This is a genomic window from Mesorhizobium sp. CA4 (assembly GCF_020165075.1).
Lineage (GTDB): Bacteria > Pseudomonadota > Alphaproteobacteria > Rhizobiales > Rhizobiaceae > Mesorhizobium.
The window spans coordinates 112300-169785 of record NZ_JAIUHK010000003.1; the positions used below are offsets into that span (position 1 = coordinate 112300).

At 64.0% G+C, this 57486-nt stretch carries 52 protein-coding genes and 1 tRNA gene (2 of these 53 cut by a window edge); 19 read left to right on the top strand and 34 right to left on the bottom strand.

Features of this window, described 5'->3' with window-relative positions; translation table 11 throughout:
* Together LB528_RS03560 and LB528_RS03565 are read right to left on the bottom strand one after the other, a co-directional pair.
* On the bottom strand, positions 1-46 hold the start of the coding sequence (locus LB528_RS03560; protein WP_224713860.1) for a hypothetical protein. Its footprint begins 1097 nt before the window's first position; the window shows 46 of its 1143 coding nt (coding positions 1-46); it begins with the start codon at positions 44-46; the stop codon falls past the left edge of the window.
* A 134-nt stretch (positions 47-180) separates the two neighbouring features.
* Positions 181-717 carry a DUF1134 domain-containing protein gene (locus LB528_RS03565; protein ID WP_224713952.1) on the bottom strand — a complete coding sequence of 179 codons (537 nt, stop codon included), beginning with the start codon at positions 715-717 and terminating at the stop codon, positions 181-183.
* Positions 718-1097: 380 nt separating this feature from the next.
* Between LB528_RS03565 and chpT the strand changes: the two genes are divergently transcribed.
* Entirely contained in the window at positions 1098-1727 is a 630-nt protein-coding gene (gene chpT, locus LB528_RS03570; protein ID WP_224514361.1) for a histidine phosphotransferase ChpT, read from the top strand.
* 217 nt (positions 1728-1944) lie between these two features.
* Positions 1945-2313 carry a response regulator gene (locus LB528_RS03575; protein WP_224583954.1) on the top strand — a complete coding sequence of 123 codons (369 nt, stop codon included), beginning with the start codon at positions 1945-1947 and terminating at the stop codon, positions 2311-2313.
* 69 nt (positions 2314-2382) lie between these two features.
* Here LB528_RS03575 and ctrA read toward each other — a convergent pair whose 3' ends face one another.
* On the bottom strand, positions 2383-3078 hold the full coding sequence (ctrA, locus tag LB528_RS03580) for a response regulator transcription factor CtrA (protein ID WP_006203583.1): 696 nt from the start codon (positions 3076-3078) through the stop codon (positions 2383-2385).
* 446 nt (positions 3079-3524) lie between these two features.
* Here ctrA and LB528_RS03585 point away from each other — a divergent pair, with 446 nt between their 5' ends.
* Positions 3525-3902 carry a flagellar export protein FliJ gene (locus LB528_RS03585; RefSeq protein ID WP_040989842.1) on the top strand — a complete coding sequence of 126 codons (378 nt, stop codon included), beginning with the start codon at positions 3525-3527 and terminating at the stop codon, positions 3900-3902.
* 82 nt (positions 3903-3984) lie between these two features.
* On the opposite strand, the gene LB528_RS03590 is transcribed toward LB528_RS03585, so the two are convergent.
* Positions 3985-4386 carry a winged helix-turn-helix transcriptional regulator gene (locus tag LB528_RS03590; RefSeq protein ID WP_224713861.1) on the bottom strand — a complete coding sequence of 134 codons (402 nt, stop codon included), beginning with the start codon at positions 4384-4386 and terminating at the stop codon, positions 3985-3987.
* 91 nt (positions 4387-4477) lie between these two features.
* Between LB528_RS03590 and LB528_RS03595 the strand changes: the two genes are divergently transcribed.
* Positions 4478-5404 carry an NADP-dependent oxidoreductase gene (locus LB528_RS03595; RefSeq protein ID WP_224713862.1) on the top strand — a complete coding sequence of 309 codons (927 nt, stop codon included), beginning with the start codon at positions 4478-4480 and terminating at the stop codon, positions 5402-5404.
* A gap of 65 nt (positions 5405-5469) precedes the next feature.
* Here the strand turns inward: LB528_RS03595 and LB528_RS03600 are convergent, their stop codons facing one another.
* Complete coding sequence (locus LB528_RS03600; RefSeq protein WP_006203587.1) at positions 5470-5745, bottom strand: DUF1153 domain-containing protein; 276 nt, start codon at positions 5743-5745, stop codon at positions 5470-5472.
* 254 nt (positions 5746-5999) lie between these two features.
* Here LB528_RS03600 and mnmA point away from each other — a divergent pair, with 254 nt between their 5' ends.
* Entirely contained in the window at positions 6000-7190 is a 1191-nt protein-coding gene (gene mnmA, locus LB528_RS03605) for a tRNA 2-thiouridine(34) synthase MnmA (RefSeq protein ID WP_224713863.1), read from the top strand.
* Between the two features lie 18 nt (positions 7191-7208).
* Here mnmA and LB528_RS03610 read toward each other — a convergent pair whose 3' ends face one another.
* Positions 7209-8174, bottom strand: coding sequence for a Gfo/Idh/MocA family protein (locus LB528_RS03610; protein ID WP_224713864.1), 966 nt, complete (start codon positions 8172-8174; stop codon positions 7209-7211).
* Between the two features lie 253 nt (positions 8175-8427).
* Between LB528_RS03610 and LB528_RS03615 the strand changes: the two genes are divergently transcribed.
* A tRNA-Met gene (locus LB528_RS03615) sits at positions 8428-8504 on the top strand.
* A 138-nt stretch (positions 8505-8642) separates the two neighbouring features.
* On the top strand, positions 8643-10676 hold the full coding sequence (locus LB528_RS03620; RefSeq protein ID WP_224713865.1) for a YgiQ family radical SAM protein: 2034 nt from the start codon (positions 8643-8645) through the stop codon (positions 10674-10676).
* A gap of 27 nt (positions 10677-10703) precedes the next feature.
* On the opposite strand, the gene LB528_RS03625 is transcribed toward LB528_RS03620, so the two are convergent.
* From LB528_RS03625 to LB528_RS03635, 3 genes are all read right to left on the bottom strand, one after another.
* The gene (locus tag LB528_RS03625; RefSeq protein WP_224713866.1) at positions 10704-11897 is read right to left on the bottom strand and encodes an RsmB/NOP family class I SAM-dependent RNA methyltransferase; all 1194 of its coding nucleotides are present in this window, start codon (positions 11895-11897) and stop codon (positions 10704-10706) included.
* A 215-nt stretch (positions 11898-12112) separates the two neighbouring features.
* Positions 12113-12868: an SDR family NAD(P)-dependent oxidoreductase gene (locus LB528_RS03630; protein ID WP_224713867.1), complete on the bottom strand. Its 756-nt coding sequence runs from the start codon at positions 12866-12868 to the stop codon at positions 12113-12115.
* An 81-nt stretch (positions 12869-12949) separates the two neighbouring features.
* Positions 12950-13720 (bottom strand): SDR family NAD(P)-dependent oxidoreductase, encoded by a 771-nt coding sequence (locus tag LB528_RS03635; protein WP_224713868.1) that lies wholly within the window; start codon positions 13718-13720, stop codon positions 12950-12952.
* A 392-nt stretch (positions 13721-14112) separates the two neighbouring features.
* On the opposite strand from LB528_RS03635, the gene LB528_RS03640 reads away from it, so the two are divergent.
* Positions 14113-14976: a hypothetical protein gene (locus LB528_RS03640; RefSeq protein WP_224713869.1), complete on the top strand. Its 864-nt coding sequence runs from the start codon at positions 14113-14115 to the stop codon at positions 14974-14976.
* A gap of 14 nt (positions 14977-14990) precedes the next feature.
* Here the strand turns inward: LB528_RS03640 and LB528_RS03645 are convergent, their stop codons facing one another.
* Positions 14991-16193: an ROK family protein gene (locus LB528_RS03645; RefSeq protein WP_224713870.1), complete on the bottom strand. Its 1203-nt coding sequence runs from the start codon at positions 16191-16193 to the stop codon at positions 14991-14993.
* A gap of 222 nt (positions 16194-16415) precedes the next feature.
* On the opposite strand from LB528_RS03645, the gene LB528_RS03650 reads away from it, so the two are divergent.
* From LB528_RS03650 to LB528_RS03675, 6 genes are all read left to right on the top strand, one after another.
* Positions 16416-17654, top strand: coding sequence for an extracellular solute-binding protein (locus LB528_RS03650; RefSeq protein ID WP_224514382.1), 1239 nt, complete (start codon positions 16416-16418; stop codon positions 17652-17654).
* Positions 17655-17741: 87 nt separating this feature from the next.
* Positions 17742-18626: a carbohydrate ABC transporter permease gene (locus tag LB528_RS03655; protein WP_224713871.1), complete on the top strand. Its 885-nt coding sequence runs from the start codon at positions 17742-17744 to the stop codon at positions 18624-18626.
* Complete coding sequence (locus LB528_RS03660) at positions 18626-19471, top strand: carbohydrate ABC transporter permease (RefSeq protein ID WP_224514384.1); 846 nt, start codon at positions 18626-18628, stop codon at positions 19469-19471. The genes LB528_RS03655 and LB528_RS03660 overlap by 1 nt, the downstream gene beginning before the upstream one ends.
* A 2-nt stretch (positions 19472-19473) precedes the next feature.
* Positions 19474-20490: an SIS domain-containing protein gene (locus LB528_RS03665; protein ID WP_224713872.1), complete on the top strand. Its 1017-nt coding sequence runs from the start codon at positions 19474-19476 to the stop codon at positions 20488-20490.
* Positions 20490-21428 carry a PfkB family carbohydrate kinase gene (locus LB528_RS03670; RefSeq protein ID WP_224713873.1) on the top strand — a complete coding sequence of 313 codons (939 nt, stop codon included), beginning with the start codon at positions 20490-20492 and terminating at the stop codon, positions 21426-21428. Before LB528_RS03665 ends, LB528_RS03670 begins: the two co-directional genes overlap by 1 nt.
* Entirely contained in the window at positions 21415-22491 is a 1077-nt protein-coding gene (locus tag LB528_RS03675) for an ABC transporter ATP-binding protein (RefSeq protein WP_224713874.1), read from the top strand. The genes LB528_RS03670 and LB528_RS03675 overlap by 14 nt, the downstream gene beginning before the upstream one ends.
* Before the next feature lie 85 nt (positions 22492-22576).
* Here LB528_RS03675 and LB528_RS03680 read toward each other — a convergent pair whose 3' ends face one another.
* The 10 genes from LB528_RS03680 to LB528_RS03725 all read right to left on the bottom strand — a co-directional run bounded on the left by LB528_RS03680 (position 22577) and on the right by LB528_RS03725 (position 37163).
* Positions 22577-24091 (bottom strand): aldehyde dehydrogenase family protein, encoded by a 1515-nt coding sequence (locus tag LB528_RS03680; RefSeq protein ID WP_224713875.1) that lies wholly within the window; start codon positions 24089-24091, stop codon positions 22577-22579.
* 187 nt (positions 24092-24278) lie between these two features.
* Positions 24279-25553, bottom strand: coding sequence for an RNA polymerase sigma factor (locus LB528_RS03685; RefSeq protein WP_224713876.1), 1275 nt, complete (start codon positions 25551-25553; stop codon positions 24279-24281).
* Positions 25550-25924 carry a YciI family protein gene (locus LB528_RS03690; protein WP_095766415.1) on the bottom strand — a complete coding sequence of 125 codons (375 nt, stop codon included), beginning with the start codon at positions 25922-25924 and terminating at the stop codon, positions 25550-25552. The genes LB528_RS03685 and LB528_RS03690 overlap by 4 nt, the downstream gene beginning before the upstream one ends.
* A 110-nt stretch (positions 25925-26034) precedes the next feature.
* A complete protein-coding gene (locus LB528_RS03695) occupies positions 26035-27126 on the bottom strand; it encodes a DNA topoisomerase IB (protein ID WP_224713877.1) in 1092 nt (363 codons plus the stop codon).
* A 167-nt stretch (positions 27127-27293) separates the two neighbouring features.
* On the bottom strand, positions 27294-28166 hold the full coding sequence (locus LB528_RS03700; protein ID WP_224713878.1) for a glycosyltransferase family 2 protein: 873 nt from the start codon (positions 28164-28166) through the stop codon (positions 27294-27296).
* On the bottom strand, positions 28166-29101 hold the full coding sequence (locus tag LB528_RS03705) for a glycosyltransferase family 2 protein (RefSeq protein WP_224713879.1): 936 nt from the start codon (positions 29099-29101) through the stop codon (positions 28166-28168). The genes LB528_RS03700 and LB528_RS03705 overlap by 1 nt, the downstream gene beginning before the upstream one ends.
* A gap of 107 nt (positions 29102-29208) precedes the next feature.
* Positions 29209-30093, bottom strand: coding sequence for a transglutaminase N-terminal domain-containing protein (locus LB528_RS03710; RefSeq protein WP_224713880.1), 885 nt, complete (start codon positions 30091-30093; stop codon positions 29209-29211).
* Positions 30094-32505 carry a circularly permuted type 2 ATP-grasp protein gene (locus LB528_RS03715; RefSeq protein WP_224713881.1) on the bottom strand — a complete coding sequence of 804 codons (2412 nt, stop codon included), beginning with the start codon at positions 32503-32505 and terminating at the stop codon, positions 30094-30096.
* A gap of 6 nt (positions 32506-32511) precedes the next feature.
* The gene (locus LB528_RS03720; RefSeq protein WP_224713882.1) at positions 32512-35862 is read right to left on the bottom strand and encodes a DUF2126 domain-containing protein; all 3351 of its coding nucleotides are present in this window, start codon (positions 35860-35862) and stop codon (positions 32512-32514) included.
* A gap of 104 nt (positions 35863-35966) precedes the next feature.
* Complete coding sequence (locus LB528_RS03725) at positions 35967-37163, bottom strand: acyl-CoA dehydrogenase (protein WP_224713883.1); 1197 nt, start codon at positions 37161-37163, stop codon at positions 35967-35969.
* Between the two features lie 104 nt (positions 37164-37267).
* Between LB528_RS03725 and LB528_RS03730 the strand changes: the two genes are divergently transcribed.
* Positions 37268-38179 carry a LysR family transcriptional regulator gene (locus LB528_RS03730; RefSeq protein WP_224713884.1) on the top strand — a complete coding sequence of 304 codons (912 nt, stop codon included), beginning with the start codon at positions 37268-37270 and terminating at the stop codon, positions 38177-38179.
* Here the strand turns inward: LB528_RS03730 and LB528_RS03735 are convergent, their stop codons facing one another.
* The 8 genes from LB528_RS03735 to LB528_RS03770 form a co-directional block, all read right to left on the bottom strand.
* The gene (locus LB528_RS03735; protein ID WP_224713885.1) at positions 38180-40498 is read right to left on the bottom strand and encodes a Tex family protein; all 2319 of its coding nucleotides are present in this window, start codon (positions 40496-40498) and stop codon (positions 38180-38182) included.
* A gap of 122 nt (positions 40499-40620) precedes the next feature.
* The gene (locus LB528_RS03740; RefSeq protein ID WP_224713886.1) at positions 40621-41799 is read right to left on the bottom strand and encodes a serine hydrolase domain-containing protein; all 1179 of its coding nucleotides are present in this window, start codon (positions 41797-41799) and stop codon (positions 40621-40623) included.
* Between the two features lie 27 nt (positions 41800-41826).
* Positions 41827-43023 carry a serine hydrolase domain-containing protein gene (locus LB528_RS03745; RefSeq protein ID WP_224713887.1) on the bottom strand — a complete coding sequence of 399 codons (1197 nt, stop codon included), beginning with the start codon at positions 43021-43023 and terminating at the stop codon, positions 41827-41829.
* Positions 43024-43141: 118 nt separating this feature from the next.
* Positions 43142-44170 carry an extracellular solute-binding protein gene (locus LB528_RS03750; RefSeq protein ID WP_224631003.1) on the bottom strand — a complete coding sequence of 343 codons (1029 nt, stop codon included), beginning with the start codon at positions 44168-44170 and terminating at the stop codon, positions 43142-43144.
* Positions 44171-44215: 45 nt separating this feature from the next.
* The gene (locus tag LB528_RS03755; protein ID WP_224603934.1) at positions 44216-45028 is read right to left on the bottom strand and encodes an ABC transporter permease; all 813 of its coding nucleotides are present in this window, start codon (positions 45026-45028) and stop codon (positions 44216-44218) included.
* Positions 45021-45968, bottom strand: coding sequence for an ABC transporter permease (locus tag LB528_RS03760; protein ID WP_224713888.1), 948 nt, complete (start codon positions 45966-45968; stop codon positions 45021-45023). The genes LB528_RS03755 and LB528_RS03760 overlap by 8 nt, the downstream gene beginning before the upstream one ends.
* Positions 45968-47068: an ABC transporter ATP-binding protein gene (locus LB528_RS03765; protein WP_224713889.1), complete on the bottom strand. Its 1101-nt coding sequence runs from the start codon at positions 47066-47068 to the stop codon at positions 45968-45970. Before LB528_RS03765 ends, LB528_RS03760 begins: the two co-directional genes overlap by 1 nt.
* Positions 47069-47207: 139 nt before the next feature.
* Entirely contained in the window at positions 47208-48875 is a 1668-nt protein-coding gene (locus tag LB528_RS03770) for an amidohydrolase (protein WP_224713890.1), read from the bottom strand.
* A 251-nt stretch (positions 48876-49126) separates the two neighbouring features.
* Here LB528_RS03770 and LB528_RS03775 point away from each other — a divergent pair, with 251 nt between their 5' ends.
* The 4 genes from LB528_RS03775 to LB528_RS03790 all read left to right on the top strand — a co-directional run bounded on the left by LB528_RS03775 (position 49127) and on the right by LB528_RS03790 (position 52765).
* Entirely contained in the window at positions 49127-49780 is a 654-nt protein-coding gene (locus LB528_RS03775) for a TetR/AcrR family transcriptional regulator (RefSeq protein WP_224713891.1), read from the top strand.
* Between the two features lie 42 nt (positions 49781-49822).
* Complete coding sequence (locus tag LB528_RS03780) at positions 49823-50854, top strand: histone deacetylase family protein (protein WP_224713892.1); 1032 nt, start codon at positions 49823-49825, stop codon at positions 50852-50854.
* A 433-nt stretch (positions 50855-51287) separates the two neighbouring features.
* The gene (locus tag LB528_RS03785; protein WP_224514423.1) at positions 51288-51998 is read left to right on the top strand and encodes a helix-turn-helix transcriptional regulator; all 711 of its coding nucleotides are present in this window, start codon (positions 51288-51290) and stop codon (positions 51996-51998) included.
* Positions 51995-52765, top strand: coding sequence for a helix-turn-helix transcriptional regulator (locus LB528_RS03790; RefSeq protein ID WP_224713893.1), 771 nt, complete (start codon positions 51995-51997; stop codon positions 52763-52765). The genes LB528_RS03785 and LB528_RS03790 overlap by 4 nt, the downstream gene beginning before the upstream one ends.
* Positions 52766-52925: 160 nt before the next feature.
* On the opposite strand, the gene LB528_RS03795 is transcribed toward LB528_RS03790, so the two are convergent.
* The 6 genes in view from LB528_RS03795 to motA are tightly spaced (at most 43 nt apart) and all read right to left on the bottom strand, a layout consistent with a single transcriptional unit that may run on beyond the window.
* Positions 52926-53363, bottom strand: a complete 438-nt coding sequence (locus tag LB528_RS03795; protein ID WP_224713894.1) for a hypothetical protein — start codon at positions 53361-53363, stop codon at positions 52926-52928.
* Between the two features lie 17 nt (positions 53364-53380).
* Entirely contained in the window at positions 53381-54463 is a 1083-nt protein-coding gene (gene flhB, locus LB528_RS03800) for a flagellar biosynthesis protein FlhB (protein ID WP_224713895.1), read from the bottom strand.
* A 24-nt stretch (positions 54464-54487) separates the two neighbouring features.
* A complete protein-coding gene (locus tag LB528_RS03805) occupies positions 54488-55510 on the bottom strand; it encodes a flagellar motor switch protein FliG (RefSeq protein WP_224713896.1) in 1023 nt (340 codons plus the stop codon).
* 43 nt (positions 55511-55553) lie between these two features.
* Positions 55554-55934, bottom strand: coding sequence for a flagellar motor switch protein FliN (gene fliN, locus LB528_RS03810; protein ID WP_224713897.1), 381 nt, complete (start codon positions 55932-55934; stop codon positions 55554-55556).
* 30 nt (positions 55935-55964) lie between these two features.
* Positions 55965-56900, bottom strand: a complete 936-nt coding sequence (locus tag LB528_RS03815) for a FliM/FliN family flagellar motor switch protein (protein WP_224713898.1) — start codon at positions 56898-56900, stop codon at positions 55965-55967.
* 34 nt (positions 56901-56934) lie between these two features.
* A protein-coding gene (gene motA / locus LB528_RS03820; protein WP_224543321.1) for a flagellar motor stator protein MotA crosses the window boundary here: on the bottom strand, positions 56935-57486 show its 3' portion. 324 nt of this gene lie beyond the right edge of the window; the window shows 552 of its 876 coding nt (coding positions 325-876); the start codon falls outside the window, past its right edge — the gene reads right to left on this strand; its stop codon occupies positions 56935-56937.

The window sequence follows — 57486 nt, forward strand, 5'->3', positions numbered from 1 at the left end:
CGGCACAAAGGAAACCGAGTAGGAAGAATAGGACCGACTGGACCAAGGCGTGCTATCCACTTTAAGGAGCGCCAATCGCAGGATTGTGCCGCCTTGGCATGGCGGAAATTCAACGCCGCGGCAAGAGCTTGCCGCGGCGCGATCAGCACAGCCCGAGCGGTTGTCGCGAGCGCAATCCGATCAGAACGGGTTCCAGGTCGGCCTTTCGGTGAGCTTCAGATAGCCGAGATTGACCCCGAGACGGGCACCGACGCCGGTGCGGATCGGCACGAGCAGCACCCGGTTGCTCTGCAGCACGTTGAAGCCGACGCCGGCGATGACATAGGCGGAGCCGGCAACGCCGCCGAAGCGGTTATAGAGGCTGCTGATGTCGTCGAGGTTGTAGACCAGCATCATCACCCGGGAGCCCTCGCCGCCGAAATCCCAGCCGAGCGAAGGACCTTGCCAGAACACCTTATGGTCGCCGGCGTTCTTGGTGTAGAGCGTCCCCTCGCCATAGGTCAGGCCGCCGATCAGGGCGCCGGATCCTTCCTCGCCGAGCAGGTAGCCATTGGGCAGGCCATAGGAGGCAAAGACCTTCTCGACGACGGTGGCCAGGCCGCCGGACGTCTCGCCGAAGAATTTATGACCGGAATCGACGATTTCCTGAGCGGTGTACTGCTGAGCCCGCGACGCTGAGGTCGAAAGGACCAGAGCCGTCAGGAGTGTGATGGTCATGGTGAGGACGCGGACGAACGTCCGGTCGTAGTATCGGGAAAACATGCTTCCAATCTCCGTCAGGGAGCACTTTCGCCGACGCCTCGCACCCCTGCGGCTCTTGCCGGCCGTTCAGGGTGGCTATCCCGTGCAAATTATGCCGTAATCCTTTTTCAACCATTAAGCTCCCACGCGAAGATGGCGGTTCGAAGGCTGCACTTGCGCCTCGGCGGCGGGTTTCCCCCGCGAACACACCATTTTCGCCGTCGACAATTTTGGATTTGTTGATGCGCGCGCGGGCCCTGTGTATTCAGAAAGCGTTGGAAAGAGCGTGATTCGTGTTGGCAGGCGCGAAACTGTCGCTCGGCCATGAACAAGTGACTTAAGCAGGGATTTCGCCGATGGCCGAGCTTTTCACCCTTTCCGCGCCTGATCTCGCGGCGCTGCTTTGCAGCCGCGTCTGCCACGACATCATTTCGCCGGTGGGCGCAATCAACAACGGCCTCGAACTGCTCGACGAGGGCGGCGCCGACGAAGACGCCATGAAGCTCATTCGCCAGAGCGCCAAGAACGCCTCGGCCCGGCTGCAGTTTGCCCGCATCGCCTTCGGCGCCGCGGGCTCCGCCGGCATGATGATCGACACCGGCGATGCCGAGGCCGTGGCCATTGCCTTCTTGAAGAACGAAAAGCCGGAACTGGTTTGGAACGGCCCCCGGGCACTCCTGCCCAAGAACAAGGTCAAGCTGCTGCTCAACCTCATTCTCGTCGCCAACGCGGCCATACCGCGCGGCGGCAAGCTAGTGATCACGCTGGAGAGTCTCGAAACCGAGCCGCGTTTTTCGCTGTCGGCCCGCGGCCCGATGCTGCGCGTGCCGCCGAAGTTCCTCGAACTGCATTCCGGCCACAAGCCGGAGGAGCCGATCGACGCCCATTCGGTCCAGCCTTACTACACGCTGCTTCTGGCGCGTGAGGCCAATATGACGATCTCGATCCACGCGACAGCCGACGAGATCGTGCTGACGGCTGCATAAGAAAAGCCGAAATATCCTTTACCGCTGATGTTTTGTGCTGGCAGTGCAGGTCGAGCAATGCCAGCCGCAATCCTGTAACGGCGCCACGAGCCGCGCGATGTGCCTGTTTGGAAAAACTTTACCTAACGGCTTTTCGGCTTCTTTACCGGATTGGGCTATGGTGCTTTCCGGTTACCCGGAGGTTGCCGGTTCTGCAGATGGCGAAGAGGACCCGGACATGAAGCGCTGCCTGTTCGTCGATGATTCGAGCGTCATCAGGAAGGTCGCAAAACGCATTCTTGGCGGCTCGGATCTGATTGTCATCGAGGCGTCGACCGGGGTCGAGGCTGCCGAAATCTGCGCCGGCGACATGCCGGACGTGATTGTCATCGACGGTGGGCTTGCCGATATCCAGGCGGTCGATCTCATTCGCCGCATCCGCGCCATCGAAGCTCCCGTCAAGCCGCAGATCCTGGTCTCGCTTGTCGAGGTCGACGTCGCGGCGATCATGCGCGCCAAGCGCGCCGGCGCTCAAGGCTATCTGCTGAAGCCCTTCAACCGCGCGCAACTGCTCGAAAGCTTCCGTTTCCTCAAAATCGCCGCCTGATTCGCGGCAACCGACTCGAACAAAAAACCCGGCCGGAGCCGGGTTTTTCGTTCGAATCACTTGGATCGCCTACGCGCTGACGCGGATATCTTCGGGCTCGCGCAGCACATAGCCCCGGCCCCACACCGTCTCAATGTAGTTCTGGCCGCCGGACGCCGCGTCGAGCTTCTTGCGCAGCTTGCAGATGAAGACGTCGATGATCTTCAGCTCCGGCTCGTCCATTCCGCCGTAGAGATGGTTGAGGAACATTTCCTTGGTGAGCGTGGTGCCCTTGCGCAGCGAGAGCAGCTCCAGCATCTGATATTCCTTGCCGGTCAGGTGCACGCGCTGGCCGCCGACCTCGACCGTCTTGGCGTCGAGATTGACCACCAGGTCGCCGGTGGTGATGACCGACTGGGCATGGCCCTTGGAACGGCGCACGATCGCATGGATGCGCGCCACCAGTTCGTCCTTGTGGAAGGGCTTGGTCATATAGTCGTCGGCGCCGAAGCCGAGGCCGCGCACCTTGTCCTCGATGCCGGCCATGCCGGAAAGGATCAGGATCGGCGTCTTGACCTTGGAGAGGCGCAGCGTGCGCAGGACTTCATAGCCCGACATGTCGGGGAGATTGAGGTCCAGAAGGATGATGTCGTAGTCGTAGAGTTTGCCGAGATCGACCCCCTCTTCGCCGAGATCGGTCGTATAGACGTTGAAGCTCTCCGATTTCAGCATCAATTCGATGCTCTGTGCGGTTGCACTGTCATCTTCAATCAGCAGAACACGCATTTCATTCCCCTTTTCTGCTGCCGGACCATCTCACGACCGTCCGGGACCCGGAGCAGTGATTGCCTGAACAGAAGGTGACACCGAATGGTTAACAAATCCTAATTTCGTGTCGTTCACGATATCAGATTTTTTAACCCCTTTCTACACCCACTTGAATCTAATAACGAATCACAGACCAAAACCGCTAATGCACTACATTAATAAGCCAGCCTAAGTGACTCCAGAGACTCGCTGGCCAGGGCTTCCCGCCGCAGCCGGAATTTTTACCCGGCCTTAAGTCCTCGCCCGTATGATTAACAATGCCCGTAAACGAATGGTTACCGCCGGCAAAAATCTTTAGGGCTTTGTTTCCCATAGCCCAGGGAAAGCCGGGGGAAACGGCGGCGCTTGGATCGTTCCGGGCGGACTGGGCGGTATGCAGGTGTGCGTTTGCGGAGTATCGAGTCATGAAGTCACGTGAAAACCTCGTTCGACTGAAGCAGTTTCAGGTGAATGAGAAGCGGCGGCAGCTCTTGCAGCTGGACATGATGATCGCCGAGTTCGAGCGCATGGCCGTCGAGCTGGAAGCGCAGATCATCGCCGAAGAGAAAAAAGCCGGCATCACCGACATCAACCATTTCGCCTATCCGACCTTCGCCAAGGCGGCTCGCCTGCGCCGCGACAACCTCAGGAACTCACAAAGCGACCTCGCCCAGCAGCGAAGCACCGCCGAATCATTACTCGGCGAAGCTGAAGCGGAGCTGTCCAAGGCGGAGATGCTGGAATCGCGGGACACCAAGATCCGCGAGGCCGAAACAGGCGGCCGCAGCGCCATGATCGGCTGATCGCCGGGAATATTCGCAGTCCTGCCGGAGCCCCCCCGGCATCTTCAGAACCGGCAATCGGCAGAAACCGGCCTCGCCGTCTTCACGGCATAGCAGCCTTCTCGCCGTGATCGGCCGATGCCCGGGTTCGGGCATCCTTGATTTCGGATGCATGCTCTTCCGCCCAGGAGCGGATCTGGCTGAGCAGGCCCGCGAGGTTCTGGCCAAGCTCCGTCAGCTCATATTCCACGCGCGGCGGAATGACCGCAAACACCTCGCGCCGCACAAGGCCGTCACGCTCCAGCACGCGCAGCGTCTGCGTCAGCATTTTGGGCGTGATGCCCTCCAGCTTGCGCGCCAGCTCGCCATTGCGCAGCCGGCCGCGCCGCAGCGCGCAGACGGTGAGATAAACCCATTTGCTCGCAAGCATCTCGAGCACGGTATGCGATGGGCAGGTGCGCCGGAACGCGTCGTAGCCGCAGGGGGATGTGTCCTCGCTATCCATGAGGTACCTATATATACAAAAAGTACATACTCGACAATCGAATATTACTATCCAAATGATAGCGGCACATCTACTCGAACAGGAGGCGTTCATGCGTGCCGTTATCCAGACTTCCGTCGGCGGACCCGAGGTCCTTTTCGCCGCCGAGCAGCCCGACCCCGCGCCAAAGCCCGGTGAAGTGCTCGTCCGCGTCAAGGCGGCGGGCATCAACCCGGTCGATGGCGCCGTGCGCGGCGGTTTCGTTCCGCTGCTCGGCGAACCGCCTTTCATCCTTGGCTGGGATATTTCGGGGACCGTCGCGGCGCTCGGTTCCGGCGTGACCGCCTTCAGGCGCGGCGACGAGGTGTTCGGCATGCCGCGCTTTCCCAAACAGGCGGGCGCCTATGCCGAGCTTGCCGCGGCGCCGGTGGACGAGATCGCCGCGAAGCCAGCCGCCATCGACCATACGCATGCCGCGGCCTTGCCGCTGGCCGGCCTGACGGCCTGGCAAGGCCTCGTCCGTCATGGCGGCCTGCGAGCGGGGCGACGCGTTCTGGTTCATGCCGGCGCCGGCGGCGTCGGCCATCTGGCGGTGCAGATCGCCAAGGCGCTCGGCGCCTGGGTGGCATCGACCGCCAGTCCGGACAAAACCGACTATGTCCGCTCGATTGGTGCGGACGAGGTGATCGACTACACCCGCGACGATTTCACCGGGAAGGTCGGCAATGTCGATCTGGTGCTGGATCCGATCGGCGGCGATCATGCCGATAAGTCGCTGGAAGCGTTGCGTGATGGCGGCGTTCTGGTGTCGCTGCTCGACGTTCACGACGCTACGAAGGCGAAGGCCAGCGCACGCGGTGTTCGCGTGGAGCGCATGTCTGTAGTGCCTGATCGCGAGGGCCTTGTCGAACTCGCCAGGCTGGTCGATGCCAAAAAGCTGATGCCGCATGTGGCCAAAGCTTTCCCGCTCGACCAGGCAGCAGCCGCCCATGCCTTCCTTGCGACTCGCCCCATCGGCAAGGTCGTGCTGACTGTCTGATGGAAGGCCGCTTCAAAGCGAAGGGCGCGGAGTTCCGCGCCCTTCGCTCGTTTTCGGCCGGCAGCTTAATGCCGGTATTGCTGGATCCGCGTGGTGCGGAGCCCGGCAAGGCCGTACTCGTCGATCGATGCCTGCCAGGAGAGAAATTCTTCGGTGGTGAGCTTGTAGCGCTGGCAGGCTTCTTCAAGGCTGAGCAGGCCGCCGCGTACCGCGGCGACCACTTCTGCCTTGCGCCGAATAACCCAGCGCCGCGTGTTCGTCGGCGGCAGATCGGCGATCGTAAGAGGGCTGCCGTCGGGCCCGATAACATACTTGACTCTAGGTCTAACCAGATCGGTCATCGTACTCTCTACTAAAAACTCAAAGACCCAATCCCCGCCACAGTACCGCCACAGCTTTAAAAATTGCCTAAGCGAACCCTAATCACTAGGTAAGGATCGTGAACGCCCGGTTAGGATATCGTTTAGAATTTGAAACACCGGCCTCCAGGCGCTGAAATTGCCGGTAATCTCGTCCTGGGCCGCAAGCTGGCGCAGACGTGGCGCTTGACCTATATTCCGGCCATTGGCATTGAGCGCCGCACAGTGAAAGCATCATGAACAGCCTCGATCTCCCTCGCCGCCCAGAAGAAACCCGTGTCGTCGTCGCGATGTCGGGCGGTGTCGATTCGTCTGTGGTCGCAGGCATCCTGAAGCGCGAAGGCTATGACGTCGTCGGCGTAACGCTGCAGCTTTACGATCACGGCGCGGCCACTCATCGCGCCGGTTCATGCTGCGCCGGGCAGGACATTGACGACGCTCGCCGCGTTTCCGAGACGATCGGCATCCCGCACTACGTGCTCGACTATGAGGAGCGCTTCCGCAAGGCGGTCATCGATCCTTTTGCCGAGAGCTATGTCGCCGGCGAGACGCCGATCCCGTGCGTGTCCTGCAATCAGACGGTGAAGTTCGCCGATCTTCTGGCGACCGCTCAGGATCTCGGCGCCGACGCTTTGGCCACTGGGCACTATATTCGTTCGAGCGCCAATGGCGCGCATCGCGCGCTCTACCGGCCGGTCGACGCCGACCGCGACCAGAGCTATTTCCTGTTCGCTACCACGCAGGCGCAGATCGACTATCTGCGCTTCCCGCTCGGCGGCCTGTCGAAGCCGCAGGTCCGCGCCATCGCCGAGGAAATGGGGCTCACCGTCGCCGCCAAGCAGGATAGCCAGGACATCTGCTTCGTGCCGCAGGGCAAGTATTCCGACATCATCGCCAAGCTGAAGCCAGCTGCGGCCAATCCCGGCGACATCGTCCATATCGACGGCCGCGTGCTCGGCCGCCATGAAGGCATCCTGCGCTACACGATCGGCCAGCGCCGCGGTATCGGTATCGCTTCCGGCGAGCCGCTCTACGTCGTTCACCTCGACGCCGACCGCGCGCGCGTCGTCGTCGGCCCGCGCGAGGCGCTGGAGACGCACAAGATTTATCTGCGCAACATGAACTGGCTGGGCGACGGGCCTCTGTCGGATGTTCCGGCCGGCGGTATAGAGCTCTTCGCGAAAGTCCGCTCGACCAGGCCGCCCCGTCCGGCCGTGCTGCACTACCGCAACGGCGTGACCTCCGTCGAGCTGGCCGACGGCGAATCGGGCATCGCGCCGGGGCAGGCCTGCGTGCTCTATTCCGACGACGGCAACGAGGCGCGTGTCTTCGGCGGCGGCTTCATCGAGCGTTCCGAGCGCGGCGCGGAAGCCGAGGCAATGCTGTCCAGGCTGGCGGCCAGGCCGGCGCAGATTCCCGCTGAGTAAATTCTCGATCTGATTGCTTTATGCAGACGAGCCGGTGTGGATCACCGTGCCGGCGGTCAGGATGCGCAGCACCCGGATTGCTTCCTCGCCATCGGTGCGGGGCTCGGCGCGCGTCTCGATGCATTGCATGAAATGGGCAAGCTCGCGCGTCAGCGGCATCCCCTCACCGACGGCCACATAGGCAGGCTCATTGGCGGTGAAGGCCCACTGGCCGCTGTCCTGCCAGACTGCGTGGCGGTAGACGGCAAGCTTGCGCTCCCAGGGCTCGACGTCGTCGAACACCGCCATTGCCTTGGTGCCGACCACCGTCAGCCGCCGCTCGCGATAAGGGTTGAGGCGCGAGGCGAAGAGATGGCTGCGCAGGCCGTTCGGGAAACGCATATGCAGATGCGCGAAGTCACTGAGATTGTCGAGGAGTGCTGCCCCCTCGCCCCTGACCTCGATCGGCCCGGTGCCGGTGATGGCCAGGATCATCGACAAATCGTGCGGGGCAAGGTCCCAAAGCGCGTCGTTCTCGGTGTGGAACTTGCCGAGGCCGAGCCGGTGCGAGTGGATGTAGCGCACCTCGCCGAGCTCGCCATTGTCGATCAGCGCCTTCAGCGTCTCGAAAGCGGGATGGAAGCGCAGCACATGGCCGACCATGAAGATCCGGCCATTGTCCTTTGCCGCCCTCACCGCGCGCTCGGCGTCGTCGACCGTCAGCGCGATCGGCTTTTCCACCAGCACGTCCTTGCCGCTTTCGACGGCGCGCACCGCGGTGTCGGCATGGAATTGCGGCGGCAGCGCCATGACGATGGCGTCGATGTCCGTCCGCTCGAACAGTCTGTCCGGCTCGATCGCCAGGCAGTCCTGCTCGCTGGCGAAACCTTCGGCGCGGGCGCGGTTGGCGTCGGAAACGGCATGCAGCGCGCCAAGCGCCTTGAGGGTGCGGATATGGTTGCTGCCCCAGTATCCGCAACCGAGGACGGCGATGCGCGGCTTCATTCGTTCAAACTCTAGAATTTCTTGGCCGAGACATAGCGACGTGCCCCGCCGAACTCAACCCCGCGACATAAGCTGAGTGCCTGCCCGGCAAAGCTTTTCCGGGATGAGATTATGCCGGCCGGATTACGCCCGCATGTCGGCCTCTTCCAAGCTTGACAGGCTCACCCTCGCAACCTTATATCCGCGCGACCTCGGCGAAACGCCTCGAGATGCCTGTCCATCAAGGACGGTTTTCCGGGCCATTTGCCACCCTGGCGGGGTAGCTCAGTTGGTTAGAGCACGGGAATCATAATCCTGGGGTCGGGGGTTCAAGTCCCTCCCCCGCTACCAGCCCCTTGAGGGCATCCAAAATTCAATGAAGTCATGGACGCCCCTAGGCGTTGTGCCCTGACACGTCACAATGCATCCCTTCCGGGACCAAAATCGAGCTTAATTGAATTCGCTTTGGCGGCGGCTTATACGTCGGCCATGGAAACCATAGCAAGCGCCCAGAAAAATGTAGTTCCTCTGTCCGGCGGCAAGCCTCATGCGGGATCGGCGGCGCCGTTCCTGCCGATGAGCCGCGCCGAGATGACGGCGCTCGGCTGGGATGAATGCGACATCGTGCTTGTCACAGGCGACGCCTATGTGGATCATCCGAGCTTCGGCATGGCGATCATCGGCCGTCTGCTCGAATCCCAGGGCTTCCGGGTCGGCATCATCTCGCAGCCCGACTGGCAGTCGGCAGAGCCGTTCAAGGCGCTGGGCAGGCCGAGGCTGTTCTTCGGCGTCACCGGGGGCAACCTCGATTCCATGGTCAACCGCTATACCTCGGACCGCAAGCTCCGCCATGACGACGCCTATACGGCGGGTGGTGAGGGCGGTAAGCGGCCGGACCGCTGCACGATCGTCTATACGCAGCGCTGCCGTGAGGCCTATAAGGACGTGCCGGTGGTGCTGGGCGGCATCGAAGCCTCGCTGCGTCGCATCTCCCATTACGACTACTGGTCCGACAAGGTGCGCCGCTCGATCCTGGCCGATGCCAAGGCCGATCTTTTGATCTACGGCAATGCCGAGCGCGCCGTCGTCGAGGTGGCGAACCGGCTTGCCGCCGGCGAAACGCCGCGCCAGCTCGACTCCATCAGGGGCGTCGCCCTGTTCCGCCGCGTGCCCGAGCACTTCACGGAACTCAATGCCGACGATCTCGATTCCGCCGACGAGGGCGCGAGCCGCAAACCCGGCGACATCGTGATCCGGCTGCCATCCTTCGAACAAGTCGAGGACGATCGCGATGCCTATGCCCGCGCCTCGCGCGTGCTGCATCGCGAGGCCAACCCCGGCAATGCCCGCCCGCTCGTCCAGCGCCATGGCGACCGCGACCTGTGGCTCAATCCGCCGCCCATCCCGCTGACCTCCGAAGAGATGGACGCCGTCTACGACCTGCCCTACGCGCGCGCCCCGCACCCGTCCTATGGCAATGCCAAGATCCCCGCCTGGGACATGATCAAGTTCTCGGTGACGGTCATGCGCGGCTGCTTCGGCGGCTGCACTTTCTGCTCGATCACCGAGCACGAAGGCCGCATCATCCAGAACCGCTCCGAGGGCTCGATCCTGCGCGAGATCGAGAAGATCCGCGACCAGACCCCGGGCTTTACCGGCGTGATCTCCGATATTGGCGGGCCGACCGCCAATATGTACCGGATGGCATGCAAGGACCCCAAGATCGAGGCGGCCTGCCGTCTGCCGTCCTGTGTATTTCCCGACATCTGCCCCAACCTCAACACCTCGCATGACGACCTGATCCGGCTCTACCGCAAGGTCCGCGAGGTCAAGGGCGTCAAGAAGGTGATGGTCGCCTCCGGCGTGCGTTACGACCTGGCCGTCAAGAGTCCCGAATATGTCAAGGAATTGGTGACCCACCACGTCGGCGGCTACCTCAAGATCGCGCCCGAGCACACCGAGCGCGGGCCGCTCGACAAGATGATGAAGCCCGGCATCGGAACCTACGACCGCTTCAAGGAGATGTTCGACGCCGCGGCCAAGGAGGCCGGCAAGAAATACTATCTCATTCCGTATTTCATCGCCGCCCATCCCGGCACGACCGACGAGGACATGATGAATCTGGCGCTCTGGCTAAAGAAGAACCGCTACCGAGCCGACCAGGTGCAGACCTTCCTGCCTTCGCCTATGGCCACGGCGACGGCCATGTACCATACCGGCGTCAACACGCTGAAGGGCGTCCGGCGCGGCGCGACCGACAAGGTCGAGACCGTTCGCGGCGGGCGGCAGCGCCGATTGCACAAGGCATTCCTTCGCTACCATGACCCTGACAATTGGCCCTTGCTGCGCGATGCCTTGAAGGAGATGGGGCGCGCCGACCTTATCGGTCCCCGCCCCGACCAGCTCGTGCCCGCCCACCAGCCGCCCGGAACGGGCAAGGCTGCCGGCACGAAGCGCCCTTTGCGTCCCCTCGGCAGAGGACAGAAATTCACCACCAAGGGCGTGCCCTTGCCAAAGAAGTGAGCCGCCTGCGAGGACGGGCGGTCTCCTCTATTGTGCTTTGTCGCACGCGTTTGGAGGAGGCGAAGCCTCACGCTGCATGACGGCGGTGAAGAAGCCGTCGGTATCATTGCGGGCGGGCGTCAGCGACAGGTAGTCCGAATGGGCTGAATTCGTCAGCTGCGGCGCGGCCTCGCGCAGCGGCACGGCACGAAAGGCGGGATGCCTCGCCAGGAAAGCGGCCACCTGCTCCTCATTCTCCGCGGGCATTAGGGAGCATGTCGCGTAGACCAGCCGTCCGCCGGGCTTCACCAGACGCGCCGCACTCGCCAGAATCCGGGCTTGCAACGACACGAGATTGTCCAGACCCTGTTCCTCCGGCGCGCGCCAGCGCGCGTCGGGATTGCGCCGCCATGTGCCGGTGCCGCTGCATGGCGCGTCCACCAGCACGCGATCGAAACCGCCCTTGTGGCGCTTGATCCACCGATCCGTCTCGCTGGCTAGAAGCCTGGTCTCGATGTTGTGCAGTCCTGCCCGCCGGAAGCGCTCGGCACTGCGCTTCAAGCGGCCGTCCATGACGTCGCAGGCGACAACGTGGCCCTTGTTGTTCATCTGCGCGGCGATGGCCAGGGTCTTGCCGCCAGCTCCGGCGCAGAAATCGACCACGCGCTCACCCGGCCGGGCATCGACCAGCAGAGCGACAAGCTGCGAGCCCTCGTCCTGAATCTCGACCTCGCCTGTTTTCAGCATCGGCAGGCTCGTCAGCGAGGGGCGTTCATTCACACGAATGCCATACGGAGCCATGGCCGACGCCTCCGCCCGCAAGCCAAGATCCTTCAAGGCGCCAAGCATGGCCTCGCGCGTCGACTTGATCGGATTGACGCGCAGGTCAAGCGGCGCCGACGTCAGAAGTGCGGCCATCTCGTTTCCAAACGCTTCCTTGAAACGGCGCCGCAGGGGATCGGCCGCCCAGGACGGGCATTCAAGCTTGACCTCTTCCGGCATGCCGGGATGGTCGATTGTGCATCCCTGCAATTTGACCAGCAGCGCGTGCTCGTGGTCCATCAGGCTGGCAGGCGCGAATTTCGCGCCATTGAACAAGCGTTTGATCTGATCGAGGGCCTTGCCTTCCTTCAGCGTCAGCCATGCAAGCAGCCGGTTGCGGGGCATGTCCTCGCGCCCATGCTTGGCCAGCCACCAGCCAAGCCGTGCATGGTGCCTCAGAAGCGCATAGAGCAACTCCAAAATCTGACCACGGTCCTTGTCGTGGATATAGCGCCGGGCTCGAAACCAAGCCGAGACGACAGCATCCGCGGGACGCGCAATGCTGTCCACTTCGTACATAAGTTCGATTGTGGCTTGCAGGCAGGCGGCAGGAGTCACGGAACAATGATCAGGCTGAAAAAACGCCTGTATAGTCGACAGAGCTGCTCCTGACTATTGGTCGCGCATCCCCGCTCTCATCCTTTGCGTTCCTGCAGGATATTGCCGCCGTCCACGACCAGAACGGCGCCGTTGACATAGCTCGCCGCGTCGGATGCCAGGAACAGCACGGCGGCCGCGACTTCCGCGGGGCTGCCGGCGCGGCCGAGCGGCGTGTTTCGGGCAGCGACGAGCTCCTCCGGCGTCGAAGCGCCCGTTGCGATCCACCCGGGCGCCACGGCGTTGACCGTGACGCCGCTGCGGCCGACCTCCAGGGCGAGCGCGTGCGTCAGCCCGATCATGCCTGCCTTGGCTGCCGAATAGGCGGCCTCGCCTTCATTGGACACGTAAGGTCCCGTCACCGAAGCCATGTTGACGACGCGCCCATGGCCGCGCTGCACCATGCCGGCCAGAAATCCGCGCGTGCTCAAAAAGGCGGTTTTCAGGCTGACGTCGATGCCGCGGTCCCAGTCGCTTTCGCTGAGGTCGAGAAACCGCCGCTGCAATGCCGGCTGGGCAATTGTGCCCATCCCGGCATTGTTGACGAGGATGTCGATTTCGCCGGCCTCGGAGCGTAAACGCTCGACATCACCGGAGAGCGTCAGGTCGGCCATCAAAGCGCTTATATCGAGCCCTTCCGCCCGCAGTTCCTCCGCGCGCTGCTCGACGCGTGCGGACGAAGCGGTGATGACGACAGAAAGACCGGCCTCGCCCAGCGCCCGCGCGGTCGCGATTCCGATGCCGTCGGCGGCGCCCGCGCCGGTCACCAGCGCCTTGCGGGATTTGCCAAACACGATCATTTCCTCTCCACGGTTAGAATGCCGGCATGCCGGCGCGGTCCGTCATACCCGCAATGAAACCGACTAGGGCCCGGTTCAATAACCGGCGCTGACGCCGAAATCGATCGAAAGCGCGGCTCCGGTGATCGGCGCCGCGCCCGGCTGGCAAAGATAGTGGATGAAGGAAGCGATCTCCTCCACCCGGATGAACCTTGCTTTGTCGCCCTGAGGATAATGCCCGAGAAGCCGGCGCTTGTAGCCGTCGGGGTCGTCTCCGCCATAAGTCTTGGCCTGATATTCGATCATCGGCGTTGCCGTGTCGCCGGGACAGACGGCGTTGACCCTGATGCCCTGCGATGCGAGTTCCAGGGCAAGAGCCTTGGTCAAGAGCACCAGCCCGCCCTTCGAGGCGCAATAAACGGCCGCCCCGTTGTTGCCGACGATGCCGGCGTCGGAGGCAATGTTGACGATCACGCCTTGCGCCGCCGACAGATGCGAGATGGCCGCCGAGATCAGAAAGAAGGCTCCCTTGAGATTGACGTCGAGCACCAGGTCCCACTGCTCTTCTGCGACCTCGCTCGCCGGTCCTTCGAGCCAGACGCCGGCGGCGTTGACGAGGATGTCGATCGCGCCGCCCCACTCCCTGGCCTTGCCCACCACGTCGCGGCAGGCGGCGACGGAGCGGATATCGAGCGGCAAACCGATCGCGTCCGCCCCGGTCGCGGCAATCGTCGCAACGGCGGCGTCGAGCTTGGGGCCGGCAAGATCGGCGAGCGCGATCCGCTCGCCGTCAGCGGCGAAACGCAATCCGGTCGCGAGACCCATTCCCCCGGCGCCGCCGGCGATCAGGACAGTCCTGCCAGCCATTCGATAAGCTCCACGCAACGCAGTTCGGCAAAGGCAATCACGTCATTAGGCCATGTCGCATGGACCAGCCAGGCAAAACAATGATCTCACCGTGCCTGGGCCCGCGATCATCCCAACTCGAGCGTCGTAATGCCGAAACCGTCGACGGGGCATTGCCAGGCTTGCCGACCTTGTACCTGCGTGTCGTCGTGAAGCCCAAAACCATGCCGGCTGCCTGAAGCAGAACCTGTCTGGCGGGCACATCGATATGGGACGGGTTTCCCGAACCTATGCAAAGAGTTAGCAATTCACCGCCTAATCGTTCGTTGTTCCAATGGGCAACTGGACACGAGCGGTCAAGATTGGGAATCTTCATTCGTCGTTGCTTGGAATCGCATGGAGTACCGCAGGAAATGCCGCTGAGTGCCGCAGAAATCGTCCGTCATCCGGCAACGCTTCGCGGTGTCCAGGACCAGGCCAAGGCGCTCATCCATATCTACGAAACGAGCCCGCGGCTGGCGGCCGTGTTTGCCACCCAGCAGCGCTGGCTGCTCGGCCATGTCGGCCTTGCCCTGCATTTCCGGCGCGACCCCAATGACCGCCGCACCGAAATGACGATGGCGCGTTTCATCGAGGTCGTGCGCCGCAATTCGGTGGCCAGCCGCAACACCGCCGAGGCTTTCGTCAAGGAGATGCTGCATTACAACATCGCCGAATATATCTCGGCCAGCGGCGACGGCCGCACACACCCAATGCGGGCCACGGCGGGCACTATCGAGACCTTCACCGGCTGGATCTACGCGCATCTGAGAACACTCGACCACATAGATGGCGGAACCCGGCTGGCAGCCTTCCTCGACCGGCCCGAAATGCTGCCCACCCTGCAGCCGCTGATCGCCGACGGGTTGCTCACCAGCGACGGCGTGCGGGAGCCCGGACCGACCTTCTCGTTATTTATCTGGCTGAACAACGGCGGCATCGTCATGGATTGGCTGATGTCCGGCGTCGATCCGGAAGACGTCCATCTCGACAGGATACCGACCAGCGTCATTTCGGTCAGTGAATTCGCGCACTGGCTGAAACTCTCACGTACGCATCTGGCGCGCAAACTCCATGATGCCGAGGCGCTCGGCAGCATCGGTTGGGTCGGCCAGCGCGGCCATTCCGTGATGTGGGTTTCGCGGCAATTCTTCGACGAATACATGGCCGTCCAGGCGTCCAAGCTCGCCGTCGTCGACGCGGCTTTCGCCACCACCGCGAAACAAGCGACGGACTGACCGCCTTCGGCTTTCTATCCGGCCTTCAGGATAGCGGAAAAGCGCGGATCGAAGGCCCGGCTGATCGGCTCCGCCGCGGCACCTACCGCGATCGCCCATGGATCGGTGGTGCCGAGCTGCAGCCGCGGCAGCCGCCGGACAGGCCGGTCCGCGATCGACGGCAGCAGCGGGTGCATGGCCTGAAGCAGCAACCGGGCCAGCGCCTCGGGCGCGCTGCTGGTGAGGATGACGGTTTGCGGGTCGAAGATCGTTTCGATCAGATGCACGCTCCAGCGCAGGTCGGACGCGGCTATTTCGACCCAGCCCATGACCCGCGGGTCTTGCGCGAGCCCCAGCGCGCCGAGCGTCTCGTAAAGCCCCTTTTCGGTGGGGTCGAGGCCGAGATGCTGGTAGAGCGAGGCGAGTGAGGCGCGGTGTTCCAATGGCGCCGAGCCAGGGCCGCTTGGCGAAAGCAGGGCCATGCCGACCTCGCCCGCATTGCCGTTGCCGCCGCTGTAGAGTTCACCGTTGAGGATCAGCCCGGCGGCTATGCCGTAACCGACATAAAGGCAGACGGCGTGATCGACGCCATGCGCTGCGCCGACGATCCGCTCCGCCGTCGCGCAGGCCGCCGCATCGTTCTGCAGGCCGACATCGAGCCCCGTACCGGCCGCAAGCGCCTCCAGCAGCGGAAATTGCTGCCAGGCCGGCATCATCCATTTGTTGTCGGAGTTCTTGAGCCCGAACGGCCCTGGCATGGCGACGCCAAGCCCGACCAGCCTTCGTTCGGATTGGGAGAACATCCTGGCCAGCTCGCCTCTGACACGGTCGACCAAGCCGAGGATTATTTCCACGCCCTCTGACGGCTCGTCGAACGGCAGCCCCGCCTCGGCGCGAGCGATCACCTTGCCGACGAGATCGACCACCACCACGCGTGTCAAATGCCGGTCGATCTGCAACCCAATGGCGAAAGCCCCTTCGGAAACCAGCCGGTAGGGCGTGAAGGGTTGTCCCCTGCCCTTGCGCACCGCATCCAGAGCCACGACCAGACCGTCCCGCTCGAGATCCTCGATGATGTTGGAAACCGCCTGCTTGGTAAGCTGCGTCGCCCGCGCAAGGTCCGCGCGCGAAAGCGCGCCGTTGAGCCGCAGCGCCTCGATCATAACGCGGCGGTTATGCGCGCTGGTACCCTCCTGGTTGGTGCCGCTCTTGGCGCGGATCGGGCTAATGTCGTGCACCGTCGTTTCCCCTCTTGACTCCATTAAAGGATTGATCGACTAATTAAGTCAAGCGAATTGACTTAATAGTGCGACCCGCACGGTTCCACAAAAAAAGCAGCAAGGCTTTCGAGCTCCGCTGCACGCCGTGGAGGACGGATCCGGTCATACGCAACGCGAATTCGAGGAAGCGGCATGGTCTTGGCCGCCCCACTCGCAGCTGTCGAAAATGGGAGAAGACAAATGCTGAAATCGATCGGTAAGACACTTCTGGGCGCGGTGTTCGTCGGCGGACTGTTCATCCCGCACGCCTTCGCCGAAACCACCCTGAACGCGCTCTTCATGGCGCAGGCCGCCTATAGCGAGGCCGACGTGCGCTCGATGACGGAGGCCTTCACCAAGGCCAATCCGGATATCAAGGTCAATCTCGAATTCGTCCCTTATGAAGGCCTGCACGACAAGACGGTGCTCGCCCAAGGATCCGGCGGTGGCTATGACGTGGTGCTGTTCGACGTCATCTGGCCTGCCGAATACGCGACAAACAAGGTGCTGGTCGACGTATCGTCGAAGATCACCGACGACATGAAAAAGGGTGTGCTGCCCGGCGCCTGGACCACCGTCCAGTATGACGGCAAGTATTACGGCATGCCGTGGATCCTCGACACCAAATACCTGTTCTACAATAAGGAGATCCTGGAAAAGGCCGGCATCAAGGCGCCGCCGAAGACCTGGGAAGAGCTCGGCCAGCAGGCCAAAATCATCCAGGACAAAGGCTTGCTGAAGACGCCTATCGCCTGGAGCTGGGCACAGGCCGAAGCCGCAATCTGCGACTACACCACACTGGTCAGCGCCTATGGCGGCGACTTCCTCAAGGACGGCAAGCCCGACTTCCAGAATGGCGGCGGCCTCTCGGCGCTGAAATACATGGTCGACAGCTACAAATCGGGCCTGACCAATCCGAATTCCAAGGAATTCCTCGAGGAAGACGTCCGCAAGGTCTTCGAGAACGGCGATGCCGCTTTCGCGCTGAACTGGACCTACATGTACAACATGGCCAACGATCCGAAGGACTCCAAGGTTGCCGGCAAAGTCGGCGTCGAGCCGGCGCCGGGCGTTGCCGGCACCAGCGAGGTCTCGGCCGTCAACGGCTCGATGGGCCTCGGCATCACGGCGGTGTCGAAGCATCAGGACGAAGCGTGGAAATACATCGAGTTCATGACCTCGCAGGCGACCCAGAACAAGTATGCCAAGCTCTCGCTGCCGATCTGGGCCTCGTCCTATGACGATCCGGCCGTCACCAAGGGCCAGGAAGAGCTGATTGCCGCCGCCAAGCTCGGTCTCGCCGCGATGTATCCGCGCCCGACCACGCCGAAATACCAGCAACTGTCGACGGCGCTGCAGCAGGCGATCCAGGAATCACTGCTCGGCCAGGCGACGCCGGAAGACGCGCTCAAGACCGCCGCCGAAAACAGCGGCCTCTGATCTGGCGTTCCTCGACGCGGGCGGCCCCCCATCAACGAGCGCCGCCCGTGCTATTTCTGACCGGATGACAGGAGAGAGGCGCCTCTGATGTCGGGCACCTGGATGACGACTCGCGCGTGGCTGTTGATGCTGCCGCTTCTGGTGATCATGGTGGCCGTCATCGGCTGGCCGTTGGTCGATACCGTCAGGCTTTCCTTCACCGACGCTCAACTGGTCGGCACGGCGGGCAACTTCGTCGGCTTCGACAATTACACCAAGATGCTGACGAGCTCGAATTTCACACGCACGCTCTCGACCACCACCTGGTTCGCCGTCATCTCGGTGGCCGCCGAGATGGTGCTCGGCGTGCTTGCGGCCCTCCTGCTCAATCAGGAATTCCGTGGCCGCGCCGTCTTGCGCGGGCTGATGATCCTGCCCTGGGCCCTGCCCACCGTCGTCAACGCAACGCTCTGGCGGCTGATCTACAATCCCGAATATGGCGCGCTGAACGCGGCGCTGACGCAACTCCATCTCATTGATGACTATCGCTCCTGGCTGGGTGAGCCGGGCACGGCGCTCGCGGCGCTGATCGTCGCCGACTGCTGGAAGAATTTTCCGCTCGTTGCGCTGATCGCGCTCGCCGCCCTGCAGGCCGTGCCGCGCGACATCACCGCCGCGGCGCTTGTCGACGGCGCCGGGCCGTTCAACCGCTTCCGCTTCGTCATCCTCCCCTATCTTGCAGGCCCACTGATGGTGGCGCTGGTGCTGCGCACCATCGAGGCGTTCAAGGTCTTCGACATCATCTGGGTGATGACACGCGGCGGCCCCGCCAACAGCACGCGCTCGCTGTCGATCCTTGTCTACCAGGAAGCCTTCTCCTTCCAGCGCGCCGGCTCCGGCGCCTCGCTGGCGCTGATCGTCACCCTGCTCGTCACCGTGTTGGCCGTCGCTTACGCGACGCTGGTCAAGAAGACCGCCGGGAGTGCGGCCTGATGGAACGCAAGAGCCCGGTCTTCACCGCCTTCGTCTATGTCTGCGCCATCCTGCTTGGCGCCGTGATCCTGGCGCCTCTCGCCTGGCTCTTCGTCATGAGCATATCGCCGGCAGCCGACCTCGCCGCCAAGCCGCTGCGCTGGTGGCCGCAGGCGGCCGACTTCTCCCGTTACGCGCAGCTTCTGTCGAGGGCTGAGAACAGTGCCGGCGCCGCCTTCACGTCATCGCTGCGCAACAGCCTGGAGGTCGCCGGCATGGCGACGCTCGCCGCTGTTGTCCTTGCCGTGCCCGCCGGCTGGGCCGTTTCGCGCACGCCTTCGGTCGGCTGGTCGCTGTCGATGGTGATCGCCACCTATATGCTGCCGCCGGTGGCGCTCTCCGTGCCGCTTTACATGGGCCTGTCCTATCTCGGCCTGCTCAACAATGTCTTCGGCCTGGCATTGATCTATCTGACCATCCTCGCGCCCTTCACCACATGGCTGATGAAATCGGGTTTCGATTCCATCCCGCGCGAGATCGAGGCAGCGGCCATGATCGACGGAGCGGGACTGCTCCAGACCTGGCGCATCATCACCTTGCCGCTGGCCGCGCCCGTGGTGGCGACGTCGGCGCTGTTTGCGGTGCTGCTTGCCTGGGATGAGTTCTTCTATGCCCTGCTCTTCACCTCGGACCAGCGGGCAAAGACGCTGACGGTCGCTATCGCCGATCTCGCCGGCGGCCGCGTCTCCGACTACGGACTGATTGCCACTGCCGGCGTGCTCGCGGCCTTGCCGCCCGTGCTGATCGGCCTCTTCATGCAACGCGCTCTGATCTCAGGTCTGACCAGCGGCGGAGTGAAAGGATAATCATGACTGCAAAGAAAGAACGGCCGACAGGCCTCCTCGCCATCGACCGCGAGATGGCGCGCCAGCATCAAGACGCACTAGCTTCCTTCGAGAATAACACGGATGCCGCCACCGAGGTCGCCGCCTCGATCAGGAAGACCGGCCGGGTCGTTCTGCTCGGCATGGGCGCCTCGCACGCCGTCGCCCGCGCGGTCGAGCCGCTCTATCGCGCGCACGGCATTGATGCCATCGCGCTGCCGCTTTCAGAGCAGCTCGGCCATCCCCTGCCGCTGGCCGGCAAGACGGTGATCGTCACCTCTCAATCCGGCGAAAGCGCCGAAGTGTTGCGCTGGTTTGCCGAGACCGGCGATCGCACGGAGACCTTCGGCCTGACGCTGGAGGCCGGCTCGTTCCTTGGCCGTACGGTGCCTTGCCTTGTCGGCGCCGGCGGTACCGAACTCGCCTTTGCCGCGACCCGCAGCCTGACCGTGACCTTCGCCTTGCATCTCGCCATCCTGACTGCGCTTGGCGACGATCCCGCCGGCGCCCTTGCCGTGCTCAAGGCGCCTCAGGCGGTCGAGATCGATACCGCGCTCGCGGCGCTGAGGACGGTCACGACCATCGTCACTTCCGGCCGCAAGCTTCAAGGCGTGGCTGAAGCCCTTGCGCTCGGCTTCACCGAACTGTCGCGCCTGCCTTGTTTCTCGCTCGAAGGCGGTCAGCTGCGCCACGGGCCAATGGAGATGCTGGGTCCAAGCATTGGCGTCGTTCTTTTCCGCGGCGACGATCCGACCGCCGACCTTGTCACCGCGATGGCCTTGTCCGTTGTCGAGACCGGTGCGCCGCTGATCGTGTTCGACGCTTCCGGCAAACCGCCAGTCGCAGGCGCCGTGACACTCGCCTTCAAACCCGCCACGGGCCTGGCGGCGGTCTTTGCCATGCTGCCGGTGGCGCAGCGCCTGATGATCGCCTTCGCCGATTCCCGCGTCGAGAATGCCGGAACGCCGGTGCGTACCACCAAGATCACCAGGAGCGAGTGATGCAGCCGCTTGCGGTGATCGGCAACGTCAATGTCGATCTGATCGTCGGGCCGGTCGCACCCTGGCCGAAGGCCGGCACGGAGACCGTCGTCGATCATGACGACCTGCGGGTCGGTGGCCAGGCCGGCAATACGGCGCTTGCGTGGCAAGCGCTGGGTATCGATTTCGACATTGCAGCCAATCTCGGCGACGACCAGTTCGGGCGCTGGCTGCGCGAAGCCTTCGGGCGCCGGGCGCAGAAATGGCCGGTTCGTCCCGAAGGCACGACATTGTCGGTCGGCATGACCCACCCGGACGGCGAGCGCACCTTCTTCACCACGCGCGGCCACCTGCCCCGGTTCAGCCTGGACGACGCGCTCTCCGCGCTGGACGGCAATCGGCTTTCCGGTGGCTATGCGCTGCTCTGCGGCTCTTTCCTCACCGACGACCTGACGCGCGATTACGGCGCTTTTTTCGACTGGGCCGAGGCGCACCGCATCGCCGTCGCGCTCGACACAGGCTGGCCGATCGACGGCTGGACGGAAGCGAACTGCACCGCTGCGCGCGGCTGGCTGTCGCGCTGCGAACTGGCGCTCTTCAACGAGGTCGAGACGACCACACTGGCCGGGCTGGCAAGCCCGGGGGAAGCGGCGCGAAAGATCCGTGACGGTATGAGGGACGGCGCGACGGTGGTCGTCAAGCGCGGACCGGACGGCGCGATCGCCATCGGCGCCGACCGCAAACTCATTGAAGCGGCCGCGCCCCGCGTCACCGTCATCGACACAATCGGCGCCGGCGATGTCTTCAACGCCGCGTTCCTGGCGGCGCTGGCGCAGGGGCGATCGCTGGAAAAGTGCCTGTCCGCCGCCATTCAAGTGGCCTCGCGCGCCATCTCAACCCTGCCCCGCGACTATGGCGGGCCGATTCAATTCGAGGATGCCGCCCATGAGCGCGCTTGAAATCCGCGATGTCCGCAAGAACTACGGCAGCGTCGAGACGCTGAAAGGCATCGACATCGCACTCGAAAACGGCGAGTTCCTGGTGCTGCTCGGCTCCTCGGGCTGCGGCAAGTCCACCTTGCTCAACATCATCGCCGGTCTCGCCGAAGCAACCAGCGGCGACGTGCTGATCGGCGGCCGGTCGGTGCTTGGCGTGCATCCGAAGAACCGCGACATCGCCATGGTCTTCCAGTCCTACGCGCTCTATCCGAACCTGACGGTGAGCCGCAACATCGGCTTCGGCCTGGAGATGCGCAAGGTTCCCGCCGCCGAGCGCGACAAGGCGGTGCGCGAGACGGCGAAGCTCCTGCAAATCGAGAACCTGCTCGACCGCAAGCCCGGCCAGTTGTCCGGCGGTCAGCGCCAGCGGGTCGCCATCGGCCGGGCGCTGGTGCGCAAGCCGCAGGTCTTCCTGTTCGACGAGCCGCTCTCCAATCTTGACGCCAAGCTGCGCCTGGAAATGCGCACTGAGCTGAAGCGCCTGCACGAGATGCTGCGCACTACGGTCGTCTACGTCACCCATGACCAGATCGAGGCGATGACGCTGGCGACTCGGATCGCCGTCATGCGCGACGGCCGCATCGAACAGCTGGGCACGCCGGAAGAAATCTACAACCATCCCGCGACGCTCTATGTCGCGGGCTTCGTCGGCGCGCCTTCGATGAACATGCTGGAGGCGGTTGTCGAGGACGGCAAGCTCGCGATCGTCGGCACGGATGCGCGGCTGGCGCTGCCCGCGCGCTACGCCGACACCGCCCGCGACGGCGCTTCAGTTGTCGCCGGCATCAGGCCCGAGGCGCTCCACCTCGGGCCGGGCGGCGGCGCCGAATTGTCGCTGCCGGTCGAGATCGACGTCGTTGAACTGACGGGACCGGAACAGGTCACCACCGCCCGCGTCGGCGCGCAGAAATTGACGGCAACCTTGCCGCCGCAGGCCCGCGTCGCCAAGGGCCAGCCATGCGCTTTTGTCTTTGATGCGGCCGCGCTTCGCCTCTTCGATCCGGCTACCGGCAAGGCTTTTTGAGCAAATCGCCCGCCGTCCACCCTCATGGCCTAATCAATAGTCGAGCGGGTCAGCTCGCGGACGAGGCTGACCCGTCGCTTCGTCCTCAATCGATGTCGAACGATACGCCCTGGGCCAACGGCAGCGCTTTCGAATAGTTCACCGTGTTGGTGGCGCGGCGCATATAGGCCTTCCAGGCGTCCGAGCCGCTCTCGCGGCCGCCGCCCGTCTCCTTCTCGCCGCCGAACGCCCCGCCGATCTCGGCGCCCGAAGTGCCGATATTAACGTTGGCGATACCGCAGTCCGAGCCGTCGACGCCGAGGAACCGCTCCGATTCCTGCAGGTCGCGTGTGAAGATCGACGACGACAGGCCGGCGCCCACCGCATTGTGCTGCTCAAGCGCCTCGTCAAAATCGGTGTATCTCATCACATAGAGGATCGGCGCGAAGGTCTCTTCCGTCACCGGCGAGACCTGCTCCGGCATTTCGACCAGCGCCGGATGCACATAATAGGCGTCCGGATGGCCGTTTTCGACGCGCGTGCCGCCGGTCACCTTGCCGCCATGCGCTTGGGCTTCCTTTAGCGCCTTCTGCATATTGTCGAAGGCCGCCTTGTCGATCAGCGGACCGACCAGCGCCTTGCCCTCCAGCGGATTGCCGACCGAAACCGTCTCATAAGCCTTCTTCAGCCGCGGCAAGAGCGCGTCATAGACGCTGTCATGCACGAACAGGCGCCTGAGCGTCGTGCAGCGCTGGCCGGCCGTGCCCATGGCGCCAAAGGCTATTGCTCTCAGCGCCATGTCGAGATCAGCGGTCGGACAGACGATGCCGGCATTGTTGCCGCCGAGCTCCAGCACCGCGCGCGCAAAGCGCTTGGCGAGCCTGGGACCGACCTCGCGGCCCATGCGGGTCGAGCCGGTGGCGGAGACCAGCGGCACCTTCGGATGGTCGACCAGCACTTCGCCGGCGGCGCGGTCGCCGATCAGCACCTGGAGCAGCCCTGCCGGCGCGTCCGCGCCGAAACGCTTTGCGGCGCGGTTGAAGATCGCCTCGCAGGCAAGGGCGGTCAGCGGCGTCTTTTCCGACGGCTTCCACACCACCGCATCGCCGCAGACGAAGGCAAGCGCCGCATTCCACGACCATACCGCGACCGGGAAATTGAAGGCCGAGATGACGCCGACGACGCCGAGCGGATGCCAGGTCTCCATCATGCGGTGTCCGGGACGTTCGGTGGCGATGGTGAGGCCGTACAATTGCCGCGACAGGCCGACGGCGAAATCGCAGATGTCGATCATCTCCTGGACCTCGCCCAGGCCCTCGGACGGGATCTTGCCGACCTCGATCGACACCAGCCGGCCGAGCTCGTCCTTATGCGCGCGCAGTTCTTCGCCGAGCAGGCGAACCAGTTCGCCGCGCTTCGGCCCCGGCACCAGCCGCCAGCTCTGGAAGGCCTTGTGCGCGGCATCGATGGCCTTGCCGGCGTCAGCCGCCGAGATCGACTTCAGCGCTGCGATCTGTTCGCCCGTCACCGGGCTGCGCACAATGAGGTCGCCTCCGACAAGTGCATCTGTAGCCACGCCCAGTTTCTCGAGAAGCGAGGCCGTTTCCTTGGCTAATGTCATTTTTTTTATCCCTTTTCAGATTCCCGCCTCTCACAGGACGGTGGAGCCATGCGCCATGCGCTGTCCGTGCCATCAAATACGTCCAGGCGCCTTTCATGGCGTGGCATTACTCGTTTCGGGGAAAAACCGCCACCCCGGCATGGTCCAAGGCCGGATCGCAAAATTGGGCCAGGCGGGCGAAGCCGGATCAGCGGGCCTTCTGGATCGAGGACTTCTCTGCGCTTTCCTTGATCAGCCGGTCGATATGCATCCGGATATGCGCCGCCTCGGCCGCGGTGTTGGCCAAAGCGATGGCGCGGTCGAAGGCGACACGTGCCTCCTCGTTGCGGCCAAGCTGCATCAGCAGCCCGCCTCTCAGTCCGAAGAAGTGAAAATAGCCCGACAGCCGCTCTTCCAGCGGCTCGATCATGGCAAGCGCGGCTTCCGGGCCGCGTACCTTGCTGACCGCGACGGCGCGATTGAGCGTCACCACGGGCGAAGGCTGCATCTGCTCAAGCAGACCGTAGAGCAGGTCGATCTCGGTCCAGTCGGTATCCTCGGCCGTCGCCGCCCGCGCATGCAGCGCTGCGATCGCCGCCTGCACCTGGTAGGGACCGGGCTTGCGGTGGCGCAGCGCCTTGTCGACCAGCGCCAAGCCCTCGTCGATCATCTTGCGGCTCCAGAGCGAGCGGTCCTGGTCCTCGAGCAGCACGACCTCGCCATTCTCGTCGAAGCGCGCCGGCGCGCGCGCATGCTGGAGAAGCAGCAGCGCCGTCAGCCCCATGATTTCCGGTTCCTGCTGGAACAGCCTGAGCAGCAGCCGGGCGAGCCGGATCGCCTCCTCGCACAGCGGCGCGCGAGCCGGCGCCTCGCCGCCATTGCTCGAATAGCCCTCGTTGAAGATCAGATAGACCATCGCGGCGACTGCGGCGAGCCGCTCCGAGCGCTCGACCGCGCCAGGCGTTTCGAACGGCACGCCGGCATCGGCAATGCGCGCCTTGGCGCGGGTGATGCGCTGTTCCATGGCGCTCTCGCCGACCAGGAAGGCGCGCGCGATCTGCTTGACGGTGAGACCGGAGACAATACGCAGCGCGACCGCGATCTGCTGCGTTGCCGGCAGATCCGGATGGCAGCAGATGAACAGAAGCCGCAGGATGTCGTCGCGGTAATGCGCGCCGTCCAGCCGCTCGGCCATGTCGCTCTCGGCGTCCTCCAGATCGGATACCTGGTCTTCCTCCGGCATCGGCGCCTGCTTGGCGCGCTTGCGCACCGCGTCGATGCCGCTGTTGCGGCCGACGAAGATCAGCCAGGCGGCCGGATCGCGCGGCGGCCCGTTCTTCGGCCAGTTCTTGAGCGCCCTCAGGCACGCGTCCTGGAAAGCCTCTTCCGCGGCGTCGAGGTCACGGAAGTAGCGCAGCAGCGCGCCCATCGCCTGCGGACGGGCGTTGCTGATTGCGGTGCTTATCCAGGCGAGCTCTGTCATACCGCGACCTTTGTCGGATTGAAGACCGAAACCGGCCGGATCTCGTAGGAGCCGCCGCTCGGATTGACCTCGGAGAGCTCGCGCGCGAATTCGACCGCTTCGTCGAGATCATTGCATTCGAGCGTGTAGAAGCCGAGGAATTGTTCCTTGGTCTCGGCGAACGGACCGTCGAGCACGATCGACTCCCCCTTGACCTTTCGCAGTGTCGTGGCCGCCGTCGTCGGCAAAAGGCGCGCCACCGGCCCCAGCCGGCCGGCCTTGGCGTATTTGTCCTGCACGTTGAGGAGCTTTGCCATGACCTCGTCGTCCTGTTCCTTGCTCCAGGAGCAGACGACGTCTTCGGAGGCATAGCAGAGGATGGCGTAGAGCATGGTGCGTCCTTTCCGTATCAAAGGACGCGACACTAGGACCCTTCCCGACACGAGGTCGATAAAAAAATTTATCGAGAGATCACGGATTTGGCGATCTTTGCGCCCGCCTATCAGGCGCCGTGCGCCCGCAGCCATCTGAGCACCAGCGTTTCTTCCTCGTCCAGGCCGGATATCAGGCGTTTGCGCTTGTTGGCCTCCGCCATTTCGTCAAGCAGGCGCCCTTTGCTCCACGCCTCGAACACCAGCGGATGGATGTAGCATTTGCGGCAGACCGCCCGGGTATTGCCCAACCGCTCGGCGACCTTGTCGACGACGCTGTTGATCACCCGGTTTTGCTGCGTTTTGCTTTCCGGCAGCTCGGTCCCGGCAAACAGCGACGCCGCATGGATCGTGCCGCCCCAGGTGCGGAAATGCTTTGAGCTGAATTCGGCGCCGGATGCCTCGCGAATATAGCGGTTGACGTCCTCCGAGCGCACCGGCCGCCGCTCGCCGTCCTCGTCGAGATATTGGAACAGCTTCTGTCCGGGCAGATCCTGGGCGCCGCGCACGACCTTGGCGATGCGGCGATCGACCAGCTTCAGCTTCCATTCCTTGCCCGACTTGCCCTTGAAGGCGAAGCGCAGGCTGGAGCCGGTAATCTCGACATGGCGGTCGCGCAGCGTGGTCAGTCCGAAGCTCTTGTTGTCGCGTGCATAGGCCGCGTTGCCGATGCGGATCATAGTGTTGTCGAGCAACCAGACCACCGAGGCGACGACGCGCTCCATCGGCAGCCCGTGCCGGCGCAGATCGGCATCGATCTGCCGCCTGAGAGCAGGCAGGCTTTCCGCGAAAGCAACCAGGCTGGAATATTTGACGCCGTCGCGTTCCTCGGTCCATTGCGGGTGATAACGGTACTGCTTGCGGCCGCGCTGATCCCGGCCTGTCGCCTGGATATGGCCGTCCGGATCGGGTGATATCCACACATCCGTCCAGGCCGGCGGTATGACGATCGCCTTGATGCGGGCAAGCGTCGTTTCGTCGACGGTTCCGCCATCGGCCGCCAGATAGGTAAATCCCGTGCCTTTCCGCAATCTGCGTATGCCGGGGTCGGCATCGCTTACATAGTTGAGCGACGTGCTCTCGGCCGAACTGCGAGCGCCGTTCCCTCGTGTTTCCTCGGCCCGCGTCGAACGGTCCGAAGGCGATCCTGAATGCTGCAACATGCCGGCTCCGCGAAATGGCCCGTAGATAAAGCCGCGCGCCGATGACTGGTTCCGAAAGAGGTTTCAGTCCCGCCGGTTGGCGGATGGATCGAAGACGGCGACGGTCTTGCGCCGCGACCAAAGCCATCGGCCGCGCCGCCGGCGCGGCGGCTTCATTTCGATGGTGATCATCGCCGGCTCGCCGTCGTGTCGCCATACCGGGCGCCCACCCATGTCCCCAGCGACTTAGCGAACAACGCCAGCCACACGATCGGCACCGACAGCCTTGCGAAGGTTCTGTCCTTGCCGGACAACCCCTCCTCGACCAGCTTGCCGACATTGCGCCGGTCGCGGAACACCTTCCGGAACGGACGCACGGGTTTTTCGGCCTGGATAGACCGGAGATAGGCGCCATAGCGGCGCCCGCGGCGATACTGGTCGGCAAGCAAGCCGAATAGGCTCGTCTCATTGCGGTGAACGGTCAGCACCCTCGGTTCCCAAACCGGCCGCAAAACCTCGGGCAGCCTGGCCATGAACTCGGTGTCTTCCCCAGACCTCATTCGCTCGTCGAACATCCCGTATCGCTCGAACAGCTTCCGGTCGAACGAAACGCCGTAGCGCTGTGCCTTCCCGGCCGAAAGACCGGGCAGGCGTCGCATATAGGTGACGAGATGCGCCGCGCATGCGACCAGATTGCGCGGGTGGCTGTTGAGGACGGCGCTCGCCACAGCCGCAGCACCCTCCCGGTGACGCTGCAGCCGGATTTCGGCCCATTGCGGGCAGGCCAGGCAATCATCGGCGAGAAAGGCGACGAACGGAGCTTGCGTTGCGGCAATGCCGCGATTTCGCGCAGCGCCGGCAAACAATCGCTCCTCGACCTCGATCGCTGTTACGTCGATGCCGCAATCGGCAAGCAGCGCCTTGGCGTTACCGCCGCCGGAATTCACCACCACGATCTCGAGCGGAATATTTTGGTCGAGAACGGACCTTACCGCGGCCGCCAGCGCGGTCGGTGCCCGCAAACCAATCACCACGACCGCGAGATCCAGCCTCTCGGCCATCAGGCGCGTTGCAGTTGGGCGGCCGGCGCCGAAAACCGGCGCCGCAGCGCGATCTTCAGCCGATAGCGCATGCAGCGCCAGACATCCGCGCCCGCCCTTGGCGCGGCTTCGGCCACGCCGAGGAATCTTGTCGCCATTTCGAAATCGCCGCGCGCATAATGAACGCGTGCGATCTTCAAAGCGACGAGGCCCTCCCTGGTCTTGAGCGACCGCGCCCCGATGCCGCAGGACCGGAGCCGGCGCAGCGCCAGACGCCATTCGAGAAAGCGCGCGGCAGGCCTGACCGTGAAACGATCGTCGGAACGCTCCGCCGACACGAAATAGACGAAGACGGGCTGTGTCACGATCGCGAGCGAGGCCTTGGTCATCAGACGCGCCCAAAACAGCGTGTCCTCGTCATAGGCAAGGCCGGTCGCGAATCTTGTTTCGCCGACAGCCCGCCGCGACACCAGCGCGCTGCCGACGGCGATCGACCGTATCCGCCCTTCGAGATAGGCGCAGGCATTGGCCGGTCCGCTTGCCGTGTAGCCGCCCGGCAGCTTGGTCGGCCGCTCCTCGCCATCGACTCTCCGGCGGTAAGCGCCGACCGCCATGTCCGCCCCTGGTTCCGCTACGGCCTTCGCCAGCAGTGCGCGCAGGCCACCTCCAAGATGGAGGTCGTCGGCATCGATCAGATAGATCCAGGGAAAGCGGGCCTGCTCCAGCGCCAGATTCCTGGAGCCGCCAGCGTCGCGGCAGCTCGATTTGATGACCCGCAGCGGCAAGGCAAACCGCAACGCCGCTTCCGAGGCGACGGCGGCGGTGGCGTCGGATGACGAATCGTCGACCAGCAGCACCTCGCCGATGATTTCTTTCTCCGATGCCAGCGAAGCGAGCGTCCGGGCAATCGTCCGAGCCGCATCATGTGCCGGAATGATGACGCTTACCGCTTCCAATCCGCCTCCGCGCGCCATAGCCACGCAGGCGCCCCCCCGTCAATCCCGTGCCTAGGATACCGACGGCAGGCGCATTTGAGAAGCGCCCACAATCAATCGCGTTGTCGTCACACCTTTTCGACGGCGACCGGGATGACGTCGACCGCTTGCTCGCCGACCTGGCCGCCGGTGGTCTTCAGCACGCCGACGATCGGCGCCACGTCGGAATAGTCGCGGCCGTAGCCCACGATGATGTGATCGTTGCTCGCCCGCATGCCGTTGGTCGGGTCGAATTCCTGCCAGCCGGCATCGCGCCCACACCAGGCCTTGACCCAGGCATGCATGGCATCCGCGCCTTCGAGCCGCGGCTTGCCCTTGGGCGGGATCGTGCGCAGGAAGCCGCTGACATAACCGGCCGGAATGCCAAGCCCACGCAAGCCCGCGATCATGATATGGGAGAAGTCCTGGCAGACCCCGCGCTTCAGGGCAAAGGCGTCGCTGGCCCGCGTCTGAACCGTCGTCGCCTTGCCGTCATAGGCGAAATCGCGATGGATGCGGTTGCAGAGATCGGTCGCCGTGGCGACCACCGAGGAGGCCGGGCTTTCCCGCGCATAGGCGGTGATCGCCGGATCAATTCCGACATGGTCGCTGGCGGCGAGGAAATGATGCGGCGCGGAGGGCGATAACGACCGCACCATGTCCAGTTCCGACCTGAGCCCGCCGATATCGGGCGAGACATCGAGGCCCGGTTCCGGCCGCGAGACCGAAACGCGAGCGCTCATGCGGATGTCGAGCGTTTCATGCGCCTCGCGAAAGGCGATCGATGTGACGTTGTTGCCGAAGAAATCGGAAAAATCGGCACGTTCGGCCGGCGGCGGCTGGAAGGACAGCGAGGCCGCGATGACGCGCTGCACCCCCGCAATCGTCTGCGGCATCACGCGCACCTGATGCCGTCCGCCGCCCGCAGCAGCGGCATAGTCGTAATGCAGATTGAGTTTGATGTCGTAGAGCATCTAAGCGAAATAGGCTCGGGCGAGACTGTTGTAGAGATCGCCGATCTGGCCGGCGAGGTCGTCGAGCACTTTGGCGCTCATGTCGGACGGCTCCATGACGGCGATTGCCGTGTTCAGCTGCAGGATTTCCTTGGCGGCGGGCGACATATGTCCCTCGCCGCTGATCGAAGGCAGCATGCCGATCTCGGCCTTCAGCCGTTCGAGCTGGAACAGGATGGAGCGCGGATTGAGCGGATCGAGCGCGAGCAGGTCGATCACCGTGCGCCGCCCCGCCTGCACCGGATATTGCCGGCGATGGGTCATGACGCTGTCGCCGATCTCCAGCATCATGTCGAGCGCGCCTTCCGGCGCCCCGTTCCTGGTCAGCCGGCTGAGCGTGCGGGCGATCTGGATGCCGCGTTCCAGCCTGCGGCCGATTTCCAGGAAACGCCAGCCGGTGAAGCGATACATGTTCTCATGCAGCAGGCCGGAAAAGCCGGCGAGCTTGCGCAGCATCACCGTCATTGCCCGTGTCGCGTCGTCGCCCGGCGCCACGGTCTGCGCGAACCTATGGATGGTCTTGGACAAATCCTTCAGCGCCAGCCAGCCATCGGGCGAGAAACGGTCGCGGATCTGGCCGGCGCTGTAGACCGCGCTGTCCAAAGTGCCGATCAGCCCCGGTGGTATCGCCATTTCGACCTCGATACCGAAGGGCTCCAGATAGTCCCTGACATCGGCAAGCAGCGGCATATCCTGATCGGATGTCTCGGCAAGCCGCACGTGATAGGCACGCAGCACGCGCACCGTGTCTTCCGAGCGCTCGATATAGCGCCCGAGCCAGGTCAGGTTCTCCGCGGCGCGGCTGGGCAAGCTGCCCGGCATGGTGCGGGTGAAGCCGTCATGCTCCTGCGGCAGCAGCGTCTCGCGCTCGACCGGCGTGTCGCTGACAACCCAGACATCCGCCGCCTGGCCGCCGCGCTGCATGGCGATCGCCGTCGGGTCGAGCGAAAAGCCGACGCGGGCGAAGCCGCCGGGCATCACGGTCCAGCCTTCCGGCGTCCGCGCCAGATAGACGCGCAGGCTGGCGGGCCGTGGCTCCAGCCGGCCATCGACAAAGACAGGGGTGGTCGACAGCGTCACCGCTTCCTGGCCGACGAAACCGGCGCCGTCCGCCTCGATGCGCGCGACAAGATCGGCCCGCTCGCCGGCCGAAAGGGATAATCCCAGCCGGGTCGCGCCATCGTCCTCGAACGCAAGCCGGGTCGACAGCGCTGGACCGACCACCATACGGTCGATATTGGCAAGTACATGCGCGCGCTCGGTCTCCTGGCCGCACCACCAGGTGGCGATGCTCGGCAGCTTGAGATCCTCGCCCTGCAGCTCTCGCGCGATCCTGGGCAGGAACGACAGCAGCGCCCGCGTCTCCATCAGGCCCGAGCCCAGCGCATTGACCGCCGAAACGGAGCCGCGCCTTATTGCCTCGACCAGGCCCGGCGTGCCGATTTGCGACTCCGGCCTGAGCTCCAGCGGATCGGCGAAGGCGGCATCGAGCCGCCGCCACAAGACACCGATCGGCATCAGGCCGGAAACGGTTCGCACCATCAGCCTGCCACCGGAAACGGTCAGGTCCTCGCCCTCGAGCAGCATGATGCCGAGATACCGGGCGATATAGGCGTGCTCGTAATAGGTCTCGTTGAGCGGCCCTGGCGTCAGGATGGCGACACGGCCGCCGGACTCCTTGGCCATGGCGTTCAGCGTGTCGCGGAAGCGGCGGAAAAAGCCGGCGAGCCGATGCACATGCATCTCGCCATAGATGTCCGACAGCGCACGCGTTGTGGCGACCCGGTTCTCCAACGCAAAGCCCGCGCCCGACGGCGCCTGGGTGCGATCGCCAAGCACCCACCAGCTACCGTCCGGGCCACGGCCGAGCTCGAAGGCGACCATGTGTAGAAAATGCCCGTTGGCCGGCCGAACGCCAGCTATCGGGCGCAGATATTCCGGACTGGCTGCAATCAGACCGGCTGGCAGAATGCCCTGCTCAACCAACCGGTTCGGCCCGTAAATGTCGGACAGGATCGCCTCGAACAGGTCGGCGCGCTGGACGAGGCCGGCGCTGATCTCGGCCCATTCCTTTTCGTCGATCAGCAGCGGAACATGCGCGAGCGGCCATTCGCGTTCATTGGCCCCGGCCTGTTCGTAGACGCGATAATAAACGCCGGCGTCGCGCAGATACTGGTCGGCGCGGGCAAAGCGCTGCCCGAGCCGCTCCGCCCCCAGATCGTCGAGCGCGTCGATGAAGAAGCGCCAGGCCGGGCGCGGGCTGCCGGACGCGTCGACCATCTCGTCGACGACGCCTTCGATTGGCCGGTAGCGTTCCAGCAGGCTCTGCGCCCGCGGCCTCCCGCCCGCCCGTCTCTGATTCCCCTTGGCCATCGTCGATCAGAATCTCGCCGGCCGCCTGAGGTCAAGGGTCATGGGAAACTCTTCAGAGGCTTCTTCGTCACGCAGCACGTAGCCACCCGGCGTGTGGCCGCGCGGTTCGAACCGGGCAAGCCGTCGCGCTTCGGCCTCGTTGCCGTTGACCGGGAAGGTGTCGTAGTTGCGGCCGCCCGGATGCGCGACATGGTAGACGCAGCCGCCGACCGAGCGACCCGACCAGCGGTCGTAGATGTCGAAGACCAGCGGCGTGTTGACCGGCAACGCCGGATGCAGGCCGGACGCCGGCTGCCAGGCCTTGAAGCGAACGCCGGCCACCGCGACCTCGCGATTGTCGGTGATTTTCATCGGCACAAGGCGCCCGTTGCAGACGATGGCGTGGCGTTCCGGATTGAGGCCTTCTGTCTTCACCTGCAGCCTCTCGACGGAGGAATCGACGAAGCGGACCGTGCCGCCGATGGCGCCCTGCTCGCCCATCACATGCCAGGGCTCCAGCGCCTGCCTCAATTCCAGCTTGACGCCGGCATGTTGCACCTCGCCGCAGAACGGGAAGCGGAATTCGAGCTGGGCTGCGAACCATTCGGGGCGGAAGTCGAAGCCGTTGAGCTTCAAATCCTCCAGAACGCCGAGGAAATCCGCCCAGACATAGTGAGGCAGCATGAAGCGATCGTGCAGCGAGGTCCCCCAGCGCGTGAAACGGCCGTCCAGCGGGTTCTTCCAGGCGCGCGCAATGATGGCGCGCACCAGCAATTGCTGAGCGAGCGACATGCGCGCATTGGGCGGCATCTCGAAACCGCGGAACTCGACCAGGCCGAGCCGGCCGGTCGGGCCATCCGGCGAGAACAGCTTGTCGATGCAGATTTCCGAACGATGCGTGTTGCCGGTGACGTCGGTCAAGAGATTGCGGAACAGCCGGTCGACCAGCCACGGCAAGGGCGCCTGTCCCTTGTCGGGATGCGGCACCTGCGCCAGCGCGATCTCAAGTTCATAGAGCGAATCGTGCCGCGCTTCGTCGATGCGCGGCGCCTGGCTGGTCGGGCCGATGAACAGGCCCGAAAACAGGTAGGACAGCGACGGATGCCGCTGCCATTGCAGCACCAGGCTCTTCAGAAGGTCCGGCCGGCGCAGGAACGGGCTGTCGTTGGGCGTCGCGCCGCCGACCACGACATGGTTGCCGCCACCAGTGCCGGTGTGGCGGCCATCGACCATGAACTTGTCGGTGCCGAGCCGCGACTGCCGCGCTTCCTCGTAGATCGCGCTGGTCGTCGTGACGCATTCCCGCCAGTTGGCGGCCGGATGGACGTTGACCTCGATGACGCCTGGATCCGGCGCCACGCGGATGACGTTGAGGCGCGGGTCGTGCGGCGGGGCATAGCCTTCGATATGCACCGGCAGGCGGACGGCCTTCGCTGCGTTTTCCGCCGCCGCCACCAGTTCGAGATAGTCCTCCAGCGCCTCGACCGGCGGCATGAACACGCAGAGCCGGCCCTCGCGCGGCTCGACGGTGAGCGCGGTCCGCACCGCGCCGCCGATCTCGGTCAGTCGCTGCTCGACGCGGTCCTGCTGGGCCGTGGCGGCGGTGAAGGAGGCCTCCGCCTGCTGACGCGCCATTTCGTCGGCGCCGCCGGCCGGAGCTTCCTGCAGGATTTCGGCGCGCGCCCGCAGCGGGCCACGTGGCACTGAGGGGTCGACCGGCACGATGTAAGGGAATTGCGCCGGCGGCACATAGGGCAACGTACCGAGCGGCAGACGGTAGCCGACCGGAGAATCGCCGGGCACCAGGAACAGGCGCCCGCGCCTGGTCTTCCATTTCTCCGAACGCCAGCGCTGTCCCGCGGCCTGGCTGTTCCAGCGCTGCACGGGCAGCACATAGCCTGACGGCTTGGTCAAGCCACGCTCGAAGACGCGCGCCATGCGGCTGCGCTCTTCCGGGTCCTCCAGCTTCGAATTGGACGGGTCGACATTATCCGGCAGCTTGCCTTCCTTGAGCAGCCACTCGCCGGGATCCTCATAGGCCTCGCCGACCATCGCCTTGTCGATGCCGAGCTCGCCGGCGATCGCCGTGAGCAGGCTTTCGGCCTGTTCGGGTCCGATGGCGGCGCTGCTCGTCTCGCGCGCGATCAGCGACGGATCGCGCCAGATCGGCTCGTCATCGGTGCGCCAGTAGAGCGAGAAGGTCCAGCGTGGCAGGCTCTCGCCCGGATACCACTTGCCCTGGCCGTAATGCAGGAAACCACCCGGCGCGAAGCGCTCGCGCAGCCGGCGGATCAACTCATCCGCCTTGTCGCGTTTGGTCGGGCCGACGGCTGCAGTATTCCATTCGGCGGACTCGAAATCGTCGATCGACACGAAGGTCGGCTCACCACCCATGGTGAGCCGCACGTCCCCATCCCTCAGCGCCGCGTCGACTTTTTCGCCCAGTCGATCGAGTGCCTCCCAGCTTTCGTCCGAGAACGGCTTGGTGATGCGCGGATGCTCGGCAATCCGGTCGACCTGCATGTCGAAGTTGAAATCGACATTGGCGAAGCTCGCCATGCCCGAGATCGGCGCGGCATTCCGGAAATGCGGCGTCGCGGCAAGCGGGACATGGCTTTCGCCGGTGAGCAGTCCGGAGGTCGGATCGAAGCCGATCCAGCCGGCGCCCGGAATATAGACTTCGCACCAGGCATGCAGGTCGGTGAAGTCGACAGCTGTTCCGGGCGGTCCGTCGAGCGAGACGAGATCCGGCTTGAGCTGGATCAGGTAGCCGGAGACGAAGCGCGCGGCGATGCCGAGATTGCGTAGGATCTGCACCAAGAGCCAGCTGGAATCCCGGCACGAGCCTTTGCCGGCGGCCAATGTCTCCTCGGGCGAATAAACACCCGTCTCCATGCGCACGATGTAGGCGATCTCGCGCTGCAGCCTCGCATTGAGGTCGACGAGGAAATTGACGGTGTTTCTCGGGCTGCGGTCGATGCTTGCCAGGAATTTCGACAACAGCGGTCGGGCGGGCTCCGGCGCGCGGTAGATGGCGAGGTCTTCCCTGATCTCTTCGGGATAGTCGAACGGGAAGGTCTCGGCGATCTCCTCGACGAAGAAGTCGAACGGGTTATAGACCGTCATGTCGGCAACGAGGTCGACCTCGATCTTCAGTTCCGTCACCGGCTCCGGAAAGACGAAGCGGGCGAGGAAGTTGCCGTAGGGATCCTGTTGCAGATTGACGAAGTGGTTTGCCGGCTCGACCTTCAGCGAGTGGCTGAGCACCTTGGTGCGCGAATGCGGCGCCGGCTGCAGCCGGATCACCTGGGGACCGAGCACCACCGGCCGGTCATATTTGTAATGGGTCAGGTGATGGACGGCTGCCAGAATTGCCATGGTGCCCCGGAGAATGGCTTTTTATCGCCAGACCCTGACACATCTGGCGGCCATTCTCCAAGCAGAGATGTTGCACTGCACCTAATTTAAGCAGCGTTGCCGGCTTAGAAAAACGCCTGCAGCCCCGTCTGCGCCCTTCCGAGGATCAGCGCATGCACGTCATGCGTGCCCTCATAGGTGTTCACCGTCTCGAGGTTCTGCGCGTGGCGCATCACGTGATAGCCGATCTGGATGCCGTTGCCGCCATGCATGTCGCGGGCCTGGCGGGCGATGTCGAGCGCCTTGCCGCAGTTGTTGCGCTTGACGATCGAGATCATCTCCGGCGCCATCTTGCCTTCGTCCATCAGCCGGCCGACGCGCAGCGAGCCCTGCAGTCCAAGCGCGATCTCGGTCTGCATGTCGGCGAGCTTCTTCTGGAACAGCTGCGTGCCGGCGAGCGGCTTGCCGAACTGTTTTCTGTCCAGGCCATACTGCCGCGCGCGATGCCAGCAATCCTCGGCCGCGCCCATCGCGCCCCAGGAAATGCCGTAGCGAGCCCGGTTGAGGCAGCCGAACGGACCGCCGAGGCCCTTGGCATTGGGCAGCAACGCGTCTTCGCCGACCTCGACGCCTTCCAGCACCACCTCGCCGGTAATCGACGCCCGCAACGACAACTTGCCGCCGATCTTCGGCGCCGACAGCCCTTTCATGCCTTTCTCCAGCACGAAACCGCGGATCTCGTCCTTGCCGTTATCACCCTTCAGCTTCGCCCAGACGACGAACACGTCGGCGATCGGCGCGTTGGAGATCCACATCTTGGAGCCGGAGAGCTTGTAACCGTTGGCGGTTTTCTCGGCGCGCGTCTTCATGCCGCCTGGGTCCGAGCCAGCATCAGGCTCGGTGAGCCCGAAACAGCCGATCCATTCGCCCGACGCCAGCTTCGGCAGGTATTTCTTGCGCTGCGCTTCCGAGCCATAGGCATGGATCGGATACATGACCAGCGAGGACTGCACGCTCATCATCGAGCGGTAGCCGGAGTCGATCCGTTCGACTTCGCGCGCCACCAAGCCGTAGGTCACGTATCCGGCGCCGAGCCCGCCATATTCTTCCGGAATGGTGATGCCGAGCAGACCCGCCTCGCCCATCTCGCGGAAGATCGACGGGTCGGTCTTCTCGTCGGCATAGGCTTCCTCGATGCGCGGCGCCAGCTTGTCGGCCGCGAAAGCTGCCGCGCCGTCGCGCACCATGCGCTCATCCTCGGAAAGCTGGTCCTCGATCAGGAAAGGATCGTTCCAGACGAACGCGTTCTTCTCGGCGGCCACGGCCAACACTCCCGGCAAATCTTGGATTGCCCGGCTTATCGGCCTCCGCAGAGGAAAAATCAAACGAAATTGCATCGCGGATCAATGAGCGTTAGTAATAGATCATGAACGTCCAGCGCCGTCTTTTGCCGAACACCGCCGCCCTTGCTGCCTTTGAAGCCGTAGCGCGCCTCGGCTCCTTCACCGCCGCCGCGCGTGAGCTCGACCTGACGCAAGGCGCCGTCAGCCGACAGGTCAACCTGTTGGAGGAGCAGTTCGGTCGCCGGCTGTTCGAACGCGACAGCCGCAATGTCCGGCTGTCGCCGGCCGGCGAGATCTATGCCGAAGCGGTGCGCTCGGCGCTTGGCCAATTGCGCGACGCCGCGCTCGGATTAATGAGCAATCGGCATAGCGGTGTTCTCAACCTTGCCATCCTGCCGACCTTCGGCACGCGCTGGCTGATGCCGCTGATCCCGGATTTCGTCGCCCGCCACCCCGACATCACCATCAACTTCGCCACCCGCATCGGACGGTTCGATTTTGCCCGCGAGCGGCTGGATGCCGCCATCCATCACGGCATGCCCGACTGGCCGGACGCCGATTGCACGCTCTTGATGCGCGAGACCGTGATGCCGGTGGCTTCGCCCCAATTCCTGGCCAGCCGCGCCATCGCCTTACCGGCCGATATCAGCCGCCTGCCGCTGCTGCACATGGCGACCCGCCCCGGCGCCTGGAGCGAATGGTTCGAGCATCAGGGGCTGGAGGCGCCGACCGGTCCCGGCATGCAGTTCGAGCAGTTCGGCACGGTCGCCCAGGCCTGTATGGCGGGCCTCGGCGTGGCCCTGCTGCCGGAAATCCTGATTGCCGGAGAATTGCAACGCGGCCAGCTGGTGCCGGCGCCCGGCCAACCGATGCAGAGCCGCAGCGCCTATTATCTGGTGGTGCCGCACGACAAGCGCGGCCACCCGCCGGTCGTCAGTTTTCGCGACTGGCTGCTGGATCAGATCGGCAAGGAGCCGGCTGTCCTGGCCTGGTAGCTATTTCCGCTTCATCGCCTCGGCGAGCGCCGCGCCGAACGCGCCCTGCGAAGGCGGCTCCGGCTGGCGCTGCGGCGCTGGCGAGCGCGGCGCTGGCTTGCCGCCGCCGTGGTCTCGCTGGCCACCGCGAGGCGCGCCCTCGCCGCCGTCCTTACGCATCGACAGCCCGATGCGCTTGCGCTTGATGTCGACATCGACGACCCGCACCTTCACGACATCGCCGGCCTTCACCACCTCATGCGCGTCCTTGATGAAACGGTCGGCCAGTTGCGAGACATGCACCAGCCCGTCCTGGTGGACGCCGATATCGACGAAGGCGCCGAAGGCCGCGACATTGGTGACGGTGCCTTCGAGCAGCATGCCCGGCTTCAAATCCTTGATGTCGTCGACGCCCTCGGCAAAGGTCGCCGTCTTGAAACCGGGGCGCGGGTCGCGTCCGGGTTTTTCCAGTTCGGCGATGATGTCGCGCACCGTCGGCAGGCCGAACCGCTCGTCGACGAAGACGCGCGGGTCAAGCGCCTTCAGCGCGGCGCTGTCGCCCATCAGCGCGCGCACGTCGCGGCCGCAAGCGGCGACGATTTTCTTCGCCACGCCATAGGCCTCCGGATGCACCGATGACGCATCGAGGGGCTCTGTCCCGTTCGGGATGCGCAGAAAGCCGGCGCTTTGCTCGAACGCGCGCGGCCCGAGCCGCGCCACCTTGAGCAGGTCCTTGCGGCTGGCAAACGGCCCAGCCGCGTCGCGATGCGCAACGATCGCCTCGGCGAGCGACGGCCCAAGGCCCGACACGCGCGCAAGCAGCGGCGCCGAGGCCGTGTTGAGGTCGACGCCGACGGCGTTCACCGCATCCTCGACCACAGCTTCCAGCGAACGGCCGAGCCGGTACTGGTCGACATCGTGCTGGTACTGGCCGACGCCGATCGACTTCGGCTCGATCTTGACCAGCTCGGCGAGCGGATCCTGCAGGCGCCTGGCGATCGACACCGCGCCGCGCAGCGAGACATCCAGGCCCGGGAATTCCGCCGCAGCAGTCGCCGAAGCCGAATAGACTGAGGCGCCAGCCTCGCTGACGATCACCTTGAGCGGTTTCGGCCCGGCACTTGCCGGCAGGTCCGAAAGCATGTCGGCCACCAGCTTCTCGGTCTCTCGGCTGCCGGTGCCGTTGCCGATCGAGATCAGCTCGACCTTGTGCTGGCGGATGAGGGCGGCGAGTTCGGCCTGCGTGCCGCGCACATCGTTCTTCGGCGGGAACGGATAGACGGTCGTGGTCGCGACCAGCTTGCCGGTGCCGTCGATCACCGCGACCTTGACGCCGGTTCGGATGCCCGGGTCGAGCCCCATGGTCGGCCGCGAGCCAGCCGGCGCCGCGAGCAAAAGATCCTTCAGGTTGCGGGCAAAGACGTGGATCGCCTCCTCCTCGGCGCGCTCGCGCAGGTCGCGCATAAGATCGAGCGTCAGATGCAGCGACAGTTTTATCCGCCAGGTCCAGCCGGCTACGTCCATCAGCCATTTGTCACCGGGCAGGCTGCCGCCGATCGCATAGGCATTGGCGATCATGCGCTCGACCGGTTTGACCGGCGAGGCGTCGTCGGCATCGACCTCGATGTCGAGCGACAGCACCTCTTCATTGCGGCCGCGCAGCATGGCCAAGGCACGGTGGCTGGGCACGCCCGACCAGCGCTCGACATGGTCGAAATAGTCGGAGAATTTCGCGCCGGCCTCCTGCTTGCCGTCAACGACCCGAGCGCGCAGGAAGGCGCGTTCCTTCATATAGGCGCGCAGCTTGCCCACCAGATCCGCATTTTCGGCGAACTGCTCCGACAGGATGTCGCGCGCGCCTTCGAGCGCGGCCTTGGCGTCGGCCACCTCTTCCGTGACATAGGCGAGCGCAAGCTCGGCCGGAATTTTTGAGCGATCGGCGAGGATCGCCTCGGCGAGCGGCCCAAGCCCACGCTCCCTGGCGATCTCGGCCTTGGTGCGCCGCTTCGGCTTGTAGGGGAGATAGATATCCTCGAGCTCGGCCTTGGTGCTTGCCGCCGCGATCTTGGCTTCCAACTCCTCGGTCAGCTTGCCCTGCTCGCGGATCGAGCTGACGATCGTATCGCGCCGCGCATCGAGCTCGCGCAGATAGGCGAGCCGCTCGGAAAGGTCGCGCAATTGCGTGTCGTCGAGCCCGCCGGTGACCTCCTTGCGGTAGCGTGCCACGAAGGGAACTGTCGCGCCTTCGTCGAGCAGCCCGATTGCCGCCGCGGCCTGTTCCGGCCGCGCGCCGATCTCGGCCGCGATGATTGCTGCGATGCGCTTGATGTCCGATGCCATGCTGGTCCCTGCCGAAAAGAGCGGCGACCATAGGACGGGAGAACCGCTGCGCCAACCGCGACGGTTTCATCACGCGCCGAAGGTCCACAGAAAACAGTCCTTAGAACCAGCCTCTGGTCGGCTCAGACCATGCTGCTCAACGCCTCGAAGAATGCCACGAGCTCCCCATCCAGCTTGTCGTCCACCGGCTCCGGCTGCGACGACATCTTGGCGATGACCACTTCCGTCTTCGGATTGACATAGAGCCACTGACCGTGAATGCCGATGCCGCAGAAGGCGCCGCTGTCGTGGCCGGTCTGGTACCATTTGTTGCGGTAGCGTCCCTTCGGAAACAGAAACACCATCGTGCCGCGCTGCCAGGCTTCATGGCTGCCGCCGGTGGCGACCGTGTCGCGCACCCAGGCGCCCGGCACGATGCGGAGGCCATTGGCCGTGCCGCCCTGCCGCATCATCTCGCCGATGCGGGCAAGATCGCGCGGCGTCATCGACATGCCGCCGGCGGTGCGCGCTGTGCCTTCCATGTCGACCGTCACCGACATTTCGCTTGCGGCACCGAGCGGCAGCCAAAGCTTCTCGCTGAGCAACGCGCTGACGCGCATGCCGGAAGCGCGCTCGACCAGGATGCCGAGCATGTCCGAGTTGGGCGAGCGATAGCGATAGGTCTGGCCGTGCGGCTCGGCAAGGTGCTGGATGGTCATCAGGAAGGCCGCAAGGCTCTCCGTTCCGCCGCCGGGGTTCCATAGTGTCGAGCGGCGGTAGCGGGCAAAGGCGCTTTCCGGATCGAGATAGGCTTCCTCGAAATCGAGGCTGACCGTCATGTCGAGCACGTTGCGCACGCTCGCATCGCCATAGGCCGAGCCTTTGGCTTCAGGGATGTAGTGCGTTACCGGCGCGTTGGGATCGAACAAACCCTCGCCTTCCAATATGCCTGCGAGGATCGCCGTCACCGATTTGCTGATCGAAAAGATGATATGGCGCGCTCCGAACGGCATGTGCGGCGCCGACCAGTCGCCGACCAGCTTGCCGGCCTTCAGGATCGTCAGCCCGTCTGTGTCGGAACGCTTCAGGAACTTCTCGACGGTCTCACTGCCGCCGGCGAGCGATATCTCTTCCTCAAGCAATGCGCCGAGCGATTTCGCTTGGCTCTCGCCGCCGGGCGCCGCCGCGACATGCGCGCTCGGCACCAGTTCGCCGACATTCTGGAAGGACCATCGGTTGAACGGCGAAAGCCGCCAGGTTTCAAGCCGCACATCCTTGCGGGCAAAGCCGTATTTGGTTTCGAACGCGGTCTTGCCGGTCACGATATTCTCCCGGTTTATCGTGGGTCTTCAGGCCAGCGCGGCGGCGATGGCGCGCACCGCCTTCTGCGTCGCCACCGAATAGGCGGAGTTGACGAAATCCGGATACGTCGAAAGCTTCACCACGACCATCCTGTGTTCCCAGCTCATATGGATCAATTGGCCGAACACGCCGCGGCACATCAGCGAGCGTGAGCGCGAATCCTCGATCCAGAACTGGTTGCGGTAGCTACCGTCCGGAAGGCTCGGGCTGAAATTCGGCCCGTGCGTGCCGCTGCGTGTCGCCTCGATCCAGTCGGCCGGGATCACGCCGCCGCCATTGTCGAGGATCAATTGCCCGAAGCGGCCATAGTCGCGCAGCGTCGCATTGAAGCCGCCATCGGCAAGCGCATAGCCGGCGCTGTCGACGGTGAAGCAGGCGCTCTCGTCGGCGCCGAGCTTCTGCCAGAGTTCTTCCGAGACGAGCTGCGCCAGGCGCTTGCCGCTCACCCGCTCCATGATGAAGGCGAGCACGTCGGTCTCGATCGAGCGGTATTCGAACGCTTCGCCATGCGGGCGCACTCTGTCCTTCAGCCGCAGGATCAGCTCGAACAGATGCGACGGCCACGCGAAACCCGGATCGCTGCCCGGCGGGATCGGCTTCCAGCCGGTCGCGACATCGACCTGGCCGATATCGGAATAGCGGTCGGTGTATTCCTCGGAAAAGCGCACGCCCGTCGTCATGTCGAGCACGTGCTGCACCGTGGCGCCGGCCCAGCCGGTCTCGCCGAGCTCCGGCAGATAGTCGCTGACCAGCCTGCCCGGATCGATCAGGCCGCGGCCAACCAGGATGCCACACACCGATCCGGTGACCGACTTCGCCATCGACTGCGACAGATGCAGCGTGCGCTCGTTCATGCCGTTGAAATGGCGCTCATAGGCAATCCTGCCGTCCTTCAGCACCAGGAAGCCGTCGGCATAGGTTTCGTCGAGCAAGCCGGCAAGCGTCGTCGGCGATCCGTTGCTGTCGGTCACCGGCAGATCGTCGAGGTCCACCTCCGCGCGCTCAAGGCGATGGCGATGGCCGCTGCCGCGCCACACCTCGATGGTCGGCAGGAATTCGCGGATGTGCTGGAAGGCCCAGCGGTTCCAGGGCGGCCGATCCCAGTCGAGCTTCGGCGGAACCAGCTTCGGCGGCGAACCCTGCATGATTGGCGGCCGCGGATCGGAGTTGCGATAGGACGACAAGATTTCCTCCCGATGCATGTCGCCCAAAAATATGCGAGCGGTCCCAGAATGACATGCATAGAAACAGTCACAAGAAAGGGAGGCCGGAGCCTCCCCTCCTTTCACACGTCGCGCGAGATTATTTGCGCAGGTTGGTCCAGATCTTGTTGTAGATCTCCACCACATCCGGCGGGCACGGCGGCACGAATTCCGGCGTCGGCGAGCCGGCCGGCGGGCTGATTTCCGGCGAGTTGGCGAACTCAGCCGGCAGGAATTTATGGCTGCCGGCGATGCCGTTGTCGTAACCGGCAAACTCGGAGATCAGCGCCGCGTTCTCAGGTGCCATGACGAAGTCCTGGAACAGCTTCGCGTTTTCGAGGTTCTTGGCGCCCTTCAGCACCGCAACATTGTCCATCCAGCCTTCGATGCCTTCCTTCGGATAGGCATATTTGATCGCCGGGATCTTCTGGCGCGAGCGGTACGCAGCACCATTCCACTGCTCGGTTACGATAACATCGCCGGAGGTGATCTTGGTGATCGTATCGTAGCTGAAAGTCTTCCAGGATGGCTTGGCGGCCGTCAGTATGTCGTTGATCTTTTTCAAATTGGCCTTGTCAGCGCCGCAGCGGGGCACGCCGGCATAGCGCTCCGCCGCATGCATGACGGTGTTGACGTCGTCGAGCACGTTGATCTGGCCCTTCAGCTCATCAGGCGGGTCGAACAGGATAGCCAGCGTGTTGATGTCGCCCTTGAACTTGTCCGTATTGACGGAGAACGCGGTCGTGCCGAATTGCCACGGCACGGTATAATGGCGACCGGCGTCCCAATAGATGTTGAGGAAGCGCGGGTCTATATTTTTGCCGTTCGGCATCGCGTTGGGCTCGGTTTTTTCGAGCAGGCCCTCTTCGATCATGATCTTCACAGTGTAGTCCGACGGCACGACGATGTCGTAGCCGGAATTGCCGGCGCGCACCTTGGACAGCATGGTTTCGTTGGAATCGTAGTCGTCCAGCGTCACCTTGACATTGTACTGCTTCTCGAATTTTTCGATCAGCTTGGGGTTGGTGTAATCACCCCAATTGTAGATGTGCAGTTCGCCGTCGGCGAGCGCCGGCACTGCCCATAACAGAACGGCCGCGGAAACGGCCGCCATCAGTTTTCCAGACATTTTATGTTCTCCTTGCCTTCCCATTGTTGTGTTGGAGCTCGTGGATCATTTTGCGCGTCGCCGTGCGATCAGGAACGAAACCGAGACGAACAAGATCGACACCAGGAGCAGAATCGTCGAGATGGCGTTGATCTCCGGCGTCATCGGTCGCCGGATCTGGTTCCAGATATAAAGGGGCAGCGTCGTCTGGCCGGGGCCGGCGACGAGCTGGGTGATGGTGAAATCGTCGAAGGAGACGATGAAGGCCAGCGCCGCGCCCGACATGATGCCGGGCACCAACAGCGGCAGGGTGATCCGCTTGAAGGCGTTCCACGGCGTCGCATAGAGATCGGCCGCCGCGTATTCCAGCGTCAGGTCCATATCCTCGAGCCGCGCCCTGATCGGCATATAGGCAAAAGGGATGCAGAACACGGTGTGGGCCAGGATCAAATTGCCGATGCCGAAATTCAGACCGAGCGTGCCGGCGATCAGCGCGAAGAAGGAAAGCGTCGCCACCGCGGTGATGATCTCCGGCACCATCAGCGGCAGGTTGATGATCATGAAAGCGGCGGCGAGCCCGCGCCATGGCTTCACGCGCGTCATGCCGATCGCCGCAAGCGTTGCGCAGATGGTCGAGACAATCGTCGCGGTCACCGAGATGATCAGCGTGTTTTTCGCAGCGCTGTGGAACTCCTCGTTGAGGAATGCGCTGCCGTACCATTTGAGCGTGACGCCTTCCCAATGCGTGACCAGCGAGCCGCTGTTCAAAGAGAAGATCATCAGGATCAGCACCGGTGTATAGAGCACCAGCAAGCAGATGATGGCGATCGAGCGGAAGCCCGGCTGGTCCTTGATGTCCATGACGCGGGGCTCAGCCATGCTGCACCTTCCCCGACGTGTTGCGGACATAGAAGAACAGCGCCACCAGCACCGCCGCCATCAGGATCAGCGCCTGCGCGCATCCCAGCGGCCAGTTGCGGCCCGAACCGAATTGCTGCGCGATCAGATCGCCGATCATCAGGTGCACGCCGCCGCCCAGGATCAGCGGCGTCACGTAGGCGCCGAGCGCCGGGATGAAGACGAGCAGGCAGCCGGCGATGATGCCGGGCTTGGACAGCGGAATGATCACCCGCCACAGCACCTGCCGGCGCGTCGCGTAAAGATCGTAGGCTGCCTCAACCAGGCGGAAGTCGAGCTTCTCCAGACTCGAATAGAGCGGCAGCACCATGAACGGCAGGAATGCGTAGAGGAGGCCGAGCTGGATGGCGAAGTTGGTGTAAAGCATCGTGATCGGTTTGTTGATCACGCCGAGCGCCAGGAGCGCATTGTTGATCAGCCCCTCGTCGCGGATGATGAACATGATCGCCAGCGTGCGGACCAAAAGGTTCGACCAGAACGGGATGGTGATCAGGAGCACCCACCAGTTGCGCTGCGCCGGCGGCCGCGTCGCCATGAAATAGGCGGTGGGGAATCCAAGCAACAGGCAGATGATCGTCGTCACCACCGCGAACAGGAAGGAGCGCAGGTAGATGATCAGAAAGTCCGGCGTGAACTGCAGCGTGTCGTCGAAAATGTCGCGCTGGAACAGGAAGTTCAGATAGGCGTCGGTCGAGAACTGCCACTGCACGCCGCCATAGGGCGCGGCGACGAGGAACGAGTAGACACAGATGATGATCAGCGGCAGCACGCCGAAAATGCCGATGATAATCAGCGCCGGCAGCGACAGCAGCCGGTTGCGCCGCGCGCTGGTTTTCACCGCCTGGGCTTCGAACAACGCGGCCTTGGAAGGTACGGTTGGGGAGAGCGCGGCTGTCGTCATCAGTCTTTCAGGACGCGGGCGGCGTCCTCCTCGAACTGGATGCCGACCTTGGCACCAGTCTCATAAGTGACCGGCGACGAGCGGCTGTTCTGGTGGCGCACGATGAAATTGTCGCCGCCGTCGAGCTTGACGTGATAATGCGTGTCGGTGCCGAAATAGACGATGTTGGAGAGCGTGCCGGTTATCGTGCCCTTGGCCGGATCGGGAACAAGATCGGCATGCTCGGGGCGTACCACCAGCGTCACCTCGCCCGTCGGGTTGAAGCCTTCCGGATAGCCGGCGCTGACCGTGGCGCTGCTGGCGAATTTGACCGTCGCCACACCGCCCTGCTTCGACACCACCGTGCCCGGCAGGAAATTCGTTTCGCCGATAAAGTCGGCGACGAAGCGCTCGGCCGGCCGGTCGTAGATGTCGCGCGGCGTGCCGACCTGCAGGATCTTGCCGGCCGACATCACTGCGATGCGGTCGGACATGGTCAGCGCTTCTTCCTGGTCATGGGTGACGAAGATGAAGGTGATGCCGGTCTCGTGCTGCAGACGCTTCAGCTCGATCTGCATCTCCTTGCGCAGCTTGTAGTCCAGCGCCGAAAGCGGCTCGTCGAGCAAGAGCACCTTCGGCTGCGGCGCCAAGGCCCGGGCCAGCGCCACGCGCTGCTGCTGGCCGCCCGAAATCTGGCTGGTGCGCCGCGCCTTGAGCGCCTCCATCTTGACCAGCTTCAGCATCTGCGCGACGCGCGCCTCGATCTCCGCTTTCGGTTTGCCGAGCATCTCCAGCCCGAAGCCGATATTCTGCGCCACCGTCATGTGCGGGAACAGCGCATAGCTCTGGAAGACGGTGTTGACCGGGCGTTTGTAGGGTGGCAGCGGCGCGATGTCCTGACCGTGCAGCAGGATCTCGCCGGCGGTTGGGAAATCGAAGCCGGCTATCAATCTCAGCAGTGTCGTCTTTCCGCATCCGGAGGGGCCGAGCAGCGTGAAAAATTCGTTCTCGCGGATCGACACCGACACCGTGTCGAGGGCGGCTACCTGGTTTTCGCCGGTTCCGAAAACCTTGCGAACACCGCGAACTTCGATCGCGTTCTTACCCGGTTGTTCCGGCACGATTACCCCATTGAGAGCGCCTGCTCTTGTCGGCAGGTGTGTTCCTGTTTGATTGTCACCACAAGCCGGCTGGCTTGGCAACTGCGGAGCAGTGACTCGATCCGAGTCCCTATTCAATTAAGCAATTCCTATACCATCGTTAGGCTTGGTAGGTGATTCTCCCTCCGCAGATGGTGGTCACTGGACGCACAGTGTGCAGCGCTTCCGGCGCGATCGCCTCGATATCCGCCGACAAGACGACGATGTCGGCGAGATACCCGGTTTTTAGGCGACCCTTGCGATGCTCGTTGAACTCCGCATAAGCGCCCTCGACCGTGTAGCCCTCTATTGCTTCCTGCAACGAGAAGCTCTGGTCCGGCATGCCTTCTGCCCAAGGCTTGCGCATCACTGCCGCCTGGATGGACAGGATCGGATCGACTGGCGAAACCGGCCAATCGGAAGCGAAGACGACGCGCGCGCCGGCGTTCTTCAGCGTGCGCCAGGCATAGCTCAACGGCCACTTGTCGCGACCGATGCGCGAGATCGTCGGCTCCATCGGGAAGTTCAGCGCCCCCGGCGGATGCGCCGGCTGCATCGAGGCCAAAACGCCGAGCTCGGCGAAGCGCGGCACGTCGGAGGCCGTGATCACCTCGATATGCTCGATGCGGTGCCGGCTGTCGCGCCGGCCGTTCTTCTTCAGCGCCGCCTGGTAGCCGTCGAGCACCGCCCGCACAGCGCCGTCGCCGATTGAGTGCACGGCGATTTGTAGGCCGCGCCTGTCGGCCTCGACCGCCACCTCGGCGAAATGTTCCGGCGAAAACAGCGGCTCGCCGCGCCATCCGGGCCGGTCGGCATAGTCGTCGACCATCACCGCCGTCCAGGAATCCAGCACGCCGTCATAGAAGAGCTTGACCATGCCGGACGACAGCCATTCGGAATGATAGGTCTGGGCCATCCGCGAGGCTTTATCCAGCATGTCCAGCTTCATGAAATTCTTGAAGTGGAACGGGATCTTGGTGCGGCACAGCAGCCGTCCCTCTTTTTCCAGCCCGGCCAGCAGCTCGAGCTGGTAGAGATTGCCGTCCATGTTCTGGATCGAGGTGATGCCGTGCTTGGCGCACCATTCAAGGCCGCGGTGCATCAGGTCGCGATCGGCGGCCAGCTCCTTCGCCGAAGGATAAGGATCCGGCTCGGCGCCCTCGAGGCCAAGCCGTGTCCGGTTCGCCCCGTAATGGTCGAGAACCGGTCCGAAGGCCTCGCCTTCGCGCAGCTCGCCGGCGGCAAGCCCGTCGGCGCCCATGACGACCTCATTGCCCTGTCCGACCTGCCGGCCATGGAGCAGCCCGGCCTCTTCCAGCGCCTTGGTGTTCGCCCACATCGTGTGGTGATCCGAAGCCGACATGGCGAAGGGCCGGTCGGGAATGATGCGGTCGAGATCGTGGCGCGTCACCGGCTCCGGCAGGATGGCGTAGTCGACGCCAGCGCCGATCAGAAGCCTGGCGTCCGGCCGCTTCGCCGCGAAATCCTGGATCGCGTCGCGCAGCGCGTCGAAGCCATGGACTCCGGCCAGATGCAGATTGTCGAGCTCGGCCGCGCCGCCGAACAGATGCATATGCGCTTCGATGAAGCCCGGCAGGACCGAGCCGCCCTGAGCTTCGACAACCTTTGTCGCCGGCCCTTTGAGCTCTTGGATCGAAGCGCGGCTGCCGATCGCAATGATGGCGCCGTCCTTGACGGCAACAGCCTCGGCGGCGGGATTGTCGTCGTCCATGGTCAGCACACGGCCGTTGATGACCACCAGATCCGCACCACCATCCGCAACCGACATCGCGACTCCACATTTGCTGAGTGATCGACAGCGCACGTCCAACGAGCTGCCGCTCCACCGGGGCGGCGCCATGGGACAAAAATCGATGCCGATGCGCCGTCTTCGAAATTCCCCTTGTTATCGTTGAAGACAGCGTGGATAAAGAATGCGACTGTTTATTCGCGTTTGTCAACAGCCGGAATTTGGAATGTATAGTGGACTGCACCGCGCGCCGATGATGGGGCCGAGCGGGGAACGGGGGGCGACGAGCAGTGAAGCGCAGTCTCGACCGCAAGACCAGAATAGCGCTCGAACCGCGCAAGCAGCCGCGGCAGCAACGGTCAAGCAAGGTGGTCGACAGGATTCTCGATGCGGCCCTGATCCTGACGCGGGAGCAAGGAACCAGAACGCCGACGACGCTCGCCATCGCGCAGCGCGCGGGCCTGTCGGTCGGTTCGGTTTATCAATACTTTCCCAACAAGGAAGCTATTCTTCTGGACCTGGCCCGGCGCTGGCTGTCGTCTTTTCCTCAGGTGATCCAGAAGCGCATCAACGCCCCTCGGCCTACCAACCGTGACGAGTTTCGGCGCGAAGTGCGCAAGCTCTTCATCGACACATCCAGGCTCTATCTCGACAACGCCATGCTGATGCCGGTGATCGAGGCCATATCCGGCAACGCCGACCTGAGGCCGATCCAGGACGAATATGACAAAGACATCATCGCCCTTTACGCCGCGTGGCTGCAGCATGTGAATCCGGCTCTCGAAGACAAGGTCGCCAGCCGGCTCGGCGTGCTGATGATGGAAGTCGGCCATGTCTGCCGGCTTGTCGGGCTGAAGAGGGACCGCAGGACATACGACCTCATCGAGGACGATGTGGAAGCCATGTGGCTCGCTCTGGTGAGCCCTCATCTCAATCTCGAGTGATTTCGCACTTCCAACCGATTTCGCACTTCCAGGGGAGTTCCCATGAAAACTGTCTATTCGCCTCTTCATGCCGGCCATTCGGGCCAGATGGAACTGGTCACGTCGGCCATCGTGCCGGGTTTCGAGAAGCCGTCGCGGGCCGAATTCATCAAGGCGCGGGTGGAGAGCGAGAAACTCGGCCCGATCATCGGACCGGTCGAGCATGACCTCGCCGCCGCGAAACGTGTGCATGAAGCCGCCTACATCGATTTCCTGCCGACGGTATGGCCGGAATGGATCGCCGCCGGCTTCACGGGATCGGCCATGGGTTTCACCTGGCCGACGCGCGGCCTGCGCGGCGATGTGCCGCCGAAGCGCATCGATGCCTTGCTCGGCTATTACTCCTTTGACGCCGGCGCCACCTTCGTGGAGGGCACCTGGGCGGCGATCAAGTCCTCCTATGACGTCGCGCTGACCGCCGCCGCCCTGGTCAAGGACGGCGAGCGCACCGCCTTCGCGCTTTGCCGCCCGCCCGGCCATCACGCCGGCGCCGCCTTCATGGGCGGCTATTGCTTCATCAACAACGCCGCCGTCGTCGCGCAATGGTTCCGCGACAAGGGCGCCAAACGCGTTTCGATCCTCGATGTCGACTACCATCACGGCAACGGCACGCAGGAGATCTTCTATCGCCGCGGCGACGTCCAGGTGCTCAACCTGCATGGCGACCCGATGGTCGAGTACCCGTTCTTCCTCGGCCATGCCGACGAGCGCGGCGAAGGCGACGGCGAAGGTTTCAACATCAATTATCCGATGCCTTTCGGCACCGATTGGGACGGCTGGAGCGCTTCGCTGGAGGACGCCTGCGCCAAGATCACGGCCTACGCGCCCGATGTCGTCATCGTCTCGCTCGGCGTCGACACTTTCGAGAAGGACCCGATCAGCCAGTTCAAGCTGAAGAGCGTCGACTATCCCAAGATCGGTCGCCGCATCGCCAAGCTCGGCCTGCCGACCTTGTTCGTCATGGAAGGCGGCTACGCCGTTGAAGAGATCGGCATCAACGCCGTCGGCGTGCTGACCGGCTTCGAGGATCGCTAAGCCATCTCCTGTTCAAGGCCATACGCTCCCGGATGCAACCGGGGGCGTATTTTACGACCTCGCCTCGAAATCATCGCTCAATTCAGCTTTGAACCATCGCCAAATAACGCGAAGACCGGCTGCTGAGTCGCAATGCGAGTCCATCGGATTCGATTTTGTCAAATCGCGTTTGATGTCGGATTCATCTGCGGGTAGATTAGACCCGAATCAGCCGGTCCACGGGGGGCGCGGCGACCACGCAAAGTCTCAAGTTCCGGCACCAGGCCGGTACCAGACGCTGACGGTTTCACGTTCCCTAGAAGGATTCGGCGCGGTTGGGCGCCGTTCGCGCCCGTGAGTGTGTCTTCGTAAACGTGACGCGTTTCGGGTCCGGCTGTTGGTTTTGCCAGCACCGGGCACAAGGATCGATTCCGGCAAGAATCCAAGAATTGAAATGAGCAGTCCCGCCGCGCTTCTCCAACCCGACGCTTCAGGCTCGCGCCTGGCGTCCCGCGGCGATCTCACCAGTTTCTTTATGCAGCTTGCCGCCGATATCGGCGCCGACAGCTACATGCTGGTCGCCATCGTGCACGACCAGGACCGCAACGATGCGCGCATCGTCTCCTCGAACTGGATCTTCGACGCCATAGAGCTGATCGGCAAAAGGCTGATTGCCAATTTGGCGCTGGGTCCCTTGACCGTAGCGCCGGGCGTACGCCCGAAGCCGTTGGTGGCCGCGCACGCGCCCGACGCCGGCGCATTGCTGACCGGCGAGGAAGCCCGCCTGCTCGACGTGCTTGGCCACGCCGAAATCTATTCGCTGCGGCTCAATGTCGGCCGGCAGCGCCTGTTCGTGCTGTTCTCGGCCGCCGAGGCGGGCAGGATCGACCTGGCCGCCCTGATGAAGGCGCAGATCAAGTGCTGCTATGCGCTTTCCAGCATTCCGCAGCTGATCGCGGCGGCATCCATGCAGGATCCGCTGTCGGACCGCGAGCGCGAATGCCTGTTCTGGGTCTCGGAAGGCAAGACCACCGATGAGGTGGCCGTCATCCTCGGCGTCTCGTCAAACACCGTCAACAGCTACATCACGCACGCCATCCAGAAGTTCGCGGCCAGCAACCGCGCGATGGCGATCGCGACGGCGATCAGGAGCGGCATCATTTGAAGCACGCACAGGTCAAAGAGGCGGCAGCCGCCCTCTTCAACGATCAGCACAATCCCTTCGGCGCCTTCTCGCTCGGCTCGGAGACCCACCACGCCGTCACCATTCCCGATGCCGTGCGCCGCTGCCGCTGGATCGCCGTCGATATCAATGCCTCGGCCTTCGGCCTCTATTTCGTCAGCCCCTCGCCCGAGCGCGCGCGACTGGTCGCGTGTTTCGATTCCGACTATCCCGGCACCGCGGTCGCGACCAAGTTCATCGCCGGCGCCAATGGCGAGGATATGGTGCGCCACAGCCGCCTCTCGACGGCGCCGCGCTGGTGGGCCGACGACGGCGCCGCAGGATCGCGGCAGGCATTTCAATCGCTCGCCTGGGCCGAGCCGACCGCGCCGCTGGCGCCCGGCACCAACGGTATCGCCTTTCCGGTGCATGCCGATCGCGGGCAATGCGGGCTGGTCGTCTTCCTGGGCGCGGAGATCGCGCTGTCCGACGACACGCTTTGCGAGATCCACGCCCGCTCCTTCGATCTCTTCGCGGCCGTCGCGCGCATCCGCCCCGGCGACACCGGCCGGATGCGCTCGATCTCTAAGCGCGAGCTCGAATGCCTGAAACTGACCGCCAACGGCAACACCAGTGAGGAGATCGCCAAGCTCCTCAAGCTGTCGGTGCATACCGCCAACCAGTATCTCACCCAGTCGACGCAGAAGCTCAACGCGGTCAACCGCAACCAGGCCGTCGCCAAGGCTTTGCGGCTTGGCCTGATCGAGTGACGTCACGCCTGCGGCGCTAAACGTGCCGCGGCTAAAGCATGTCTCCCGAAAGTGGGAACCGGTTTCGGGGCAAAGACATGCGCAAATCAAAAGCCTAAAGCGCAGGGAGCGAATCTGGAAGATCGCGACGCGCTTAAGGTCGGCTCGCTGCAATCAATCGTCAGGGGAATGCCAGCGTCTCGGTCCTGCGGATACGAGCCTCTTCGATCGCGTCCTCGAGCAGGGCCGTGTTGTGCTCCGGCGTCTCGCCAGGCTTCTCGAATGACACGTAGTTGACCACCACGGATGCCTCGCGCTCGGTCAGCGTGAGCTGGAAATAGACGGTCACGCCGCGCGGCCGCAACTCCAGATCGAGCACGATGCGCGGGCTGCCGCTCCAATCGACCTGCGCCTCTGCGCCATGGCCGAGCCGCAGCGTCCCCGGCCGGAAGTAAAGCTCGACCGCCGAATCCACGAGGTCCGACAGACAGGCGAGATGCTCGAGCCGGATGAAGGCGATATAGTCGGCAACGTCGATGAGCCTCAATTCGCCCACCACGGCCTCGATGGCGCTGGCGACGATCAGCTCGCGGGAGTTGGCGTGTGGTTGCCGGTCCATGGATTAGCGGCGTCCGTTCATTGGGTTGCTTTGCGCGCGGCCTTCTTCGAGTAGACGATCCGCACCAACTCGGCGACCGCCTGGTAGAATTGCGACGGGATCACGCTATCAACCGAAACTTGCTTGTACATGGAGCGCGCGAGCGCGACATCCTCGAAGATCGGAATGTTGTTCTCCCTGGCGATCTCGCGGATCTTGAGCGCCACCAAATCCTGCCCCTTGGCCAGCACGATCGGCGCGGAATCCTCCTCACGCACATATTTCAGCGCGATCGAATAGTGCGTCGGGTTGGCGATCACCAGCGTCGCGCGCGGCACGGCCGTCATCATGCGTCTGCGCGCCCGGTCGCGCGCCAGCGAGCGCAGCCGCGACTTGACGATCGGGTCACCTTCCGACTGCTTCAACTCGTCCTTGACCTCCTGCTTGGTCATCCGCAGGTCGCGTCGCCAGTGGAAGCGCGACCAGACGATGTCGACCACCGCGATCAGCCCCATGGCGAAGACGATCGCAACGAGGATGTCGACGAAGATGCCCCGGATGACGAGGCCGAACGAGACCGGATTGGTGATCATGCCGGCAAGCAGCTTGCGATGATCTTCCGAGAGCGTGAAGCTCAGCACCGCGATGGCAAAGCCGAGCTTGGCCAGCGACTTCAGGAACTCGACCCACCCCTGCATGCCGAACATCCGGGTCCATCCCTTGGTGATCGAGATGCGCGACAGCTGCGGCCTGATCCGCTCGCCGACGATTTGCGGCATGTTCTGGAAGACCGAGGCGCCGATGCCGGCAACCGTCAAGAGCACCAGCAGGCTGACGACGGCGCGGCCGATCTCGGTCATCACCTGCTTGTAGAGCGAGATGGCGTCGGTCTCGGTATCCATCGGCCACGCTTCCGGCTTTTCCAGGAACGTCGACAGGAACATGCCGAGATCGACGATCGCGTCCTTGGCGTAGAAAACGGCGAAAACCAGTATGGCGAGGAAGGAGGCAAAGATCGCGGTCTCACGCGAATGGGGCAGCTTGCCCTGTTCGATCGTGTCGCGGACCTTCTTTTCTGTGGCTTCCTCGGTTTTGGAATCCTTGTCGGCCGCTTCAGCCATGGCGCTCTGACCGGGTGGTTATCGTCAGGCGGCTTCGGCGGTGGCGGTCTGCGTCGAGGGTAGCTCGAAAGCTCCTTCGCGCGACAGCCGGATGGCGGCGACCGATATTCTCTTGCGCGCCGCCATGATGTCGGCAAGCGCAATGCCTTCCGATCCCTGTCCGAGTTCGGATTCGATCATGCGGCGGGAACGCGCGCCGATCGCCGACAGCGCCGATTCGGAGAGCTCCGGTGCCGCGCCGCGCAGCGCCAGCGTGACCAGTTCGGTCGACAGCCCGTCGAACAGCAGGACGCGGGCCTTCTGCGGCAGCAGCGGCAGATCGTCGAAGGCGAACAGCCGCGACTTGACGCCGGCGAGATCGGGCGTGCCGGCTTGCTCCAGGTCATGCATGAGTTCGTCCAGTTCGGGCTTCGCCATTTCGTTGAGCATGCTGGCGACGCGCTCCTGGCCGGCCGTGGTGTCCCGGCTGGCCTTCTGCGACAGCACGCTCGCGCGCAGCTGGTTCTCGACGATCCTGGACGCCACATCCGGGATGTTGGCCATCGTCACCATGCGCTTGATGATCTGGCTGCGCATCGGCTTTTCGATCGTCAGCAGCACGTTGGCGGCCGTCTGTGGCGCAAGCTTCGACAGCACCATGGCCGACGTCTGCGGATGCTCGCCGGCAAGGAAGCTGCCGAGCCGCGACGGCTCGAGCTTCTCGAGGTCCGGCCATATCGGCGGCGGTCCTTCCGGGACCGGCTCGAACTTCCTCTCGCCCATGATGGCGCTCATCTCCTCGGGCGACAACGATTCGTTCAGGATCGTATCCATCCGGTCGGCTGAGTCGAGCAGGCCGGCGCCCTCGGTGAATTCGGCTTCGAACTCGGCAACGATGCGCTCCAGATCGGCCTGCGGAATGGTGCGTAAGAGACGCGCGCCCTCGATCAGCGCCTTCAGCTCGTCCTGCTTGAAGAATTTAAGCAGGCGGCTGGCCGCGGGCTTGCCCATGGCCACCAATATGGCTGCCGCCTTTTGCGGACGTGTCAGCGCCAATGCCGTCGTCATGCGTGTTGCCCTCGCTGCCGATTGGTCCGCCCGCCGACCATTGTCAGGCGCTCTTCGTCGCCGCGATGATCTCGGTAAGCCGGATGCCGAAGCGCGTCGGATCGCTTTCCAGCACCGTGATCTCGCCGCGCGCGATCTTGCGGCCGTTGACCACGACGTCGACCGGCTCGCCGATACGGCGATTGAGCGCGACCGTGGAACCCTTCTGCAGCGCCATCAGCTCCGACACCGGCATCTCCGTGCTGCCGAGGATAATCTGCACGTCGACCGGAATGGTCATGATGATGGAGGAATTGGCGCTCGACTGAAGAGTGGCGTCCGGACGCCTCTCCTCTTCCCGCAGCACGCCGCGCAGTTCCTCGATGGCGCGGTCGAGCTGCTCGTCGGGCTGATCGGGTTCGGCTTCCACCTTGGTTTTTGCCATCTGTCGTCTCCATGAATCCCGTGCCTGGCGTCAGCCCGGCATCAGTCCGTCGATGAAATCCTGTCCGGTATCGTGCGGATGGCTGACGCGGACGGTGTAGTTCTGCCCCAGTTTGCCGAACTCGCAGACAAACAGTGTCTTGTCGCGGGCGCTGAGCCTGGCGTTCAGTTGAGCGTTCTCCTCCAATTCGATCACCTGGCCGGGCTCGAACGCAGCGAGGTCGCCGAGCGTCAGCCGGGCGAGCGGCATCGTCGCTTCGAGCCGGACGGTCGAGCGCATGACCTCTTCGGAGAAGCGGGCCCGCCAGTCGAATTCACTGGCTTCGCCTTCTTCGGTTCTGGCGGTGGCGCCGCGCGTAGACAGAAGGACGCGTTGCGGAACCATCACCGTGATGGTGCCGGTATCAGTCGGCGTGGAGACACCGAACACGATGCGGACCGCGGCGCCGTCGCGCAGCACGCGCCGCCTCGCTTCGCCGCCCGACGTCGCCTTTGGCACCGGCAGGCGCAGCTCGAGCGAGCGCTTGCCGGATCCGTTGAGCGCCGCCGCGACCTCCTGGAACACCATGGTCGCGATATCGGCCTCGATCTGCGACAGGTCGCGCTCGATCGGCGCCACCGGCTGGTCGGGATCGCCGCCGAACAGCGCGCTCACCATCACGGCCACCGCATGCGCATCCATCACCAGCGTCATGGCGTCGGCCGAGGCCGGCGAAGACACGATGGTCAGCGCGAAGGCATCGCCGGCGCGCGAACGCGCCTCTGGAACGCGGCCGACCTCTACCACTTGCAGATCGACGGTCACCGCCGCGCCGAGTTCTGCGACAAGCGCCTTCTGCAGCAACGGCAGCGCCCGCTCGGCCATGCCGCGGCCGACGCCGATCACCTGCGCCGCCTCGCCGCTGTCGCCGACGAGCCGCTCGATGATCAACTCCCGGGTTTGCGAAGGACTGCCCGGACTTGTCATGACGGCAGGCGGCCCTGTCTGCGCTGCTGCATGCTCAGGCCGCCTTCTTCTCGGCGCTGCCGGTGTTCATTGTGCTCTGCTCGACGGCATCGATCGTCGGACGCTCGTAGGAGGATATGGTTTTGCGGCCGAATTCGATCGCCACCTGCGGCAGGGCGCCATTCATATACGCAAGCAGCGTCTGTTTGACGATGATGTAGAGGCGGTTCTTCTTTTCGCGCACAGTCTTGATCTTGGTGGCGACCGGACCGACCACCGCATAGGACAGAAAGATGCCGAGGAAGGTTCCGACGAGTGCCGCGCCGATCAGGCCGCCGAGGATCTCCGGCGACTGGTCCAGCGCGCCCATCGCCTTCACCACGCCGAGCACGGCCGCGACGATGCCCAGCGCCGGCAGGCCGTCGCCGACCGCGACCATCGCGTGGTAGGCCTTCAGCTTGTCGGTACGGATCGTCTGGATCTCCTCGTCCATCAGCGCCTCGATCTCATGCGAGCGGGCGTTGCCGATGATGATGATGCGGCAGTAGTCGCAGATGAAATGGGTCAGGTCGTGGTTCTTCAGCACGGTCGGAAAGGCCTGGAAGAT

Excerpts from the sequence above, each read along its gene's own strand:
- LB528_RS03795 (WP_224713894.1), bottom strand. The coding sequence starts at position 53,363 with ATGGACCGGCAACCACACGCCAACTCCCGCGAGCTGATCGTCGCCAGC.
- ctrA (WP_006203583.1), bottom strand. The coding sequence starts at position 3,078 with ATGCGTGTTCTGCTGATTGAAGATGACAGTGCAACCGCACAGAGCATC.
- LB528_RS03565 (WP_224713952.1), bottom strand. The coding sequence starts at position 717 with ATGACCATCACACTCCTGACGGCTCTGGTCCTTTCGACCTCAGCGTCG.
- LB528_RS03760 (WP_224713888.1), bottom strand. The coding sequence starts at position 45,968 with ATGACGACAGCCGCGCTCTCCCCAACCGTACCTTCCAAGGCCGCGTTG.
- LB528_RS03590 (WP_224713861.1), bottom strand. The coding sequence starts at position 4,386 with ATGGATAGCGAGGACACATCCCCCTGCGGCTACGACGCGTTCCGGCGC.
- LB528_RS03650 (WP_224514382.1), top strand. The coding sequence starts at position 16,416 with ATGCTGAAATCGATCGGTAAGACACTTCTGGGCGCGGTGTTCGTCGGC.
- LB528_RS03575 (WP_224583954.1), top strand. The coding sequence starts at position 1,945 with ATGAAGCGCTGCCTGTTCGTCGATGATTCGAGCGTCATCAGGAAGGTC.
- LB528_RS03710 (WP_224713880.1), bottom strand. The coding sequence starts at position 30,093 with ATGCTCTACGACATCAAACTCAATCTGCATTACGACTATGCCGCTGCT.
- LB528_RS03715 (WP_224713881.1), bottom strand. The coding sequence starts at position 32,505 with ATGGCCAAGGGGAATCAGAGACGGGCGGGCGGGAGGCCGCGGGCGCAG.
- LB528_RS03585 (WP_040989842.1), top strand. The coding sequence starts at position 3,525 with ATGAAGTCACGTGAAAACCTCGTTCGACTGAAGCAGTTTCAGGTGAAT.
- LB528_RS03755 (WP_224603934.1), bottom strand. The coding sequence starts at position 45,028 with ATGGCTGAGCCCCGCGTCATGGACATCAAGGACCAGCCGGGCTTCCGC.
- LB528_RS03610 (WP_224713864.1), bottom strand. The coding sequence starts at position 8,174 with ATGAAGCCGCGCATCGCCGTCCTCGGTTGCGGATACTGGGGCAGCAAC.
- LB528_RS03675 (WP_224713874.1), top strand. The coding sequence starts at position 21,415 with ATGAGCGCGCTTGAAATCCGCGATGTCCGCAAGAACTACGGCAGCGTC.
- LB528_RS03750 (WP_224631003.1), bottom strand. The coding sequence starts at position 44,170 with ATGTCTGGAAAACTGATGGCGGCCGTTTCCGCGGCCGTTCTGTTATGG.
- LB528_RS03780 (WP_224713892.1), top strand. The coding sequence starts at position 49,823 with ATGAAAACTGTCTATTCGCCTCTTCATGCCGGCCATTCGGGCCAGATG.
- flhB (WP_224713895.1), bottom strand. The coding sequence starts at position 54,463 with ATGGCTGAAGCGGCCGACAAGGATTCCAAAACCGAGGAAGCCACAGAA.
- LB528_RS03805 (WP_224713896.1), bottom strand. The coding sequence starts at position 55,510 with ATGACGACGGCATTGGCGCTGACACGTCCGCAAAAGGCGGCAGCCATA.
- mnmA (WP_224713863.1), top strand. The coding sequence starts at position 6,000 with ATGAACAGCCTCGATCTCCCTCGCCGCCCAGAAGAAACCCGTGTCGTC.
- fliN (WP_224713897.1), bottom strand. The coding sequence starts at position 55,934 with ATGGCAAAAACCAAGGTGGAAGCCGAACCCGATCAGCCCGACGAGCAG.
- LB528_RS03620 (WP_224713865.1), top strand. The coding sequence starts at position 8,643 with ATGGAAACCATAGCAAGCGCCCAGAAAAATGTAGTTCCTCTGTCCGGC.
- LB528_RS03720 (WP_224713882.1), bottom strand. The coding sequence starts at position 35,862 with ATGGCAATTCTGGCAGCCGTCCATCACCTGACCCATTACAAATATGAC.
- LB528_RS03685 (WP_224713876.1), bottom strand. The coding sequence starts at position 25,553 with ATGACAGAGCTCGCCTGGATAAGCACCGCAATCAGCAACGCCCGTCCG.
- LB528_RS03670 (WP_224713873.1), top strand. The coding sequence starts at position 20,490 with ATGCAGCCGCTTGCGGTGATCGGCAACGTCAATGTCGATCTGATCGTC.
- chpT (WP_224514361.1), top strand. The coding sequence starts at position 1,098 with ATGGCCGAGCTTTTCACCCTTTCCGCGCCTGATCTCGCGGCGCTGCTT.
- LB528_RS03770 (WP_224713890.1), bottom strand. The coding sequence starts at position 48,875 with ATGTCGGTTGCGGATGGTGGTGCGGATCTGGTGGTCATCAACGGCCGT.
- LB528_RS03640 (WP_224713869.1), top strand. The coding sequence starts at position 14,113 with ATGCCGCTGAGTGCCGCAGAAATCGTCCGTCATCCGGCAACGCTTCGC.
- LB528_RS03735 (WP_224713885.1), bottom strand. The coding sequence starts at position 40,498 with ATGGCATCGGACATCAAGCGCATCGCAGCAATCATCGCGGCCGAGATC.
- LB528_RS03660 (WP_224514384.1), top strand. The coding sequence starts at position 18,626 with ATGGAACGCAAGAGCCCGGTCTTCACCGCCTTCGTCTATGTCTGCGCC.
- LB528_RS03700 (WP_224713878.1), bottom strand. The coding sequence starts at position 28,166 with ATGGCCGAGAGGCTGGATCTCGCGGTCGTGGTGATTGGTTTGCGGGCA.
- LB528_RS03665 (WP_224713872.1), top strand. The coding sequence starts at position 19,474 with ATGACTGCAAAGAAAGAACGGCCGACAGGCCTCCTCGCCATCGACCGC.
- LB528_RS03815 (WP_224713898.1), bottom strand. The coding sequence starts at position 56,900 with ATGACAAGTCCGGGCAGTCCTTCGCAAACCCGGGAGTTGATCATCGAG.
- LB528_RS03655 (WP_224713871.1), top strand. The coding sequence starts at position 17,742 with ATGTCGGGCACCTGGATGACGACTCGCGCGTGGCTGTTGATGCTGCCG.
- LB528_RS03680 (WP_224713875.1), bottom strand. The coding sequence starts at position 24,091 with ATGACATTAGCCAAGGAAACGGCCTCGCTTCTCGAGAAACTGGGCGTG.
- LB528_RS03600 (WP_006203587.1), bottom strand. The coding sequence starts at position 5,745 with ATGACCGATCTGGTTAGACCTAGAGTCAAGTATGTTATCGGGCCCGAC.
- LB528_RS03690 (WP_095766415.1), bottom strand. The coding sequence starts at position 25,924 with ATGCTCTACGCCATCCTCTGCTATGCCTCCGAAGACGTCGTCTGCTCC.
- LB528_RS03595 (WP_224713862.1), top strand. The coding sequence starts at position 4,478 with ATGCGTGCCGTTATCCAGACTTCCGTCGGCGGACCCGAGGTCCTTTTC.
- LB528_RS03635 (WP_224713868.1), bottom strand. The coding sequence starts at position 13,720 with ATGGCTGGCAGGACTGTCCTGATCGCCGGCGGCGCCGGGGGAATGGGT.
- LB528_RS03695 (WP_224713877.1), bottom strand. The coding sequence starts at position 27,126 with ATGTTGCAGCATTCAGGATCGCCTTCGGACCGTTCGACGCGGGCCGAG.
- LB528_RS03730 (WP_224713884.1), top strand. The coding sequence starts at position 37,268 with ATGAACGTCCAGCGCCGTCTTTTGCCGAACACCGCCGCCCTTGCTGCC.
- LB528_RS03785 (WP_224514423.1), top strand. The coding sequence starts at position 51,288 with ATGAGCAGTCCCGCCGCGCTTCTCCAACCCGACGCTTCAGGCTCGCGC.